Here is a 57671-nt window from a genome sequence, read left to right as displayed (position 1 = left end):
CGGTATTGATCGACGTCGGCGTACTGATGGCCCACCCGCTTGTGAAGTCGCAAATTCGTCAGCAAAATATGCATGTCGTTCCGGTCGGCATAATGATTGATGCCGTCGATGATCTCAGGGACGTTAAATACGGTCACGTCCTCCGCGATGACGCCGATCGTGTTGGTGCGGCTGCTCTTCAAGCTTTTGGCGATATCGTTTGGCGTGTAATTGAGCTCCTCGATCACCTTCAGCACGCGTTCGCGCGTCCGAGGCTTAACGTTCCTGGTGCCGTTCAGCACGTAAGACACGGTCGCCGTGGACACGTTGGCCCTCTCCGCGATATCCTTGATGCCAACCTTCCCCATATCCACACATCCTAATATAAACGTTTAGATTTTAACTAGGTTATATCATAGAACGAAGCGGAAATGCAAGTCATATCGGGCATGGGAGCGAATAACAGACCTGCCAACCATTTGGCCGATTGACGTTTAACCCCCGCTTGCGACTCCTCCAATGAACAATAGGCTTTATCTGTCCTTGACCCATACCGCCATTTCGCCGCCTTCTCGGTTAGCCCAAGCGAAGTAAGGGATAAAGGTCGCCGTTGTTTGTGTTTCCTGCCACGCACCTTTCTTCATGTCGCGATACAATTCGTCCTCGTCCCACTCGCTTGCGGAGATCCGCAGCGCGCCGGCTTTGATGACAGGCAGTCCTCCTAGTAGCCCGGGCTCGGAGCTGACGCTAAATTCGCTGCTGGCGGGCAGCACGATTTCGTGCAGATTCGCTCCATTATCGACTTCCTCCAGACAATAGATGAACGGCCCTCTCTGGATCGCCACTTTCGAAGCCGTATGCCGGATGGACGGATGGCCCTTCATTCGGCGAACCGGCATACGGAACGCGATATCGACGATGTCGCCGGATTGCCAAGCGGTGGTAATCCGGACGTATCCGTCCTGGACGATGCGCTCATGCTCCGCAAGCGGCACGCCGTTAACGCTAATGAGAGCGCCGTCGCTCCACTCCGGAATGCGAAGCGCCAGCGTGAACACGGCGGGGCTCCCCATTGAAACGCCGATTTGCACTTTCCCTTCCTCGACGTATCGCGAATCCATCTTCAGACCGACGTGATCGCCATCCAGCTGGATGTCCGTCTCACCACCGATGTAGAGATGTGTGTAGATGGTTCTTTCGTCGACGCCGTAGATGTATTGGCCAAGCGAAGCCAGCAGCCTGGCAAGGTTAGGCGGGCAGCAGGCGCAGCCGAACCAGCCCTGGCGATGCGGCTTGACATGATCGTAGATATGGTTTTTGCCGCATACATGCGGATAGACTTCCAGCGGATTGACGTAAAAAAATTGTTTGCCGTCCTTGGAAATACCGCTGACGACCGTGTTGTAGAGCGCTTTCTCCAGCACATCCGCGTATTTGCCGTTCGGCTCGATTTGGAGCATCCGGTGAGCAAAAAAGATCAGGCCGATGGAAGCGCAAGTTTCCGCGTAAGCCGTATCGTTCGGCAAGTCGTAGTCGGCCGTGAAGGATTCGCCTTCCGCCATCGAGCCGATTCCGCCGGTAATATACATTCGTTTGGAAACGATGTTGTCCCATAACGTCCGGCAAGCTTCGAGCAAGCGCTCGTCGCCGCTTTCCGCCGCGAGATCCGCCATCGCCGTCAGCATGTAGACAAGCCGCACGGCATGGCCTTCTGCCGTATCCTGCTCTCTGATCGGTTTGTGAGCCTGACTATAAGAGAGGTCGCCTACGATATCGAGGTGCGGGTAATGCACGTCCTTGCCGCGCGCTTCGAATTCCTGCGCGTAGAAGTGAGGCTCCGTGCCTCGCTGGTTCAAGAAATATTCGCTCTGCTTCAAGTACTTCTCGTTGCCCGTCGCACGGTAGAGCTTGATTAACGCCAGCTCGATTTCCTGATGTCCGTCGTAACCCGAAATTTGGCCAAGTTCGTTGCCGAAGACAGTGCAAATATAATCCGCGAATTTACATACGACGTCCAATATTTTGCGTTTGCCGGTCGCCTCGTAATAAGCTACGGCGGCTTCGATCATATGACCGGCGCAATATAATTCATGGCATTCAGCCAGATTGCTCCATCGTTTGCCCGGTTCCTTAAGCGTGAAATACGTGTTCAAATATCCGTCTGGATGCTGAGCCCTGGCGATTACGTCGATCATCTCGTCCGCGGTTCTCTCCAGCTCGGGATCGGGTTCCGTTTGCAGCAGATAACCTACGGCTTCCAGCCACTTGGCCACGTCGCTATCCTGAAACACCATGCCGCCGTATTCGCCTTGCGCGTCTCCCGCGGCAATCTTGAAGTTGCTGACGGCGTAGCTGCGCTCCGCGCCGGGTACGCGGTCGTTCAGCGCCTCCCATTGGTACGGGACGACGACATCCCTTACCAGATCGATGTAACCGGACCAGAATGAATCCCTGATGCGCGCTTTGTTCAGCGGCACTATGCGGGAATTTATTTTTTTGGTATGCATGTATGATCTCTCCTGACTCTATCCCGAAGTAGTTATCCTTTTACACCGCCGACGGTAAGACCTTCGATAAAGAAACGTTGAAACGCGAGAAACAAAATAAGGATGGGCAAAATGCTAAGCACGGCGCCGGGCAGCAAAACCTCATAATTGTTGCCCACCGGCGACAGCAGCGCGGAGAGGCCGATCGGCAGCGTAAAGTTTTCGGTCGATCGCAGCGCGATAACCGGCCACAGGAAGTTGTTCCAGCTGAACAAGGCTTGCAGAATCGTCATCGCGCCGAATGCCGGCAGCATCACCGGCACCATGATCCGGAGGAAGATGCCCATCTCCGTGCACCCGTCCATTCTTCCCGCGTCCATGAAGTCTTTGGGAATGCCGAGCGCGAACTGGCGGAAGAAGAAAATTGGCAGCGGCGCCACGACGAACGGCAGAATAACGCCCCACACGGTGTTAATAATCATCAAATCGATCGAAAGCTTGTAAAGCGGCAAAATAATGATTTCGACGGGGATCATCATGACGGCGAGCACCAGCACGAAGATGAAATTGCGCCCCTTGAACCGATACATGGCCAGGCCGTATCCGACCATCGATGACAGGAACAAACAGATGATCGTGAATAAGCAAGTAATGATCAAGCTGTTCTTGTACCACGAAAAATAATGTTTGGAGCCGCCTTCCCCTGAAAAAATCGCTTTGTAATTGTCGAGGGTCATAACGCCGAAATCCAGCCGCACGTTCAGTCCGTATCGAAATAACTCTGAGGCCGGCTTGATAGAGGCCAGGGACAGAGCGTAGAGCGGGAACAGCGACAGCAGCGCGAGCAAGACGAACAGAAGGAGCAAGCCTACGGACGCCGGGTTCCATCTCGGTTTGTCGGCCATCTTAATCCTCCTTCCCGAACATGCCCGTCATTCGGAGCTGCAGCATGCTGACGCCTAATGTAATGACCAGCAGCACCAATCCGATCGTGGAGCCGAAGCCGAGGTCGAAGTACTGGAAGCCTTGCTGATAAATATAGCCGACCATCGTAAGCCCGATATCCTGCGGCGATCCTCTGCTGCCCCATAACATGTAGCTTTCGGTAAACATCGCGAAGCCGCCGTAGATGGAAATCGTCAGCACATAGATGGTAATGGGTTTCAGAAGCGGCAGCGTAATTCGGAAAAATTTGCCCAGCACGCCCGCGCCGTCTATATCCGCGGACTCGTAGAGCTCTTTCGGAATATTCTGCAGCGCCGACAGAAAATACAGGATATTGATGCCGACCCAGCGCCAGGTCGCCAGCACGACTAACGCGAACATGCTGAGCGAGGAGTGGAGCAGCCACTTCTGCGGGTCGATGCCAAACCATCCGATGAAGGCGTTCATGATCGCCCCATCCAGCTCGCTGAAGATCAATCTGAATACGATGGCTGCTACCGCAATCGACGTGAGCGCGGGAAGGAACAAGGCGGAACGGAACAAGTTCCGGGCTCTCATCAGCTTCGCGTTCAGGAATACGGCGAGCACCAGCGGCAGCGGGATCAAGACGAGGAGCGTCCAGAACGTGTACCGGAAGCTATTGTACAGCGCCTTGTAAAAGCTTTCGTTGTCCAGCCGTTTGTAGTTGTCCAAGCCGACGAACGTGACGTTGTCCGGAAGCACCGACTGGAAGCTCATGATGACCGCTTGGACGAGCGGGTACGAGAAGAAGAGAAGAAACGACAGGATGAACGGCGCCACGAACAAATAGGGCGCTAACGATTGCGAATTCATTCGGCTTGCGGTTTTGGGGTGTCGAGGCATGTTACCCTCCCTCGTAAGTGTACTGCGGGACAAGCCCCGGCATTGCCGCGAAACCCAGCGTTCGCGGCAGTGCCGGCTTGTCGGTCATGCGCCTTCGGTTACTCTTTGCGCAGCTTCTCCGCAACTTCTTTGATGACCTTCTCCGGCTCTTCTCCGGACTGGAATATTTGCGGAACGATCTCATTGCGTACGGCATCGAACACTTGCGGCGAGATTTCGCGAATGTTGACGGGATAAATTTCGTCCTTGACTTCAATCAGCGTGTTGAAAATATCGGCGCCGAAGTACTCCGTAAATTTATTCGGCTCGCTCATCGCGGGATCGGTCCATACCTCCGTACGGATAGGATCCATGCCGAGCTGCTTCCATACTTGAATGTTGCCTTCCTTGGACAGCTTGGCGAACGCAAGGAACTTCTTGGCGAGATCGAGATGTTTCGTCTGATTCGTGATGGTCAATCCCGTGCCGCCCATGCCCGCCGAACGATTGCCTCCCTCGTCCCATGCCGGCATCGGCTTGATGACCATCTTGCCTTTCAGGTCGGGCATCTCGTCCGTGAAGCGGTTCATGAACCAGAACGGCATGAATACGGATGCCGCTTCGCCGGCGTTCATGTACGCTTTGTATTCCGGCGTATCGTGGCCGACGCCCGGCGCAATCGCCGCGATCCCGTCGTTCACGAGCTTCTGGAAGTATTGCATTGCCCTAATGTTGCGCGGGTCGTCGACGGTCACTTCGCCGTTCACGCCGACTTGGTCGGATTCCAGCTGGTTGATGGCCGGCCACCAGCTCCAGTTGCCATTGCCCTCAAACGTGATGAACGGCTTTCCCGTCTTCTCGACGACGGTCTTGCCGTATTTCTCCACGTCCGACCAAAGCTTGATGTCGTCCGGGTTAACGCCGGCCTGATCCATCAATTCTTTGTTGTAGTACATGACCGTTGCGCCGACGTGCATATCGACCCCGTAGTAGATGCCGTCCTTGCTGTAGATGTCGACGCGGGATTTGACGATGTTCGGAATTTCCGGTTCCACGATGTCGTTCAGCGATTCCAGCTGGACGGAGTCGCCTTTCATGAAATTCGGGAACTTGCTTTGTTCGATATCCGCGAGATCGGGCGCCCCTTCCTTCGACTGCAGCGCGATTAGCAGACGCGTATGCATGTCGTCGTACGGAATGTTCTCCGTCGACAGCTCGATCGGACTGTCCGGATTCGCTTTGTTCCACTCGTCAGCCATAAACGAATAGAAGTCGGCGTGCTGCTGGACGAACGTCCACAACGTCAGCTTGACTGGATCGGCCGCCGGCTTGTCGTCAGGCTTTTGCGTCTCCGCAGTCGTCCCGGAGCTTGCCGTCGGACTTGGCTCGTTGCCGCCCCCGCCGCCCGAGCTGCACGCCGCCGTTACCATGGATAGTACAAGGATCAATGAAAGCCATAACGTGTTTCTTTTGCGCATGTCGTCATCCCCCATGACCGTTTTATATGCTAGATCCGCTATCGGATTATAGCCAAGCCCAGAAAATTAAACGTTTAGATTTTGTGGCGTCACTTCACATCACCGAACTTTTTATTAAAGCGCATACATTTGCAAGCCGAACATCGAAGTTGTTCGCTGATCTTTTATTGCTGCGGCTCTTTCTTAACCGCCAGGGACGTCTGAACAAGCAGGTCCATCTCCCTTTGCCATGCTTCCAATGGGGATTTGTCGTAAACTGATTTTTACGTTTTCTAAACGTTTAAATTTTTTATCTGATTCTTTTATAGCATACACAAACCCATCAATGCAAGCGCTTTTTTTACCACATCAGAAATGATAAGTTTCCGCGTCCAGGATATCCGAACGCAAGAAAGCCGTCCTTCTCCGCGCGGGATCAAAGGACGGCCTTAGCCTTTCGTTCGTACGCACATCACATCGGGCAGTCGGGCTTCTACCAGAACAATTCGCCGTGCTCCAGCAGCCGAGAGATGCCTTCTGCGAAAAAGTAGTCGCCGTAGATAAGCGGCACGTCAATGTTTCGGCCTTCAGGGAAGTGGCTGGTGCCGTGCAAGATCAGCCCTTCTTCGTCATCGCGATCCCATGCTCCGTAGTTTGTGTACAGCGAATACAGCATCGCCTCTCCCTCCTTGCGATACAGCTCGGACTCCGTCTCGCCTACCAGCTCCGAGAGGAGCAGCAGGCCGCAGGCGGCGCAGGCGCCCGCCGACGAGTCGCGGTGCTTCGGCACCTCCGGCGGCAGGCGGAAGTCCCAATGCGGCACGCGGTCCTCGGGCAGGTTCGCGAGGAAAAAATGCGCGACCTTCTTCGCGGCATCGAGATAACGGATTTCGCCGGTATGCTTATAGCTTAACGCCATGCCGTAAATCGCCCAGGCAGTCCCTCTCGACCATGCGGAATCGGGGGCGTAGCCTTGTCCGCCGTTCACGCCGAGCTTCTCCCCGCTCGCGGAGTCGAAGATGACGATATGGTTGACGGAACCATCGTCACGGATGAAATGGCTAAGCACCGTATCCGCATGCTCCATCGCCAAATGGTTGTAGCGCGGATCGCCTGATGTTGCGCTGGCCCAATATAGAAGCGCCAAATTCATGGCGCAGTCGATGATCGCCCATCCCGAATTATCTTCTCCAGCTCGCCAAGGGTTCCACGCGCGTATATACTTGCCTTTCACGTTGAACCGTCCGCTGAGCAGGTTTGCCGCCAGCAAAGCCCGTCTTCTGGATTCATCTTCGCCGAGCAGCTTATAGCGGGCAACGCTGGTCAACTGCCACATGAAACCGAGATCATGGTCGAGCCGGTCGAAGCCTGCGATGACCGCGTCCAGCTGCTTCTCGCAGCTTTCCGCGTACGCTTTTAACCGCTCGTCCTTCGTATCCCGATAGACCAGCCACAGCAGCCCCGGCCAGAAGCCAGCCGTCCACCAATGCGCCGGCTCCAGCACGTATTCGCCGTTCACGCTGGCGTGCGGGAATCCGTCCCCGATCCGTTCGCTCGTGCGTTTCACCTTCCGTACAATCTTCTCCCACGCTTCATGCTCCCAGCCTGCCGGTTGCTTCGTTTTTTCCATTCGTGTCACCTCGATCGGATTGTATGAGTTGCACCACTATCGCTAATATAGTCAGTGTAGCCTCGCGCTCCTCCGGGCGGATAACATTTTTTTGACCTTTGCTAACATTATTTTTACTTTCGCATACTGGGCTATTCGCTGCTAATCACTGCTATTCGCCTTGGTAATGCAAGCCATGAAGGATAAAGTCGGTCAAATCTTGCGTCATCGTTTCCAAGTCAGGTTTCCCTTCTTCCAACATAACGGACCAATACTCCTGATCGCGATGGAAAAGAAGCGTGCCGACGACCGACATAAACGCGGTATCAAGCGACCCGAACCGGAAGATGCCTTGTTCGCGGCCATCGCTCATCCACTTGCGCAGCTGCTTCCACATCGGCATGACATGTTCCCTGATCTTCTGGATGCGCGGCGTATTCATGATGATCTCTTGCTGGATTATGCTAATCAGTTGCGGATCCGATTGCCGGTACGCGGTTACTTCCCGTATAATCAGCTTCACGCCGATCAGCGGATCCATGTCCGGATCGATCGACCTTACTTCGTTGTTCGGGAAATACGATTCGAACAACGCGCCGAATAAATTTTCCTTGCCGCCGAAGTGGTAGGAGACAAGCGCGACATTGGCTCCCGCTTCCTCGCATATTTGGCGAATGGACGTCCCCTCGTAGCCATGCTGCGCGAACAGCTTCTTGGACGCCCCGAGAATTCGCATTTTGATATCTGTTTCGCCCTCTGCCGCCATGTCCCTAGCCAGCTCCTTAATAATTGGTTTATTTCTGATTCTGGCTCGCGATCGAAACCTGCGGCTGACGAATCGCTTTCGTCTTCAACAGCACGGCCGCCGCGCTAACCACGATCGCGATCGCGCCGATCGAGAGCAATGCCGTTACGTCTCCGCCGACCCCTGGACCGCCGAACAAAATATTCATGTTCCCATCTACCGCGTACGTTGCGGGCAGCAGCTTGCTCAGACCCGTGTAGAAGTCCGATAGCAGCTCGCGCGGCACCATCGCGCCAGAGGATACAAGCTGAACCGATAATAACATAATATTGAAAAGCATGCCCGCCATGCCGAACAAATATAGGAACATCTGCGAGACGAACATAAACGTTAACAGGAACAAGAATTGGAAGCCCCATAGTTGCAGGAAACCTTGCTCGATCTGTCCGCCAAGCGCGGCTAGCAATGAAGCTCCTACCAAGGATACCGCCGCCGCGGAGACGATGTTAATCAAGCTTCTCGCGCCGAACCTGCCCCAGCGGCTCGTCGCTGCGCCGATTGCCATGGACGATTGCTCGATGTTCATCCCCATGATCATCGCGCCTACGTACGAAGCCAGCACCATCATCATCGGCACCATCTGGTTATTCATGCCTTGCACGGCGTTCACCGATTGGATATCCGAAACGACCCGCTCCGATAAGCCGCTTGAAGCCGCGGCCGCTTGCTCTCCCGGAAGCTTCAGGCCGACCAGCGTCTGCTGGATGCCCATCGCGACGGCTTGTTTGTTCACCTCGGCTGTAATCGTCTCCGCCGCGCCGCTCATCATGCTCTTGATCAATGCCGGATTCGACTCGTTGATCAAATAGCCGATTTTCGCCTGCGCTTCCGGCGTTGCCGCCTGCTGAGCGAATTCGGCTGGAATATGAACGACCATCTGCAGCTCGCGATCGTCAAGCTGCCTCTTCGCCTCTTCCAGTGAGCTTGGTTGTACGATCTCGAATGGCAGCTTCTCCGCCAGATTCGCCGAGATTGTTGCTCCCATCCCCGTTGCATCCTCGTTCACGACCGCGATTCTCAATTGGTCGACGCGGTCCGTTACGCCTTCGTATCCCGTCATCCAGATGACGGAGAAAATAATTTGGAACATAAATGCCGTAATAATGCCAACCCAAGTCGTTGGTCTCTTCATAAACGCCTTCAGTGCCGTATTCATCTCTCATCCACTCCATTCTCTATTTAAACAATCGTTTAAAACAACTGTTTAAATTATGCCCCGATTGTTTCGGTTTGTCAACAAAAAAAAACCTGGCGCAAAAAGCGTCAGGCCTAGCATGTTACCCGAGTTGACGACTAACCCGCCGCCGTCTCTTCTTCTTCCCACTTCGCGTCCGCATCCTGCTGCTTCCGGAATACGAGGCCCGATAAAAATACGCTGAACTCGTATAGCAAGACGAGAGGGATAATGACAAGCACGTCCGAAATAAAATCCGGCGGCGTAATCGTGATTCCTATGACCGCCATGATGAAGTAAGCAAGCCGTCGCATCTTGCGCAACCGCTTCGGATTTACGAGCCGAATCGCCGTCAGGAACATAATGACGAGCGGCAGCTCGAACAGCAGCGAAATCGGAATCAAGATGCTGAACATAAACGTAAAGTATTGGATGATCCCATACGTCTCTTCCAAATTCAAATGCTCCGACACTGTACGCGTGAAGTTGAACGCTAGCGGAAACACTACAAAATACGAAAACGCGAGGCCCGCCAAAAACATGATGAGCGCGAACGGCACGTAGATGAGCGTAGAGCGCTGTTCGATCGGCCTCAGCGCGGGTTTGACGAATGCCCATAGCTGGTACGCGGTGAAAGGCAGCGTAATGACGAGCGCAATGACGAGCGCGATCTTCATGTACATGCCAATGCCGTCCCATAACGAGAACGTATGCAGCGTCATCGTATTGGCCGGCTCCAAACTCATCAAATAATTGTAGAGCGGCTCGGCCGCCGTTATGCCTAACACAAGTCCGAGCGTTAATACGATTAAAATATAAATAAGGCGTTTCCGAAGCTCGCCCAGATGCTCTAGCAGCGGCATCAGCCCTTCTTCACGAAGCAAGCCTTTGCCGCCTTGTTCCATTTCCTTACCGCCGGCTTCCATCGCTGTATCCTACTCCCCTTTCGTCGCCTTCGCGCGAACAAGAAAAAAGCGGGCCCGATTATTCCGGAAGCCGCTTGTTTGTTTTCTCGATATCGGTTGCCGCGCTTACTTCGATTCTGCTTCTGTCTTTGTCCTTCGCGTCGTCGTGGTCCATAATCTCGCGCGCTCCCGATTTGAATTCGCGAAGCGTCTTGCCGAATGCCCGGCCCAGCTCGGGGAGCTTGTTCGGTCCAAACAGCAGCAATGCGATAAGTACCAGCAAAATAATGCCTGTCGCTCCAATTCCGCTCATTATCCAACCTCCTTGTTCTCCATGGGAATGTGTGTAGCTTTCCGTTCCGATCCTTCGTTCCCGCGGCCTCGGACATGGTCGCTCTCAGCGACCGAGCAATCCGCCGTATCCGAGCTCGATTATATCTTCTCTCTTAATGGTATCTCCCGCCAGAATACGCGGCAGCAGTACGTCAAAGGAGGTATAGGGGTCATGCATCACGCAGCCTGGAAGACCCAGAATCGGTATTCCGTTTATGTAGCCCATGAGCAGCATGGATCCCGGAAGCATCGGCGTCCCGTAGCTTACGATATCCGCTCCGGCAGCTCTTATGGCACCCGGCGTCCGATCATCCGGATCAACGGACATGCCGCCTGTCACGAGTATCATATCATACCCTTGGCTGAGCATAAAGTGTATTTCATTGACAATAAATTGTCGATTATCCGGGGCAAAACGTTGCTCCGCAACCTCCGAACCAAGCGCGTTCAGCTTCGCCGCGACGGCAGGGCCGAATTTGTCTACGATGCGGCCTTGGTAGACTTCGCTTCCCGTCGTGAGCAATCCCGCCTTCAGCTTGCGGAAGGGCCGTACGCTAAGCGGTGCCGCACCGCCGTGCCGAAGCCTGTATTGCCGCGCGAGCCGTTCGACCTCCGCAACTTTGTCCTTCGGTACGACGAGCGGGATGGCTCTAGTCGCGGCAATAGGACTGCCCGCCTGCACGACGGCATGCTGCTTGACCGTGGCAAGCGCAATCTCGCCCAGCATGTTGACGGCATCCACGATCTCCTTATCGATCTGAGCGAGTCCGAGAATGGGAGACTTCAAACTCACCTTGCCCTCATGCGGTTCCGTAAGGTTCAGCCCGTCGTCGGCAAGGGCGCGGGCCATCGTGTTCGCCGCATCGTCCTCATGCAGCTCGCCTTCGCCGAGCTCGAGAATATAGATATGCTCCTTGCCGATATCGAGCAAGCTCGGGATGTCGGCTTCGGCAATGAGATGCCCTTTTTTGAACAGGCGTCCCTTGAATTGCCCGGGAATAATCTGCGTCAAGTCGTGTGCAAGCCTGAGTCCGACCGCATCGTGCACGGACACTTCCTTCAGCACCGTCGAGCCGTGGCGAATGACTTCCGGCTCCAGACCGTCTTCGTACCGTTCCGTCATCCGTTGTGCTCTCCTAGCTGGCCCGAAAGGATGCCCAGCGCATGTGGCAGCTGATCCATGATCGCCATCAGGCTTTCATGAACGCCTTTGGGACTTCCGGGAAGGTTCACGATAAGCGAGCTTCCGCGAATGCCGCATACGCCGCGCGACAACATCGCTCTTCTCGTCTTCTGTAGCGCGCCGATCCGCATCGCTTCCGCGAGGCCTGGCACTTCCCGGTCAATCACCTTAAGCGTCGCTTCCGGCGTAATGTCGCGCGGGGCGAGCCCCGTTCCCCCGGTCGTCAGTACGAGATCGGCTTGAAAATACTCCGTCATTTCGATTAATGCGGCCATAATCTCGTCCTGCTCGTCCGGTACGATCCGATAATCGACGATGACGCCTCCGAGCTCCTCTTCCACCAATTCGCGAATGACTTGCGCGCTCGTGTCCTCTCTCTCACCGCGCGAGCCTTTGTCGCTAGCCGTTAATAACGCAACCTTCCACTGCATATCCCATTCCTCCCATCCCGAATGTCTCGCGCCCCAGCCTACTCTTCGGCTCTTGTATAGTCGCCGCTTTTGCCGCCTGTTTTCACCATGAGCTGCGTAGGCCCGATGACCATATCCTTCTGCAGCGCCTTGCACATGTCGTATACGGTAAGCGCGGCAGCGGATACCGCGGTCAGCGCCTCCATCTCCACGCCCGTCTTGCCCGTGGTCTTCACTGTTGCTTCTATGTATAGCTCGTCCGTTCCATTGTCGGCGAACACGATATTAATGCCTGTCAGCGGCAGCGGATGGCACATCGGAATCCAGTCCGACGTTTTCTTCGCGGCCATGATACCGGCGACCTGCGCGACTGCGAGAACATCGCCTTTGCCGATTCGGCCCGCTTTGATCTGCTCCAAGGTCGCAGGCAGCATCCGCACGTCGGTCCGCGCCGTCGCCGTGCGGGTCGTGACATCCTTCTCCGAGATGTCTACCATTCGCGCCCTGCCTTGTTCGTTGAAATGGGTAAGCTCCATCCTAGCGACTCTCCCTTCATGAATATGATGTCGTTCCACTCCAATAGATCGTCTGCTCCGTGACGACGCCGTCGAGACGAAGATCATGGCTTTCGCCCGGCACATGGTCCTGAAGCTGCGCTTCGAACGAAACGCCGAGCCAAATCGTTTCCTTCCCGCTCTCCCGGGCCAATATCGACATGCGCTCCGAGAACAGGTCGTAATAACCGCCTCCGTAGCCCAACCTGCCACCGACTTTATCGAAAGCAAGACCCGGCACCATGACGATATCCGGTACGCTGTCGGAAGGAAGCTGCTCCGCCAGCGCCGGATCCGGCTCCATGATGCCATAGGCGCCTGGCCTAAGCTGCTCGAAGCTCTTCAGCTCATGCAGCGTCATCCCTCTGTCCGCGAACGTGCAGCGCGGCACGATGACCCGAACGTCCTTCCGCCAGCACCATTCGATCAATTCGCTGAGGTCAAGCTCGCTGCGAAACGAAACATAGGCCATGATCGTTCGCGCGGAAGTCCGTTCGGCCAAGGTCGCCGCATGGCGACAGACTTCGCGGGACCATTGCTTGCGTTTCGATGCGTCGAGCGCATTCCGTGCCGCCGCATAAACGGATCGTAGCTCCCCCTTGTCCCGCTCTGCGTATCGCGAATCCATCGTTCAATCCTCTTTCCCGTCCAATGACTGAACTAACCTTACCTTGTAGTGTACCATTGTTATACAACTTTCGCCAATGGAAGCGGCACTTTGTGGTAAACTAGAAATTGATGCACGCAGCGATCCGCTGCGACTATTGGAGTGGAGGGTCAGAAATGCTTTTGCAAGTGTCTAATATATCCAAACATTACGGAGTCACCGCCGTATTATCCAATATTTCCATGCAGGTGCAGGAACGCGACCGGATCGGCCTCGTAGGCGTAAACGGCGCGGGCAAATCCACCTTGCTCAAAATCATAGCCGGCGAAATGTCCGCGGACGCCGGAGACATTCATAAAGCCAAAGAAACGAAGCTGGGGTATCTCGCTCAGAACAGCGGCTTACAATCGGATCGTTCGATCATCGAGGAGATGCGGGCCGTCTTCGCCCATTTGATCGAGGCCGAGGAGGAGCTTCGCCAGCTTGAACAACGAATCGCCGATCCGAGGCTTCATGACGACCAGAAACGATATGAGGAGACGCTTGAGCGTTATTCCCGGCAATCCGATTGGTTCCGGGAGCAAGGCGGCTTCGAAATCAATACGCGCATCAACAGCGTACTTCATGGCATGGGCTTCGGCCACTTCGACCTGGAGACGGTCATCTCGACCTTGAGCGGCGGGCAGAAAACGCGCCTCGCTTTGGCCCGCATTCTGCTGCAAGCGCCTGACCTGCTTATGCTCGACGAGCCGACCAACTACTTGGACATCGAGACGTTAACTTGGCTGGAATCGTACCTGCGCGGTTACGCGGGCGCGATCGTCGTCGTATCCCATGACCGGTACTTCCTGGATGCGCTCGCGAATACGATCGTCGAGATCGAGCGGCATGTCGCAACCCGCTATACGGGCAACTACTCGCGATATCTGGAGCTCAAAGCCGCCGAATACGAAACGGACTTAAAACATTACGAGAAGCAGCAGCACGAAATCGAAAAGATGGAGCAGTTCATTCAGCGCAACATCGTCCGCGCTTCGACGACCAAACGCGCGCAAAGCCGCCGCAAGGCGCTCGATAAGATGGAACGGCTCGACAAGCCGCTCGGGGATTTGAAGAAAGCCCACTTTACGTTCGAGATCGAACGGATGTCGGGGAAAGACGTGCTGAATGTGGACAATCTGTCGATCACGTTCACCGGCAAACCTAGCCCTTTATTCCGCAACATCAGCTTTGGGCTGACGCGCGGCGAGACGGTAGCGCTCATCGGACCGAACGGGATCGGGAAGTCGACGCTGCTGAAGGCGCTCATGGGACAGCTTGAACCCGCAACCGGCACCATACAATTCGGCACGCATGTCAAAATTGGGTACTACGATCAAGAGCATACACGATTGAACGGGCAAAACACGGTGCTCGAAGAAGTTTGGAGCGAATACGCCCATATGGAGGAAGCCAGAATACGAACGGTGCTCGGCAACTTCCTGTTCAGCGGCGAAGACGTGCTGAAGCGGATTTCTTCCCTGAGCGGCGGCGAGAAGGCGAGAGTATCCTTAGCGAAGCTGATGCTGGCGCAAGCCAATCTCCTGATTCTCGACGAACCGACGAACCATTTGGACTTGTTCAGCAAAGAAGTGCTTGAAGCAGCGCTGATGGATTACGAAGGGACGTTATTGTTTATCTCCCACGACCGTTATTTCTTGAACAAAATGGCGGAGCGAATCGTCGAGCTTCAGCCTGACGGCATCCGACATTTCCTAGGAAATTATGACGACATGCTGGAGAAGAAACGCGAATTCGAAGAAGCGAAGCAAGAGTCGCTCGCGCTGCAAGCAGCGACGCAACGCAAATCCAGTGCGACATCGGAAGCCCCTGTAGCAAGCTTCTACGAAGCCGAGAAACAAGCCAAACGCGAGGAGCGCAGCAAACAACGTAAGCTGGAGCAGCTGGAAGCCCAGATTGCCGAGCTGGAGGGTCAAATCGCCGAACTCGAGGAGCAATTGACCGATCCTACCATCTTTAACGACTACGTTCGAATTCAAGATATCCAGTCCAACATCGATGAACGAAAACAAACCTTATCCGAAGCCTATGAGCAATGGGAGCAGCTAATGTAGCCGCAAGTACACGGGGCTGCCGTTCCGATGATGATCCATCAACGGAACGGCAGCCCTGTTTCTCTAATTCCTTTTTCCGCTAGAGGACGGCGTTATCTATTAGTACATTTCCATGCTGATTAATCCTAGCCGCTTCGCTTCCCGTATTGCCTCGGAACGCGATCTGACGTTCAGCTTCTCGAAAATTCGCGTTAGTTGATATTCCACGTTGCGCTGGCTAACATGCAGGTTGGCTGCCAGTTCCTTGTTGCTGACGCCCGCGGCCACCTCGGACAGAATCGCCATTTCTTTCTCGTTGATCGACACGTCCTCAATAGATAACTCCGATCGGGAGACGGTCACCTCGTTCCGGCGAAGCTGCTTGAGCAGCATGATCGGAATAACCGCTTCTCCGCGCATCGCGCAACGAATGGAATGATGGAGCTGATCGCGAGATGCGGTTTTCGATATAAATCCCGACACGCCGGATTCGACAAGCAGATTGAAGTGTGACCCGATTTCGTAGCCGGAGTAAATAATGATTTTGCGTTCCGGGTCGAGCTGGAGCAGTCTCTTCGTTAATTCGAGACCGCTGATGCCCGGCATATTCAGATCGCACAGGATCAAATCGAATGGCTCCGCGCCCATCTGCACCTTGTTCAGCGCCTCAAGCGCCGAGTGGGCAACGGTCACTTTCATCTCGCTGTCCTGCTCGATCATCGTTTTGGTTCCTTCGCCGACCGACGGATGATCGTCAACTAATAAGATATGAATCACCCGTTACCCCCCTTTCGGTTCTTCCGCCGCTCATCATGATCGGCATAAGAATCGTGACCTCGAGGCCCTTGCCGCGTTCCGAATAGAACGAAATTTCGCCCTCCAGACTCGCTACGCGTTCCTTAATGCCCGACAATCCCATATGCTCGAACGATTCGACCATGTTGTTCACGTCCATGCCGATGCCGTCGTCCTGATAGCGGAAGTAAAGCATGCCTTTGCGCAGCTCGAGCTCCAGCGTTACGCCCTTGGCTCCCGCGTGTTTGTCCGCGTTACGCAGCAGTTCCTGCACGATTCGGTAGATGGCCGTAATTTGTTCTTCATTCAACGGATCCTTAATCGGCTTCGACCGGAATTTCACCTCGAAGTTCACGCGCATCTGTGTATGTTCGATAATCGATTCCACCGCTTCGACGACGCCCATTTCCTTCAAGAGAGGCGGCCGTAGTTCATTGCAGGTTTCCCTGATTTGGTGAATGACGTCGAGCAGTCCTTCCTTGATATCCTCCAGCTCGCTTCCGAGCTTGTCCGAAATGGGATGATCCATGATGACGCTCTCCAGCTTGCGATACCAGAGAAGCTGGTCTTGCAGCGCCGAATCGTGGAGATCCGCCGCAAGCTTCCGCCGCTCGTTTTCCGACAGGAGGAACAACATCCTAAGCACCCATGGCGACGTCGTTTGTTCCTTGCGCACCTCGGATTCCAAATCTTCGATCAATCCTTCGATTAAATACAAGTTCTCGAATACGATGCTTGAATAGTTCGCCATCGTTTTCAGCCACCGGATTTCGTCGGAGTTAAAACGCGTATGGTTCGTTTTCTGCCCGATCCACAGCACATGATACCGCGAACGTTGTTTGCCGATGACGAGTCCCAAGCCGAACGGAAGGTCGATGAGATCCCCGAGCTTAAACGTGTTGACGATGCCGAGCAGGAAATCCGCCGTGACCCTCTCTTCATGCTGGTCGCTCATCGGGAACACCGCCTGCTCCGCTTGATCCACGATGAGGAAGGTGATTCGGCCAACGGGCAGCAGATCGTTGATTTCGCTCTTCAGCACGGATTCCAGATCCGCTTGTTTCATGACCCGGGCTACGTTGCGCGAGAAACGATCCAAGCTGTCCTGATAGCTGTACATCGCCTTGAACAAGCGCGGCCGGAAGCGCTGGTCGATCTGCTCCTTGGCGTACAAAAATAACGTCATGCCTACGTATATGACCGCGAACGATCCGATGAATTCGGACCATATCCCGCCGTCGCGATCCTGCTTCGCCAGCGTGACCGCCCCGGCCAACAACAATGAGGGGATCAGCGACAGGGCCGTATAATATTTGAAGCGCGTCAATATAAAATCAATGTCGAACAGTTGATTGGAAGTCGACAGGTAGAAATAGACGACCGGCAAAATAAACAGGAACAAAGCCGTGAACGCCGGAGGGAGCACCTGATCGTTCCCGAACAGCTGCGGCAGCAAATTCAATGTCGCGAATGGCGTGAACGCCACGAGATGGGAGGTCAACGTGATCGTAAAGAGCGAATGCAACTTGGTGAACCTATGCTTCGTAAACTTTAGGACCAGCTTAAACGCGCAGACCAAATTGCCTATTAAGACGATCGCGCTGTAGGCGAATCTGATATAGACGAACGTTTCGCTACTGAACAAATCCGTCCAAATATAGATTAGGCTGCTCGCGCTAACGACGCCTACGATCCCGAATAGCACGCCAAGCGTGCGTTTGCTGATGAAGCTGGCGTCGAATCTCTTGAGATAAATATTCATGAAGCTCATATACAATAATGAAATGGTAGGCAAAACAACATAGATGATGGACAATCCCACCGGATCCCTCAGAATGGACGCCGCCGAGCTGTAGTAGCTGATTCCTATGGACGTGAAGAACAGGATCAGCATAATCGCAGCGGGATCGTTCTTGCGTTTTACGTAGAGAAACGCGGAGAACGCGGAAAAGACAAACAACGAAATCCCCGGAACGTATAGCTGCAGAAGCAATTCAATCGCCGTATGTTCGCCGGACCAAGCTTTGGCGAACGTAATCAGCTCCGTGGATCCGCCCCGCCTCATGACGAGAATATCATCCGCTTCTTCTATCGAGTCGTATTTCGAAAGGTTGGGAAATTGTCCGGCGGGCTTGCCGTTAATCTCGACGATCTGGTCTCCGACCTGCAAGCCTTTCATCTTGGCCTGACCCGCGGGAGCCGTGGAAACGACAAAAAAACCGGCATTATTCTGGGGGACGACGTAAGCCCCGATCGAAGGAACGCGAATAATGACGGCGGTCAAGTATACGATTAGCGATGCGAAAAGGCATAGGAAGAGGAATGCCGTCAGCCGTTTAATAGGAGTGGATTTCATGCAGGCCTCTTCCTTTCGATCCGTTCATGCGTTTAATCTAGTTCCAGCCGTATCCGTAATAGCTGGTTTGGCTGTCCTTTTCTTTCAATTCGCCAAGCAGAGCTCTCTGTTCCTCCATCGAAACGCCTGCCAATTGAACTTGTCCACCCATAACCATCTTCATGTTCTCCGCGCTGCTTGCCAATTGACGAATCATTTCTTTCAACATCCCGAACTCCTCCGCTTCTCCTATTAATAAAGTCGAAATATAGTACATTTATACTATATCAAACATCGAATAGTAGGCAAACGCAAAATTGATTGGTATTTACCGAAGCAGCTCTTGCGTGGTTGCGTCCCTTTCCCGCTCCCGATCGGACGGAGATTCTCCGTTTAACATTCGCAAAAGCAGGTCCTTCCAGCTTTCTTCGACTGGCATGGCGGCCAGCAGATCGAGAAATCGATTGTAGTGCATACGGCCCATGACCGTTCCGTATAACAGCGCGCCCGTGCGTTCCAGCGCTTCGCGGAACAACGCCTGCCTCTCCCGAACGTCTTCCATTCCTAAACGGCCTTCGTAAAAATCGACGATCCAGGCATCCGATTCCGCCGCGCCTTCCAACAAATAGAGAAGGGCCAAACTCGGTTTTCGCTGCAAGAAATCGCTTTTGTCATCCCAGCGAACCAAATCCCGGATATCGTTCTTCATCTGGGAGGCGAGCCCGAGCGCTTCGGCGTAAGCCGCCACGTCTTCCCTCCACTCGCGGCCGGCGGCCATGACCCCCGCGTTGCAAGCCAAAACAAATAACGAAGCGGATTTCCGGCTAACCATCTCCAAGTAGGCAGCCTCGTCCTTCGCTTCGCCAGCGATATCCATCATTTGGCCATCGGCCGACATCAGAAGCTGGTTGTTCATCATGGTGGCCAACTCGCCTCTCTGCCTCATATCCGTCACGCATTCCAGCAGCGCTTGCTGCGCAAGCGTCAGCAACGAAGTCGCGGCATGCAGCGCCTCGGGCAGGGGGACGTTCATCCAAGGTTTGGACGGCGCATCCTGGTCTTCCAGATCATCCAGGATATCGGATGCCAAAATAATCAGTTCCATGCCGGCAGCAGCTTGATAAGGATGGCCCGAATCCCCGCCGCACATGTGAAAATGGACAAACGTGAGCGCCCCGAAGATCATTCGCTCGCCAAGCTTGTCCTCCACGAAACGAAGCGCAAGGCCGCACAGCCGGTTCGATTGAAACCGGTGACGCACCAGCGCTTTCATCTCTTCCGCTATTCGTTCGTTCAGGTTGTCCCAGTCCTGCATATTCGCCGCGCCCATATGTATTCCCCCGATGTTGAAGACAGTGCCATCACTAGTATACTACGATTGCGTCAATGTGGCATCCGCCTTCTTCTTGTTATCAGTTCCCCCCTCGCTTCTTCGTGATAAGAGAAGTGCGATCATCTCCATCCTCATCTCCACCAGACTCTTGCGCTCGCTGGACGGATCTTGTACGCGCTTGCCTTGATCAATCGGTTTAAACTTCAACGCCCCCCCTGCTGCCAACCGCGTACTCCATGTACACGGCCTCCATCGTAAGCCCGCCGTGCGGAAGCTCATCGATCAGCGTCATTGGACTGTTGCATACGACAAGATTGCCATCCTTCATCACGCCAACCCGGTCGCAGCAATATTGGATTTCCGTCATATCATGCGAAATGATGACGATCGTCTTGCCCTGCAGCCGAAGCGCGGCAAGGATCGACCAATATTCCCGCTTCGCCTGGCTGTCCAGCCCTGTCGTCGGTTCATCCAGATAGACGATGGCCGGATCGTTGATAACCGCGATGGCTAACGTTGTTCGCTGTCTTAAGCCGCCCGATAGATGCTTGACGATCTTATCGGCATACGTCGTAAGGCCGAACTGCTTCAGGATAACGTCGATGTCGACCTTCCTCTTGTAAAAGCCCTGGAACATCTCCAATGCTTCACGGACCGTCATCTTGTCCACCAATGTAGTCGTTTGCATAAAAAAGTTGACATGCTCCTTCAGCTTCTCGGCCTCAGACAGCATATCGAAGCCAAGTACGTTAACGGAACCTCCGTCCGGCATCCGCTGCCCCGAAAGGAGCTCAAGCAATGTCGTCTTGCCCGATCCGCTTTTTCCAATAATTCCGAACAACTCGCCTTGCCCCACCTGAAAGGATACTTGCTTAATCGCATGATTAGCGCCGAAGTACTTGCTGACTTGATTCACCTGGATTACGGCTCCCTTATCCATTCGGGTTACCTCCGCATATATGACGTTAATGCTAAGATAGCGCATTGGACGGGTCATTTCACCGAAAAAATGATTAGTATTTAACGCAAATCGGATTGCGCCCGGACGTTATCCGCCATCGTCATGAACTTACTCACAGTTTTATCCACAACCGTGAATAAATTGTTAGTTAATTCTGTCGACATTTTTCGCGCAGTCCTCCGCAATTCCTAGGGGTTTAGGGATTAATACCCGATGAAAGCTCGGATCCTGTCCGCACTATCCACGTTATGCACATTATCCACAGATCAATTGTGAAAAAGATATCCCCGTTTGCCCCACAACGCAGAGAGGGCGCAAACCCAAGGTTTACGCCCTCTTTACATGTTTATCCACATTATTGTGCGTGGATGTGGATAAAATTGTTCACATCGCGTTCTTTTTACTCAAAATGAAGAATCGATATGCGTCTAGTTTGCCGTTTGCTGTCGTTGGTCCGGCTTCCGAACGGCATTCGCGCTCATCAATGCTTGATTGCATGCAGAAACGTATGCTTGCGCCGCCGCCAGAATGATATCCTTGTGAACAGAGCTGCCCCGGAACCTTTCTCCGTTATAAACTACGCTGACCGCCGCTTCGCCGAAAGCGTCTTCCCCGGTCGATAAGGAATGCAGCTCCAAATCTTCGAATTCGGCCGCCGCCGGAATCGCTTGCTGGATCGCCAAGATAACCGCCTCCAAGGGACCGGCGCCCATGGCCATATAACTTTTCTCCGAACCTTGCCCGTTCTCGCGCACGGTTACCGTTGCCGTTCTTGCCCGCTGCATTCCCGCATGCACCAGCAGATCGACCAGGACGTAAGGATCCGGCTGCGTCTTCGTCATATCTCCCGCGATGCGGATCAGCTCGTTGTCGGTGACGATCTTCTGTCCGTCCGCTACCTCTTTGAATCGCGTATAGATGGCCTTGAACTGCTCATCGTTAGGCTCGATTCCGAAATCCGAGAGACGGTGTTTGATCGCGTGGCTGCCCGAATGTTTGCCGAGCACGATCATGCTCCGGGAGATGCCCATCGCCTCGGGGTCCATGATCTCGTAGGTGTTCCGATTTTTGAGCAATCCATCTTGGTGGATGCCCGACTCGTGCTGAAACGCGTTCCGGCCGACGATCGGCTTGTTGTACGCGATCGGGAAGTTCATCGTCCGGCTGACGATCCGCGAAGTTTCATAAATTTCGCCGATCCGGATATTCGTCTCCGCCTTCAGGTGATCGCGGCGTGTCTCGATGGCCATAACCAGCTCCTCCAGCGAGCAATTGCCGGCTCTCTCGCCGATGCCGTTCACCGTCACCTCGATCTGAGTCGCGCCGCCTTGGATCGCGGCAAGGCTGTTCGCAACCGCCATGCCCAGGTCGTTATGGCAATGCGCGCTGTACCGCACCGATTCGCCGCCTCTTGCTTCCTTGCGCACAGCTCTGAACAATTCGATCATCTCGTCCGGCATCGCGTAACCAAGCGTATCCGGCAGATTGATGATCGTAGCCCCTTCCTCGATCACCGCTTCGACCAGCTGTATGACGAAGTCGCGTCCCGATCTCGTCGAATCCATCGCGGAAAACTCGATTTCGTCGACGAACTGCTTGCCGTAAGCAACCATGTCGCGGGCGATGCGGATCACTTCTTCGCGCGACTTGCGCAGTTGGTGGCTCAGATGAATATCCGACGAGGATATGAAGAGATGCAGCCTGCGGCGGGCCGCGTCTGCCGTCGCCCGCACCGCCGCGTCGATATCTCCTTTGACCGCCCTGGCGAAGCCGGCGATCTCCACTTGCTGCAGCTCGCGGGAAATTTGCTGCACGGCAGCGAATTCGCCCGCGCTGGACACCGCGAAGCCGGGTTCGATCACGTCGATGCCAAGCTTGGCAAGCTGGCGCGCGATGATGATTTTTCGCTCAGGCGCGATCGAAGCGCCCGGCGATTGTTCGCCGTCTCTCAAAGTCGTATCGAAAATTTGAATTTTTTTATTGTTTTCCATTTTAGGTTCCTCCTAAGTATCGTCGTTTGGGATTCTTCCGCTTGCATCATCACCGAAAAGCAACAAAAAAAGCTTGCCGTCTCTGATTAAGAGACGACAAGCTTACGCTTATGCCGTGGTACCACTCCAATTGGCCGCAGCCGAATGAATTCGGCGCATGCCCGCTTAAGGCCCGTTGACGGAGGCTAAACCGTAACGCAGTACTTCCGAGCGATTTGAGCGGCCTGATGCTAGTAATGACCGTCGACTTTAGCCAGCCGGCCTGCCTGCCCTCTATATCGTTCCATGTTCCCGCGTTCCGCTCACAGGCGAGATTCGATCAACGGCTTCGACTGCGTCGCACCTTCCCGCAGCTCTCTTGGTCGCGTCATGAAACCTTCTCATGGCGTTTGTTTGCCAGCCTTTGCTCTACTTGCTCCTGTTCCCAGCGTTTGTGACTATGCGATTATGTTCCTCTTCAAACCAATTCAACCAAGGTGAAACGGCTAGCGCAGTCCCTTGGCGGCGCAGCGCGTTTCATTCCGAGAAATAGAAGCTCAGTATAGAGAAAACTTATACTTTCTTATATTTCATGATGTAACGGCCGTCGCCGTCCATCGGAGGCAAGAGCCGCCGTTTCGCGGTGAATTCCAAGTACGGACAAGGTGTCAAACTTATCCGATCTCGGAATAATAAAAAGCCTGTCGCCTCTATGCAAGAGACGACAGGCTATAATGACCCGCGCGGTACCACCCTTGTTGACACCCTACGCCGATACGAACGACGGAATGCCCACCTTAATCATAATTGCAGCTCCGGATGCTGCGATTATGTACCCCGTTACGGAGGTCAGCCGTAGCCAAGTAATCTGTCCGGCCCAAATCGTATCGACTCGTCGTTCGCCGTGACAAACTTCCAAGGCTCCGCTCCCAGGCGAGCTTCAAGCGATCCTTCGGCTGCGTTGCACCTGCCCGCAGCTCTCTGAGCACTCAAGCTTATTACGTCTTGAGGCGACCCGGAGTCCCTTTACTGTTCCTGTTCATTGCGTTTGCGATTATGCGGTTTGAAGTATTGGTGCTTATTATAAGCGATCCGAAATTATCTGTCAATTCATTGTTTGGGGAATTGTTCCAAAGGCTCGTCCACCGACCATTCCTCCAGCGACAAGCCGGGATCGGCTTTCAGCTCCAGGTCGGAATAACACTCCCGCTTTAGCTTCAAATGCGCGGCAGCTCCGATCATGGCGGCATTGTCCGTGCAGAGCTTGCCCGGCGGGATGAGAAGCGGCAGTGCTTCTTCCTCGCAGCGAGCCTCGAGCGCCGCGCGCAAGCCGCTGTTCGCCGCTACGCCGCCGCATAACAGAAGCTGCTTGACGCCATGCGCCTTGGCGGCGCGCAGCGACTTCGTCACGAGCACGTCGATGACCGATTCCTGGAATCCGCGCGCGAGCGCCGCTTCGTCCAGCTCCAATCCTTTCATGCGGGTCTGGTTAATAACGGCCAGTACGGCCGACTTCAGCCCGCTGAAGCTGAAGTCGTAGCTGTCCGCTTCCAGCCATGCGCGGGGCAGAACGGTCGCCGTCGCTGCCTCGGCCGCCAGTCGGTCGATATGCGGGCCGCCCGGGTAAGGCAGCTTGAGCGCCCGGGCCACCTTGTCGTACGCTTCGCCTACCGCGTCGTCCCTCGTTCTGCCGATGACGCGGAAGCTGCCTTCTCGCTCCAGCAGAACGAGCTCGGTATGCCCGCCGGACACGACGAGCGCCAAGCACGGGTATTCGAGATCGTGGACAAGCTCGTTCGCATAGATATGGCCGGCGATATGATGCGTGCCGATGAGCGGGACGTCCAGCGCCAACGACAGGCTCTTCGCCGCTACGATGCCGACCAGCAATGCGCCGACCAAGCCCGGTCCTTGCGTCACCGCGATCGCGGACATGTCCTTTAGCTCGTACCCGGAATCCCGTACCGCCTGTTCCATGATCAGCGTAATTGTCTCGACGTGTTTGCGCGAAGCGATCTCCGGCACGACGCCGCCGAACCGTTCGTGAACGTCAATCTGGCTGCTGACCACGTTGGACAATATTTGTTTGCCGCCCTTGACGACCGCAACGGAAGTCTCGTCACAGCTTGTTTCCACTGCGAGAATCAACGATTCTCCAAATCCGCTTGATGTGCTCAGGTTCGTTCCCCTCCCGTTCTAAGCCGATCGGCATCCAGCTCCGCCCACATAATAAGCGCATCTTCGTCATTATCCGAGTAATAACGCGGCCGTACCCCGGATGGCTGGAAGCCGTGCTTTCGGTAGAGCCGCTGGGCATGTTCGTTGGAGACGCGCACCTCCAAGGTCATGCGCGCCGCGCCGTAGAACACCGCGGTCCGCTGAAGCTGTCCCAGCAGCCTATTCCCAAGGCCGATCCCTCTTACATCGGACCGTATGGCGATGTTCGTCACATGCGCTTCGTCCATAATTATCCACATGCCGCCGTAACCGATCAGCTCGCCGCCGTATTCCATGACGACGTATCTGGCAAACATGTTGTTCTTCAACTCGTTCACGAAAGCTTCTTCCGTCCACGGGCTGCTGAAAGCTTCCTGCTCGATGGCCAGAATCGCGGGGATGTCAGACTCGGCCATCGCCCGGTACGCCAGCATATCTTTGTTCACGGCCATCCTTATGTCTCACCTGCCTGCTTCGCCTTCAGCTTTACTTCCGCCTCCGTCAATTGCGTGTAGTTCGGGATGAACGTATGGACGTCATCCGATTCGCCTGCAGAGAGCCGCTTCAGGCCGAGCTCCGCGAGGAACCTGCCCTCCATGACGTATGGCATGAGACGGACATCCGCGCCAAGCGACCCTCCGAGAGCAGCCAGCCGCTCGGCGGATTGCTCATGCAAAGACAAGTCGCCGACTAGCCAGATGACGGGCGCCGCTCCGCCGAGACGTCCGGCTTCCGCCCCGATCCGCTCCGCGATGGATTCCACCCATTGATCCATTAAGCGCACGCCGTCTTCCGCGAACCGAGTCCAGTCCTCCAACGCCGCGCCATCGGCACGGCAAACGAAACCCGCGCTATACACCTGCCCGCGGCGCGCGTCCATGATCGGTAGCACCCAATGCTCCCGTTCCCGTCCCCATTCCTGTCTTGCAAAAGCTTCTTCTCCGGCCATTAGCACCCGTTCGGCGCCTCGATGCCAAGCTCCGAAGCCGATCGCCTCCAAGCTGGAGACGCCGACGAGCGGCTTGCGCCAGCACCAAGCGAGCGTCTTCGCGGCCGTAACGGCAATCCGCATGCCCGTGTACGATCCGGGTCCGTTCCCGACGATGATGGCGGCAAGCTCATCCGGAGCGACGCCCGCTTCCGACATCATTGCCTTCACATGCGAGATGACGTGTACGGAATGGTTCCGCTCCGCAAGCGATTGAACCTCGCTTAATGTCACTCCGCCGCGCAGGACGGCGGCTGCCATCGCCGCAGTCGACGTATCCAGAGCGATTACCGGGCCGCTCTCCCCCCATGTTGCCGTGTTCATTCCTAGACGCCCCTATCTGAATCCATTCTCTATCCATGCCGCGTACGGCTCCCCCGAGCCGCTCAGCCGGAATCGCCTTGCTTCTCCGCCAAGATGCTCGATAAATACGGCAAGATGCTTGGGCGGCAGCAACTCTTCGATTAAGCTGGCCCATTCCACGATCGTTACGCCGGAGCCGTAGAAATATTCGTCCAGCCCGAGCTCGTCGGCTTCTTCCATCGACAACCGGTATACATCCATATGATAAAAGGGCAGCGCTTCCCCTTCGTATTCCTTGATAATCGTGAAGGTCGGACTGTTTACGACGCCACGCACGCCGATCGCCGCGGCGAATGCTTGGGAGAAGGCCGTTTTGCCCGCGCCAAGATCGCCATCCAGCGCGATAACCGTGCCCGGTCCCGCCAAGCCCGCCAGCCTGTCCGCGAGCGCCTCCGTATCCTTCAAGCTGCTTGCAACCCATTCGGCTTTCACTTTGCTAGGTTCCATTCCATCCACCCGTTCATTCACCAAAATGATTATATCCCCGCTTCGCGATGCTTGTCCTATTCTCTCCCGCTCCGGAATTCCACTCTCGCGCGAGCTCGACGCCAGGCGGTCCTTCCTCCGTCTCGCCGATAACGAAAAACGGCAGTCCCTCCTCGCGGAACGCTTGCCTCGCAGCTTCCGCCTTCCCGGCGTCGATCGTTCCGAGCAGGACGTAATCCTCGCCCCCGTAGAGCATCCACTCCAGCGGATCGATGCCGGCGTCGCGGGCATAATCGCTCATGCTCCCGCTCTTCGGCAGCAGCCGCTCGCGAAGCACGAGCCGGAGCCTCGACGCTTCCGCGAGCTCCCATGCTTCGCTGGCAAGGCCGTCGCTCACGTCGTTGAGACTGCTGCAGCCGCCCGTTAGCAGCAGCCTGCCTGCCTGCACGGAAGGTGCGGGGCGGCGATGCGCCGCGACCAGCGCCTCGCGATAACGGCGCTCCGCCTCGTGCGCCGCCTTCCCGCCAGCCTCGGCCAGCAGCAGGTGCAGCCCGGCCGCCGACAGCCCGACGGCGCCGGTCAAGAACACGGCTTCCCCGGGCTTCGCGCCGGATCGCCGCAGCTCGCGTCCCGCTTCGACGGTTCCCGTCAGCGTGACGGACACGACAAGGCGCTCCGGCGACGACGTCGTATCGCCGCCGATTACTGCAACCCCGTAGCGCTCGGCGCACTCGTACAGCCCGTCGTAGATCCTTCGCATCCGCTCCGGTCCGTACGACTTCGGCACGCTGACCGAGACGAGCGCATGCAACGGCACGCCGCCCATCGCGGCGATATCGCTGATGTTGGCGGCGAGAGCCTTATAGCCGACATCTTCGTCCCTCATCGTCGCATCGCTGAAGTGGACGGTCTCCACCATCGTGTCGACCGCCAGCAGCAGACGCTTGCCGCCGTCGATCCCGTCGAGCGCGGCCGCAAGATCGACGGCGGCCGCGTCGTCGCCTATGCCAAGCGCGACGCCTCGTTGCCGCTGCCAATCCGCCGATTGCCGGTGCGATGTCCAATGCGATATGCTTGCGAATTCATCCAAAGCGGAAATCTCCTTCTACACCTATATCTCCCCATTTTACCCTAAACATCGCTAGATTCAAAGTTAACCGAAGCAAAAACAAACCTTCTCCGACTCCCGCAATGCCGGAAGAAGAGGAAGGTTTGATTGGATGGCGCCGCGAGGCGCAATGAGGATTAAAGCTCTTTGACGATCGTCAGATGGAGCTGATCCTTTAACTCGATCTCGTAGGGCGACTTTGGCGGCTCTCCGTCAGCCTCTTTAATGACGCGCACCCTTGGTCGATGAACCGCAAGCTGGCTGTTATGGGTAACGACGACGACCTGACCCGTATTAAGCTGCAGCGTCGTGGCTACCGGATATACGGAGATATGGCTGCAGAACAGCTTGATGAGATCCAGGTCAAAGAACGTGCCGCCCGAGGCGAACAGAAACTCTATCGCTTCGCTCGTCGTGTAGCGTTTGCGATGCGGACGTGGAGATACCAAAGCATCGTAAGTGTCCGCCAAGCCGACGATCTGGGCGTACATATGAATTTCGTCCTTCTTCAAGCCGCGCGGATAACCGGAGCCGTTGAACCGTTCATGATGCTGCAGGGCGCAATGCGCGGAGACGATAGAGATGTCATGATATTTCCTCAGGATGTCGAAACCAAGCTTCGGATGCGTATGCATCAACTCTTGTTCTTCCTTCGTGTAACGCCCGGATTTGTTCAGCAGCTCGTTAGGCAGTTTGGTCATTCCGATGTCGAACAGCAAAGCGCCGATTCCGAGTTCCTCCAGCTGGATCCGGTTAAAGCCCTTGGCGATGCCCATGATGCCGGACAACACCGCTACGTTGAATGAATGCTGAAACAAATAGGCGTCCATGGAGTGGATATTCGTCAAATTCACTAGCAGGTTCGGCCGCGTAGCCAAATCCTGCATGATGCTGCCGAAGATCGCGCGGAAATTCCGCCCCATGTCGGGTGCGATCGTCCTGCCCTTCGTCACGCCTTCGTCCTTGAAGGAATGCATCGTCTTGTAAATCATATTGACGGCTTGCTTTCGCGTCTCGTCCCGAATCGTGTCTTCCGGTTCGATATCGAGGGACATACCGTCTTCAATATAAAGAAAATCGATTCCGAGATTGCGCAACCGGTCGATGTACCGTTCGTTCAATTCAACGCCGGCTCCGAGCAGAACGTTGCCGTTTTCCTGGAAGATGGCTCTTGCCACCCGGTCGCCGGGCTTAGCCAAAGCTAGCTGCACTTTTCTCATTTGTTACTTCCCGCCTTCAATCGAACATCGCTATACCGTAGTCGGATATTCCTATATTAGCAGACAAAAATGTATCTGACTATGTAAGCCGTTTCCGCCGCCGCCAAGGACATGCAGAGACGTCTGAAAAAATTCTGAACAAGCAAAAGTGAAAAAAAAGGACGGAGCAGGCTTTCCCTGCTACATCCTTGGGCCGCACCGCGGCACCTTGCTCACCTACGCAAGCTTGCTCTTCACGATCCGGTTGCGCCCGTTGTACTTGGCTTCGTAAAGCGCGGCATCGGCTTGAGCCATCAACTCGCGCAAGTACGACTTGGGATCGTTCAGATTCGAAATATCGAAACGGTCGATCGATATGACCCCCATGCTGATCGTGACGGAGATTGTCCCCTCTCCCACGCCGGACGGCACTTTATTCTGTTCGACGGTCATCTTCACCTGCTCGGCGATCAGCTCCGCCTGCTCCTTGTTAGTGTGGGGCAGATAGACAGTAAACTCTTCCCCGCCGAACCTGGAGAGCACATCCGTTAATCGCAAGACGCTCCGAACGGCATCCACCGTACTGCAAAGCACTTCATCGCCGGTTAGATGGCCGAACCGGTCGTTAATGGTCTTAAAATGGTCGAGATCGAAAATAAACAACGAAAACGGGATGCCGTAGCGGATGTTCGCAACGATCTCGGCTTCCAATTGCTGAAGCAGGTACCTGCGGTTATAACAGCCCGTCAGCCCATCGGTAATGGCCATATGCTCCAGCTTCTTGTTCGCTTGGTAGAGCTCGTCCTGCATGAGCAGCAGCTCGCTGTTGCGTTGCTGCAGCAGCTCGTTCTGCGTATTCGTCTCCTCTACAAGCATCCGAAGCTCCGTCACGTCCTGGAACGTCAACACGCGGCCGATGATTCGTTTCTTCCCGTCGAGGATGGGAGCCGACTGCACGACCGCATGGCGGATAGGATTAATCTCCATGTTCAGCTCGACTTCCAGCCGCTCCATCGGGCGGGATCGCTGGGCTTCGAATAACGCGAGCAATTGCTTGGCCGTGTCGTCCTTGAATTGTGCCGCCAGGGCGGCAGGCTGGAAGAAATCGCCGATCCGGAGACGCAGGATTGGCTTCATCACTTTGTTCACTTCAAGAATAATATCGTTTTCGTCCATCACGAGAATACCCGTGGACATCGTATTCACGACGTCCCGCTGAACGATCTGGATGATGTCGAACACCCGGTTGCGGCTGATCGCGTTCACGATATACGTTGCCGTCGAGGCAAGCCCGACCGAGATAAGCGGTATGTACCTCGCGAAATGCGCGATGAAATAAATATTGACGAACAAATCCGCGAAGGCAAAAAACGCAAGCATGAATAACCCGATCAGAGCCGTGCGGACCATCTTCCGCTGACGCGCGGATTCATCCTTTCTTCTCATCTTGTAGATCAGGATAACGAGCGACACGGACAGATAAAGAAGCAGCTGTCCGATCATGATCCAAAACAAAGGGCCATGCTGCAGCTGCTTGAGCGGCTCCAGCTTGTCGTTAATGGTCAAGAACATGCCGTTCGGATTCCAGCATACGACCGTGACGGAAATAAGGGCCGGTATCGACAGGACGAATAACCTGCTCTTCCGGATGACGTAGGACTGGCCCGTCAAAAATAGAATGAACACGAACCAGCCGATGCCGAGCAACGATAGTCCTAGATAAGATGCAGATAGGTAAAGGAGCCTATAGGAGGTCTCGGATGTCGTCTGCGATGCGAACTGGAATAGCGGCCACATAATAAATACGACGTGAAGCAGGAGATAGATGCGGTGCAGAACCGTGACAGTGCTTGAAGAAAACACGTAGAGGAACAGAACTGCAAGCATTAGAAACATGCTAAAATCGAGCCAGATCATCCAATCCAATAAGGTTCACCCATCCGTTTGGTAGCCATCTATTTCCATTGTAGCAAATGTTATTCCTATCGACAATTGCCTATTTCATAGAATAGAAGCTATTCTCGCTCAGTCGCCGGCCAGGCATTCGGAATCATTCGCTCGAGCGCCGGAGAGAGGCTAAGGAAGGACTTGAATGCCTCGTACTGCTCCCATTTGCGCTGGGATAGTTCCTTCTTCCCTGAGGCTACAGCTCTAATGAGCAGGTTCTTTGGCGTGTGCTCGGGATCCACGAATTCGAGCATCTGCACCTTGTATCCGAGCACTTCCAGCAGCTGCCCCCTGACCGCGTCCGTGGCCAAAGCAGCGAACCGTTCTTTGAGCAGGCCTTGAGACAAAATAGGAGCAAGCACCTCGTTGTCGACTTGCTTGAACAGCTCGTGCTGGCAGCAAGGAACCGACATAATGACGGAGGCTCCCCAGCCAACGGCCTTGGCAAGCGCCGCGTCGGTCGCCGTGTCGCAAGCATGAAGCGTCACGACCATATCCGCCGATGCGACACCCTCGTATTCCGCGATATCGCCGACAAGGAACTGCAGGCGATCGTACCCCAGCTTCGCGGCCAGCTCGGAGCAGAAAGCGATGACATCCGCCTTCAGATCGAGACCGATGACGGATATCGGGCGGTCAAGCTCTACCGCCAGCAGATGGTACAACGCGAAGGTCAGGTAGGACTTGCCGCAGCCGAAATCGACGATGCGGATTTCTCTGCCCGACGGTAGATCGTCCAGCACGTCGGACACCATTTCCAAGAACCGATTGATCTGGCGGAATTTGTCCTGCTTTTTCGCGTGGACTCGGCCTTCCGGGGTCATGATGCCCAGTTCTACCAGGAACGGCACCGGCGTGCCTTCTTCGAGAACGCGCCGCTTCTGGCGGTTATGCTGCAAGACGGCCGTGCCGTTCTTCGTTGATGGCGGCAGCTTGCGGATCGCGGCTTTCCCCTTCTTGCTGAATAACAGCTGGACATCGGAATCAGGCGTTTTCACCAGCGCCTGGCGATATTCGCCTGCCAAGAGAGCAATCAGCTCTTCCGCCGCTTCTTGCTCCTTCACGTTCCTATGGAGCGCCTTGTTCGCGTAATGCGATTCGAATTGATAATAAATCCCGTCCTTCATCTGAATCGGACGGATGACCGTCTTCGGTGCGGTATCCCCGTCCTTTCGCCTAGGCTGGCTGAGGGTGGCGTGAAGCATCTGCTTGCTTCCGACCCATGCCCTAATCTCTCGCTGCCACTCTTCTAGTTGCGTCATTTACCCCGTTCACTCCTCGCATTTCTCTACGGACAGCCCCGCTAAACCTTGCAAGATCTCTTCCCTCGGCAGCCCGCCTGCCTCAAGCTCCACATCCTCCAGCTTCAGCAGCCGTTCGTAGATTTCGGCCGCTTCGCCGGCCGGCATCGCCATATCCTCGATCAATTCGTACATAACATCCTCCACGCCGGCATACCTGCCTTCGGCTTCATGCCAGGCCATTAACAGCCTCTTGACGGGAACCGGCAGCTCGTAAGGACGGAGCGTATCCAGCAAATCGCGAATCTCGCCCTCCGGCTCTACGAGCGTCGGCTCCGCTCCGAGAATGGAAAGCCGAAGGAACAACTTAAGCGACTTCACGTAGCCGGCAAAGCTCTCCGCTTCCCTTCCGAGTTCGGCATTAAGAAGCCCTTCCTGCTTCAGCAATAACGCGATCGCTTGCAGTTGGTCCGTGTCCGGGTGACCGTTCGTGGACATAACCTTCATCAGATCGTCGTCCGAGAGCGACCGGATCAGCTTGCTGCTAAGCCGGAACTGCTTGTCCAACAGCTCGTCGATGACGAGCAAAGCCTCTTCCTGCTTCCGCTCCCGCCTCAGATTCATAATCTGCCCGATCGCTTCGGTCATCTGCGCGATCATGCGCATGAAATAATCCCGTTGAAACAAACGAATTCCTCCCCGGACAACCTCTTCCTGTGCCATTCCCGGCTATCCCACGAAAGCTAGCCTATTCCGTTTACTCCCTGCCGTTCACGATTCCCGCAAAACCGATTATCGCGGCGACCAACTCGTCCGGGCACTCCATCATGCTCATGTGCCCGGCTTGCTCCAGCAACACAGTCGTCGTCCGGCTACCCGCCGCAGCGAACGCGCTAGCCGGCGGTATGACGCCGTCCTTCGCGCCCGCAACGATCAGGACGGGCAGAACCGCGTCGCGTATCACTCCGCTGCGATCCGGCCGCTCCTTCATTCCCCTTGCCGTTGCCGCGGCACCGTGCTGCGAGGTTGCTCGACCGATCTCCTTGCCCCGCGCAACCTTGGCTTCGAGCTCTCCGATCCGGTCAGCGGCGAACAGCTTCGGAATCAGCCCTTCGACGAACGCGTCAACGCCTTCCTGCTCGATGGCGCGAACGGCTTTGTCCCGATTCGCCTTAGCGGCGTCGCTATCCGGCAGCGGCGTAGAATGGATCAGGCCTAACGCGGCGAGCCTGCTGCCGTACCGTTCGGCATAGGCGAGCGTAATATATCCGCCAAGCGAATGGCCAAGCATGACGGCCTTATCGATGCCAAGCCGGCTCAGCAGCTCTTCGACATCTCCGGCGAAAGCTTCCATGGCATAGATCTCGTCCGCCGGAGCGGCGCTTAGGCCGTGCCCTCGCGCATCCGGAGCGATGACTCTCGCGACTCGCGAGAGCTCCCCGGCGACTTGCTCCCAGTAAGAGGAGCTGCCGCAATAGCCGTGCAGAAGCACCAGCGCGGGCGCCTCCCCGTTCGTTTCCTTCGAATCGTAATAGGCAAGCTCAAGGCCGCTTGCAAGCGTTACGGAGCCGTTAGCGATAGAGATCGCTTGCGCGTCAATGCCAGGTCTTCCATTCATGCCGAATCCCTCCTGAATTGTGCTTGGAATTAATGAATCATTTCTTATGGATATACCACGCATCGTCGATCGCTGAAACAATCTGCTTCGCCATGTTCATCACAAGGTGCAGCGAAGTCGTCTGCAGCATCGCATATGCCTTGGGCCCCTGCCTGTTGACGACGCCCGCGATGCCGTAGTCCCCGACAGGAGGAAGCCGGCGTCCCGTTGCCGCGCCGGGTTTAAGCGGGCCGCGGCTCAGCACGTAACCTCCAACCGATTGCGGCTTGCCGAGGCAAGCATCGATCGCGATCACGGTTGCGGCTTCGTCCTTGCGAAGCCGCAATGCCGCCGCGGCCGCCGCCTCGACTTTATGGGCGTCGCACGGCTCCGCAAGCGTGCCGATGACGCCGGGCCAGCCATGCTCCTCCAGCATCGTGCCGACAAGCGGACCGAAGGCATCTCCGGTCGAACAATCGGTGCCCACGCATAGGAACAAGATGCGCTTGCGGTCGGGCTGCACCCGCGCGATTTCCCCCAGGAACGAGGCAAGCCGCTCACCCGTTGCCTCCATGGGCTCCGTAACCGTCGCCATCTTCATCCTCCTCCCGTCCCTCCCCGCCAAATAGTTACAATCTATCGATTGGCTGTTTTGCATCAGCCTCATATGCGCATGTTCCGCTCCGTTCATTGTATCGAAATTCGGATTGCTCTTCAATTTGTGGTGCGGAGGATGCGCATCATGGTACAATGACGAGATCAATCGCAATCGTGAGGGAGGGAAATTCGTGTCCGATCTTCAATTACCTACGCAAGAGAATGTCGAATACATGATCGAAACGATCAAGACGAAGCTGAGAATGGCTTCCGGCGCCGCCATGCAGGCATCCAACTTCAGCATCGAACGATACGAAGACATCAAGGATCTGTACGATCACGTCGCGAGCAAAGACAAATTCAGCATCAGCGAAGTCGAAGCTCTTGTCTCCGAGCTGGGCAAGCTCCGCAAATAATCGTCGATTATTTTCAATCCAACGTTGTAATCGTGACACAAATATTTCAATTGAATTCCATAACAAACCATTATTTAGCACAATCCGACAAAATGACAAGAACCGGAATCAACATGATTCCGGTTCTTGCCGTCAGGCCGGCGATCGCTCTCGCGACGGCGCTTTACCTGTTATTCTTCGGTTTCTTCTTCCGCCGCTTCGGATTCTACCGCTCCGATGGACAGCTTGATCGCGATATTCTTCCGTTCGCCCTTCAGGAAGTGGGCAAGACGTTCCAGCTTGTCCGCCAGCTCGGCACCGCTAAGCGTCGTGTTGAGATGATAATCGAAGCTGTCTGCCGGCAGCTTCGCCGCCGATTGCGTTCTCCAGCCAAGCTCGTCCGCCTGGTTCGGCCTGTGCAGCAGCTGCTCCTGCGCCGGATAAAACTTGTCGGACTTGTTCACGACCCGCTCATAGATCCGCAGCTTCTTCAACAGCATGTAATATTGAGCGGAATGCTTGAAGTTCCAAGCTTCCCGGATATCCTTAAGCGTATAATCCATCTTCCAGCGCTTCAGTTTCTCAACTTGTTCGTCCGTCGTCAGTTCCAGGAATTCCTCTAGGGGCATCATTTTCTCAGGCATGTTGAACCTCCAATATCGATCTGAATGCGTAAATAAATATTATTCAATTAAAAATATTTATTATATAAAAAATACCATAATTTCACCCTAAGCACAACAAAAAAACCTTCCCTCGAATGTTACAGATCCATTCGACCGAGGAAAGGTTATTTCGAATTAGGTTTGAAGCGGCGAAAACCCGATTGCGTATGTTACACCGGCTTCAGCTCTGCGGCCGCGAGGAATGTCCGGAAGGCAGCGGCACCCTGCTCGTTCCGCTTGAACACGCCGGCATCCAGCAGCACGTCCAGGAACTTGTCGCCCGTCTCCGAACGTACGGCGGCCCCTGCTTCCTCCTTCGACAGCGAGGTACCGTACTTCCGTTCGAGCATCTCCGCCCAATCGGCATGATGCGCCAGCTTATGGCCTTCCGCGCGCAGTTCTGCCGCGGACGCGGCAGCTTCCGGCGTCAACAGCTCGGCGATTTGCTCCAGTTCTTCCTTGAGCCGGCCGGGAAGGACCGCTAGACCCATGACTTCGATCAAGCCGATATTTTCTTTTTTGATATGATGAAGATGGCTATGCGGATGGAAGATCCCGCCGGGATGCTCCTCGCTCGTACGGTTGTTGCGCAGCACGAGATCCAGCTCATAGTCGCCGCTATCCTTCAGACGGGCAATCGGCGTAATCGTATTATGCCGAATACGTTCGCCGCCTTCGAGCTCCGAATACGCGAGCACGTCTGCGGACGGATCGCTATACGCTTTCCACCTGTCCAGAATGCGGCAGCCTGCCGCATGTACCGCTGCCTTGGACGATCCGCGCAGCCGGAGCACCGACATCGGCCACTGAACGATGCCGTACGTCACGGCCGAGCCGAGTTCGTCCGCGAAGCTTGCCTCGATCGGCGCGCTCTCCATCGGGAAGACGTGGCGTCCCGCCTGGAAGTGGTCGTGGCTCAAGATCGAACCTCCTACGATCGGAAGATCCGCGTTGGAGCCGATGAAATAATGCGGGAACTGCTCCACGAAGTCCAGCAGCCTGGCGAATGAGGCATGCGTCACGGCCATCGGCTCATGCGCGCCTTTAAACACGATGCTATGTTCGTTGTAATATACATATGGCGAATATTGGAAAAACCAAGGCTCATCTTGCAGCGTCATCGGCAGAATCCGCAAATTTTGCCTAGCCGGGTGATCTGCCCGTCCCGCATATCCGACGTTCTCGGCGCACAGCAGGCACTTCGGATAATGGGCTTGCGGCAGCGTCTTCAGCAAGGCGATTTCCTTCGGATCCTTCTCCGGCTTCGACAAGTTGATCGTCATCTCCAAGCCGCCGTACGGGGTCGGATGCTGCCAGTATTGATTCTTCCGAATACGGTCCATCCGGATGTAATTGCTGTCGATATTCAGCGCGTAGAAGGCATCCGTCGCCGCGGCGATGCCCTCGTCCCGGGCTTTGCCGCGGAAAGCGGCCGTCGTCTCTGACGGTCTCGGCATCAGCAGGCCCATGATGCGGGCATCGAGCAGGTCCCGCTGCGTGACCGTATTGTCAGGGATCAACCCGATTGCGAAGCCGTAATCGAGCAGCGGCTCAAGCAGCTCCACAGCGCTATCGGCAGGCTCAGCACTGCCGGCCGCAGCGTCTGTCGGCTCCGTTAACCGGAACAGATCGAGCAATGCGTTGCGCGCGTACGCGACATCCTCCCCTTGGACCATTCCTTTCCGCAGTGCGAACGCCAGCAGCTCCTCGATCAGGACCAGCGCCTCTTCCTTGCCGGGCGAGGCTTCATTTTGCAACGTCATACGGTACAGCTCCTCTCGCTCCTCCGGCGTTATGCGGCCGGGTCTATTCTCTGTCGTAGCCGTTCGGATTCGCCTGATGCCAGCTCCAGGCGCTTCCGATAATGTTCTCGAGGTTGCTTCTGCTCGGATTCCAGCCAAGCTCGCTGCGGGCGCGCTCCGAGGAAGCGACCAGCACGGCGGGGTCTCCCGCCCGGCGAGGCTCGATGATGGCGCGGATATCTCTGCCTGTCACTTCACGCGCGATCTCGATTACTTGCTTCACCGAGAAGCCTTGGCCGTTACCCAGGTTATAGACGGCGCTGTCCGCTCCGCCGCGAAGGCGGTCCACCGCCAGCAAGTGAGCGTCGGCCAGATCGCTGACATGGATATAATCGCGCACGCACGTGCCGTCTTCTGTCGCGTAGTCGTCGCCGAATACGGAAATATGCGGGCGTTTGCCGAGCGCGGCTTCCAGCACGATAGGTACCAGGTGCGTTTCAGGGCGGTGATCTTCTCCGATCAGCCCGCTGTCATGGGCGCCGGCGGCGTTGAAGTAGCGCAGCGAAATATATTTGATGCCGTGGGCGATGTCGAACCACTTCATCATTTTCTCCATTGCGAGCTTGGTCTCGCCGTAAGCGTTCGTCGGAAGCGTCCGGTCGTATTCGTCGATCGGCACATTCTCCGGCTCGCCGTAAGTCGCGGCCGTCGACGAGAAGACGATGCGCCCCACGCCGTATTCATTCATTTTCTCCAGCAGGCACAACGTTCCGTATACGTTATTGTGATAATATTTGCCCGGCTGCTTCATGCTTTCGCCGACAAGGGAATTCGCCGCGAAATGAATGACTGCGTCGATTTCGTTCTCCTTGAACACCGTATCCAGGAAATCGGCGTCCCTCAAATCCCCAACGTACAGCTTGCCGCCCAGCAGCGCCTCCTTGTGTCCTTGCTGCAAGTTGTCCACGACCACGATGTCTTCTCCGCGTTCCTTGAGCGCGGCTACGGCGTGAGAGCCGATATAGCCCGCTCCTCCGGTTACCAATACTGCCATGTTCGTATCCCCTCTCCCTGATATAGGATTGTTCAAAAAGTCCGCTTCCCATTACGAAGTATACCTAGTAGCTTACTCGGCATCGAATATTGAATTCAGCCGAACCTTCCGTTGCTCACGTAGCTCTGCTACGCTCCGCTACTCAGTTTCTAGCTTCATTCAATTTTCTCGGTACTGAAAACCGAACTTTTTGAACTCCATTGTATTATGATTGTTCAAAAAGTCCGCTTCCCATTACGAAGTATAACCGATCTATTGCAAACGCTCGACCCCGTTGCCGATGCTGCACACGTAGAAATCGGCCGTCAATCCTGTCGCTTCCGTATACTTGCGTCCGACTTCCGCTTGGAAGGCCTCGACGCTGTCCTCGTGCACGAGGGAAACCGTGCAGCCGCCGAAGCCCGCGCCGGTCATCCGCGAACCGAGCACGCCCTTCACGCCGCGCGCGGCGTCTACCATCGCGTCAAGCTCGTCGCCCGTTACCTCGTACAGATCGCGAAGCGAATCGTGTGATTCGTTCATCAACTGCCCGAATGCCGCCAAATCGTCCTTCTTCAAAGCTTCGATCGATTGCAGAACGCGGTTGATTTCTTCGACGACATGCTGCGCGCGATTCCGTACGATGTCGTCCTTGATGAGATGCTTGGTAGCGTTGAACTGCTCCAGGCTGAGCTGACCGAGCAGCTCCAGCTGCGGATGGGCTTCGCGCAGATCGCGAACCGCTTCCTCGCACTGGGCGCGGCGTTCGTTGTATTTGGAATCGACCAATCCTCTACGCTTGTTCGTATTGCCGATGATCAGCTTATAGCTGCCGGATTGGAACGGCACGAGATCGTATTCGAGCGTGTCGCACATGAGCAGGATCGCATGGTCCTTCTTGCCATTCGCCACCGCGAACTGGTCCATGATGCCGCACTTCACGCCGTTGAATTCGTTCTCCGATTTCTGCGACAGCAGCGCGATCTTCACCGTATCCGTCGGCAAATTCTCCATCGAAAGCAGCGCGTAAGCCGTGACGACCTCGATCGATGCGGACGAGGATAGTCCGGCTCCGTTCGGGATTTCGCCGTGATAGAGCAGATCGTACCCGCTGCCGAACGAGACGCCTTGCTGAAGCAGTTCGTTTACGATGCCTTTCGGGTAATTCATCCAATCGTCGGCTTCGTCGTACGTTACGCCTTCGACCGAGAACGTCTTGGACGATGGGAAGTTCGTGGTGGCAAGCCCTAGGCCTTTGTCTTCGCGCTTGCGGATGAGGAGCGTCGTGCCGAACGTCAGCGCCGCCGGGAATACGTAGCCGCCGTTGTAGTCCGTATGCTCGCCGATCAGATTAACGCGTCCTGGCGCATGGAATATCGCGATGCCTTCCGCGCTTCCGCCGTATTGTTCTATGAAGGTGTCTGTCAAAGCTGCGAGATTAGCCATGTGTGATCACGATCCTTTTGGATTAGAATAAGTTCCTTATCTGACATCAGTATAGTGGATCGGGGCTCAAAACGAAATGGCGCAAAGTGCTAATTATATGGAATTATGTGACTTTATCTATGCTGGATGGACATGCTATGATGAAACGAAAAGACCGTATACACTGTTCCAAACATGACCTAAGAAGCAGGTGTAAAGAACATGCCGCAAGAAACGTATACCGTTGCCTCCAACCCTAGTCCGGTTACCGCTTCAGGCGGGGAAGCCCCGCTCGTTCACGTCCTGTTCTCCGGGGAAAGCCAAACGAAGCCGGGGCACCGGCTCGGTCCCAAAGTCTACGACTTTTACCTGATGCACCTCGTGCTTTCGGGCAGAGGAACATTTATGCTGAACGGATCGAAACATGAGCTAGGCGCCGGCGACACGTTTCTCATTCAGCCCGAGGAGCTCGTCAGCTATGAATCCGACCCGGACGATCCGTGGCGATACCGATGGATCGCGTTCGCCGGCGGCATGGCCGCTGAGCTCGTCTCCGCCGCAGGGTTTCAGCCGGGCTCACCTATCGCTAATTTGCCGGACCGCCGCAGGGCAGCCGTCCTATACAATAACATCTATCGGACATTCCGGAACGCCGGCGCCTCGGCGTCGCTTCAGTCGGCCGGCTGGCTGCAGCTGCTCATGGCGCTTTACCGGGATCATCGGGCGGATAATGCCGAGGATTCGGGAATTCGCCGGCAGGAGAACGAGGATATCCATAGGCAGGTCATTCATTATTTGTCGACGCAATACTCGCATCCGGTGTCGATCGAGCAAATGTCGGAGGCTTTAGGCTACAATCGCGCTTACTTGTCCCGGACATTCAAGCAGCGGGCCGGCATGTCGCCCGTCTCGTTCCTGCTGAAGCTGAGGCTGGACAAGGCGAAGCTCATGCTTCGGGAACGGCCCGAGCTTACGGTCGAGCAAATTTCCGCCTCCGTCGGATTGCAGGACGCGCTTTACTTCTCCAAGCAATTCCGGAAGCAATTCGGCCAATCGCCGACGTCGTACCGCAAAGAGATGTTTGGCGGAGATCACTGACGCACGCATGATGCGCCGCGTTTTCGGAAGGGGCTCTCGTGGGTATACTACCGGAGGAGGTGTTCTCATCCATGAGCGAATTACATATCGGCCGAATGTACTGGCCGACCACAGTCGCCGATGTCCGGAGGTACGCGCCGCTGAGCGGAAATGTCAAAGCCGATGTCGCGATCGTCGGCGGCGGCATGTCGGGCGTGACCTGCGCTCACGAGCTCTCGAGAGCGGGAATGGATGTCGTATTGGCCGAGCGTGGAGAGATTGCGGGCGAGAGCACGACCGCAAGCACGGGACTTCTGCAGTTCTGCAACGATATCATGTTGACCGACCTGTCCAATCAGATCGGCAAGCATCCGGCGCGAATGTTTTATAAGGCTTGCAGGGACGCAATGGAGCAGCTTGCCGCTATCGCGGATTCTTTGCCTTACGAGATTGGCTTCAAGCGGAGAAGCAGCTTGTATTACGCCTCTTCGGAGCAGGACCTCCCCAAGCTGAAGGAAGAATTCGATGCATTGTCCGCATGCGGGCTGGACGTTGCCTACTGGACGGGGGACGACGTTGCGAAGCAGTTCCCCTTCCGCAAGCCGGGCGCCATCCTCACGGGAGGGGATGCGGAGGTGAATCCTTTCCGATTCGTCCATGCGATTGCGGAGAGCGCCTTCGAACAGGGGCTTCGGATCTATGAGGGAACCGATATTACGTCCCGCGAAACGCTCCAAGGCGGCAGCCACCGGCTGCATGCCTCGAGCGGGCATCACATCGATGCCGAGCATGTCGTCTACGCCGTCGGCTACGAACCGGAATCGCTCCGCGGCCGCTTAATCAAGCCGAGCTTCGGACGTACTTTCGTCATCGTGACGGACAAGCAGCGGGATCTAAGCCGATGGCATGACCGCTGCCTGCTGTGGGAGACGGCAAGGCCTTATCTCTACCTCCGAACGACAGATGACGGACGGATCATCGCCGGCGGACTGGACGAAGCGGTTCGGGAGCCGCTTCTTGGCGGACAATCTCGGCAATCTCATAACGAGAAGCTGCTTTCGCGAGTACAAGCGTTGTTTCCCGATCTTCCGCTTACCGCAGACTTTGCGTGGAACGCAACGTTCGGCGAATCGCAAGACAATCTGCCGTTCATCGGCGAAGACCCCGACTGGCCGAACGTCTACTACAGCTTAGGTTATGGAGGGAACGGGACGGTATACAGCATGCTGGCCGCTACGCTCATAGGTCAGTTGATCGATGGTACGGCGGATCGGAATCCGATCAAGGATATCGTCAGCTTGTCCCGGGCGACGTTGAAGGAGCGATAATCTTGAAGGCCGGTTTGGTTAGCTTCCATGGCGGCTATCCAACCGGCCTTATTTTCGGCTCGACGTCAGTATGGATTAGGAGCCGTTCGCGATACGCGATGCGCCGCAGCTGCGGAACACCGCCTCGGCCACGCCGAGCGTGGACAAATCCGGTCCGCCGTCCTTGTCGAGAAGAGACTTGCTCTCCGTCGTCTCAACGATCAAGGCATACGCCCCGCGCTCCACTTCCTGACAGCAAAGCTCCGCTTCCTTGTTGTCGAGTCCCAAGGAACGGAAAGCCCGCTCGTGCTCGTTCCCAATGAAAGCGTAGGAAACCGCGAACGGGAACCCGACGCCCGAAGTCGTTCCCCCTCCGAATCCGGTAAACCCATAGGCTGTTGCGACCGGCGCTTCGCCAATGCCGGACGAGTAGGCCGTGCCGAACGTGCCGGTATGCGTCCGCGCGTCGTACCGCGTCTCTTCCAAATCCCTCATCTCGTCCGCGTGCACATCCGTCTCCGCCTCGATTCGCCTGGAATGCTCGCTGTCCTTGGCCAGTATCATCATCTCTCCCGGCTTGAACCCCGAGTTTTCCAATTGCGTAATGGCGTCGATCACTTGCTGCTGCGATTCGAAAATTCCTATTTTCCTTGCCATGCCAATCCCTCCGTTTTCCTTAGTCTTCAGTTTCTCATAAGCATGGTATGCCCCAATGCCGCTTGCCTCAATCGTGGCCGGCGCGCGCATGCCGACTCCGTATAGGCCGGCAGCAGAGTCCGCCTCTTATCTCCAGTTGTCTAGCAGGCTTGTTCGGGTTATGATGAAAGGTAGCAATTGGATGTAAGGTGATTATTAGGGGGAGAGGAAACGATGATTCGTCATATGCTTCGTTATCCCGCCGGCTGGGAGTGGCATGTGCTGCAGCAAGCTGGCGTGACCGAGCAGCCGCAGAAGTCGCTACCGAGCAGAAAGAATGCCGGACAAGCCCCTCGGACGGTACCGGAGCATCAACCACGCAGAAGCTCCTCAATTCCGGAATCGCCGGCTTCGGCGCCGGAACAAAGGATCGCCGAGCTAAAGGAACAATTCCCCGAATGCGGGCTGTGGATCGACGAGTGCGCGAGCAGGCGGACCAATCATATCAGCGTCGACCATTCCGCCGGAGTCGGTCCCATTTTGTGCGGCACCTTAATGATCCAGATAACAGAAGATCCGTCGGACATAGAGCCATTCCATTTCTGGTTATCCAGGCACAGACTCGTAACGATGCATGGCGATATAAGGCTGCCGCTCAGACTGCAAACCGGCTCCCATACCATCAAATACGACGAATGCAAGCTAGCTCCCGAGGCATTCTTCATTATGATCAGCGTCATCCTGGAAACGTTCCATAGCGGCCTCGACGGCTTCGAAAGCAGGCTTGGGGAATTGGAGCGCACGATGCGCCACCGTAACCGCACGGGCTTGCTCGACGTTATTTTCGACCGGAGATACGACCTCCTTCACTGGAGCCATCTGTTCATCCCGATCAGGGAGGTGCATGGCGCTTCCAAAGAGGCATTCATGGAAGAGCTGGGGGATACGGATGCCTTCAAACGGATCACGCATAAGCTGGAACGCATCGAAACGCTGCTGAAGCATTACGCGCTCGAGATCGATACGCTGATCTCGATGGACGACGCCATCTCCAGCTTCCGGGGCAACGACATTATGAAGACGCTCACGATCTTTACGGTGCTGTTCCTGCCGGCAACGGTCATTGGAGGATTATGGGGCATGAACTTCGACTGGCTGCCTTGGCGCAGGCAACCCTGGGGTTACGGGGCGATGTTGGTCGGAATCTCTGTTATTACGATTGGCATTTACTTATGGTTATGGCGGAAGGGCTGGACCGGAGATTTGCTGGTCAAGAAACGCGACAAACTTCTGCTGCTGGAAAACGAAGCGGATCAGAGCCGAAGCCGCTCCGCGCGGCATGGGGGCAAACGCAAGAAGCCGGACACGGAATCCCGTGCCGGCGCCATGAACGTCACTAGCTTCGACCGTACGAACGAAAATGATCGATCCCGGAGAAATCGAACGTAACGCTATGTTTCCGCGTACGTCGATCGCTCCGGGATTGTTTATTTGGTCGAAGCTTATTTATTTATTAGAGCTCGATTGTAACCGGCAGGCCAGTCCTTGCGGATACATTGGCCGCCATCGTGACCCGATGGGTCATCCAGGCATCCTCGTAGTCGGAGCGGATCCGGGACGTATCGCCCGTTCTAACGGCGTGCAGGAACGCGTCGTTTTCGGCATCGTACGGATTGGTCTTGTTTTTGTATTCCGTCGTCCGTCCCGTCTCCTTGTCGATCAATCCCCCGCTGCTCAGCTCCATGACGCCCGAGCTCGTGTACAGATGCAAGCCGCTGTGGCTGCCCGCCGGAATGGAGCATGTGTTGCTGATCGTTGCGATCGCCCCCGACGCCAGTTTAAGCGTCACGCTGCCGACATCCGGCACGGTCACGCCCTCAGTCGAGCCGGATACAATTCGATCCCCGTATGCCGCGTACACTTCCTTCACTTCGCCTGCCGTATAGCGGAGCAGATCGACGATATGCGTCGTCTGTTCGACGAACTGGCCGCCCGATTCTTGCATGGAGCGCCACCAATAAACGCCCGGCATATCTCCCATCCAATATCCGAGCGCCATGCCGAGCGTCCGATCCCGAAGCAGCTCCTTGGCCCGTTCGGTTCCGTCCATGTAGCGGAAGTGATAACCGACGGACGTAATCAGCGATTTGTCCCGAATCCCGCGCAGCAGCGCGGCCGGAAGCTCCTCGTCGATGCCGATCGGCTTCTCCACCAGAAACGGGATGTCCCGTTCGATCAAAGCGCTTTCAATTTCTCCATGCGCAAACGGCGGCACGCATATGTACACGGCATCGAGCTTGCGTGAATCAAGCATGTCATGGATCGATGCGAAACCTCTTGCATCCTTATGCTGCCTTGCCGCGGCTTCCGCTTTCTCCTGCGTCGTTGCCGTGAACGCCGCGACGTTAACGTCCTCGAGCTTCGCGAGCTTCTCCGCGTGCATTCTGCCGAACCATCCGGTTCCGATCATTCCAATCTGCAATGTCATCCGAGCTTCTCTCCTTCTCCCAGGACAAGTGTAAAAAGAAATACGCCTCGCGCGTGTGACCATTATAAGCGAGACCAAGCTTACTCGTCCAATTGTCTTTTCCGCTGGTACCTATCCGCGAGCGCCTACATACAATGATGCATGAGAGCCGCGCGGGCAGCGGCGCCGCGGGGGGATGACCGATGAACGCAGGAAACAATCCGTACGGAAAAAATCAAAAACCGGATCTGGAAGCCGCCTTGTTCCTGGCCGGCGTATGCGGGCAGACCTATGTCCAATACAATAACAAGGAAGACGGTTTATTCCTTGTTCCGCGTACATACGCATTAACGGGCGAAATCACGGCGAGCGCCTACGACAGCCGTCCCGAGCGGTTCGGCTTCGTCATCCAATCGGAGCAATGCGCCGTCATGGCATTCCGCGGCACAGGCTCCGCGGTGGATTGGGTATCCGACTTCATTGCCCAGCAAACGTTATACCGCCCTGTCCGCAATGCCGGCCAGACGCACAAAGGATTCACGGATATCTATATGTCTGCGCGCGATAACATCTTCGCCTTGTTAGGCCGGCTGCCGGCCGAACTTCCGCTGTTTATTACAGGCCACAGCTTGGGAGGCTCCCTCGCCACTTTGGCCGCCCTCGACATTGCCCGCAACACGCCGTTCAGCTCGCCGATCGTCTATACGTACGGCGCTCCGCGCGTCGGCGATCCGAAGTTTGTCCAAACGTACAATTATTGCGTTCCGACGCATTGGCGATTCCAAAACGAGCACGATATCGTGCCTCATTTGCCGCCGCTCGTCTACCAATCTCCGCGGACGAAACAGACCTATTTCTACCTGCATGTCAAAGGAGAAGTTCCACGTTCGTTCCGAATGGGCTCCGTCTCCGCCAATCATATTCTAGACAGCTACTTCGCGGATCTAGCGAAAGAACAACCTTTGGTTGCCGCATCAATGTGCGCCGAACCTCCGGGCTGGTGCCCCGAAGCGGAGGCGTGAGCCAAGGCCGCTCGCAGCCCCCGCCGAAGCGCGGCCGTCGGCTCGAATTCCGGCGGCGCAGCCAGGAAAACAGCTTGAAAACAAAAAAACAGCCGTCCCTTAGGCCGGCAGCACGTATAGGATGATGGCAAAAAAATGGACGATGGAACCGCCCAGCACGAACATATGCCATACCGCGTGGTGATACGGGAAACTCCGCCACACATAGAACACCGTTCCCACTGTATACAGCAGACCTCCGGTGATCAGCAGCTGCAGGCCTCCCGGTGCCAGATGCGTCACAAGCGGCTTCCAGGCGAAGACGATAATCCAGCCCATGGCGATGTACAGAATCGTGGACGTGAACAAAAACCTGGATGCGAAAAACGCTTTGAACATGGCGCCGACGACAGCCACGCCCCATACAATGCCGAACAAAGCCCATCCTAACGCGCCTTGTACGATGTGGAACAAAATCGGCGTATACGTGCCGGCTATGAATACATAAATAAAGGAATGGTCAAGCGATTCGAATACTTTCTTCGCTTTACCCTGCGGGAAGCTGTGGACAAGCGTGGATGCCAGATAGAGCAGCAGCATCGCAGAGCCATAGATCGTAAAGCTGACGACATGGGTCGCCGTTCCTTTCAAGGAAGCGAATACGATGAGCAGCACCAGGGCCGCTATGCTGAGCAAAGCGCCGATGCCGTGCGTAACGGCGTTGGCAATCTCTTCGCCCTTCGAGAACGTGTGGGTATTGGCCATAACGGAATCAACTCCTGAAGGCGGATATTTTGTCGCTGCCTTCAGTCTAATGGATTAGAGCCAGCCTTTCAACCAAGCGCCTACGCGAGAGATCGTCTTGTCGAGGTTGCAGATGGATTCGGTGTCCACGAATGGTTCCGTATGGCGAAAATAATCAGCATGGCCCCCGATGACCGGAATGCCTTCCACGTATCCTGGGGCGTACTTGTAATGGCTCCACCGCGGAACCGAATTGCCCTTCCGAATCCAACCGCCCCAAGTTCCGATCCGGGTAATCGGATCGTTCTGCTTCCCGAGGCTGTCGACGGAATGGAAATAGCTCACTTTAGCTTGAAGACGAGGATGAATCGGCGTACGGGGCGATCCTACTTGAACGACCCGGAAGTCCCGGATGAGCCCATTCTCCTCGAGCAGCTTGGCTGCCTGGTAAGCAGCCGCACCGCCTCCGCTGTGTCCGATGAGCAGGAAACGGCCGCTTTCGTCTTTGACCGAATCCTTAAGCTGCTCCCAAACCTTGCGGCCGCCGATGCGTCCCGCTTTCATGCGATTCGACAGGTCGGATCTGACTTCCAACACCTGCCTGACCAAGTTTCTGCTGGCATCCCCATACGGGAAGAGAACTTGAATGACAGGATCGATGCCTTCCGATTTCAATTGCGCTTCGAGTTTTTCCTTGCATGCGTTGAAAGCGCAGGTTGTTGTTTTTACGCCGGCCAGCAAATAGACGTTTAGCAAAGATGAGCCCGCCGCCATATCCGAATCCCTCCATGAACAAGATGATGGTCTAACCTCATTATGCGGGGACTCGCCTTATTTCATTCCTCAATCCAGATGTCAGTATCGTCCACTACTGCCTGATATCCGAGCGCCCGAATGGTCTCGAGAACAGCGATGGCTCGAAGCTTCCTCATGACCTGCGCGCCATGCGGATTCGTGTATCCGGCCTTAATCGAACGTTTGACGAGCCGCGCCGTGACCGTGGTTGAATCTTCCCCGATCCTGCGCTCCGCCGACACGATCTCCGAACCGTTCGCATCCTTCGATATCCGGGTAAGCTTGATGCCCAAATAATCGGTGAAGAAGGATTCATCCGCGTATAACACGCCTTTCGATTCGAACAGCTTTCCTCTGAACGTATACGACTCCCGATGCGATTCCCCATGTTGATTGTTACCCTTAACGCCCGCCGCCGACGCGATATGCCCCGCAAAATAGTTCGAGGCCGTTGCCTCCCCGTAAGCGTCCAGCAGCGCTTGCTCTCCCGTAATCGAATAATCGTTCACCCTTCGGGAAGGGTTGAAGGCGGAAATGTTGTTCACATCAAAATAATAAACCGCTTTTACTCTTGGATAGCGGTCTTCCAATGCGCCGTACAGCCGCCTTATCTTTTGGGCCGCGAATCCGATATCCCGCTTGCCGTCCGTCGTCGTATAATGGCTCGCGCCGAACTCGGAGACGGCGATCAGTTTCGTACGGCTGAAACGGTCGTACACCGCGTTCAGCAGATCCAGCGGATCTTCACGGTCCGCAGGGTAACTACGGTCCCCGTTATGGTAACGGACGCTATAGATGTTAACGCCGACCCAATCAACAAGCTCGTCACCCGGATAATAATCCGCCATCGGCTTCTCCGGCATCGCGAGCACGGACCATAACATCGCCGTGTTCGGGGACACTTCTTCAAAAACATCGTGGACGAGACGCCATTTTTCCTTGTAGAGCTCCGGATTGCCGCTATAGGAAGTCCACGTCCCGTTCATCTCCGAGGCGAATCGCAGCAGAATCGGTACATCTGCGTCATGCGCTTGCGCTGCGAACTCGCGCAAGTAGGCATCGTCCCGAACTTCATCCAAGCCGTTGTTCGGCTCCCACGCGATATGCGGGAACGCCCCGGCCGCCGCGACGTCGCGCACCCACTTCACGGGGAAAGGTTGTCCGTAGCCCACGTATTTGAAGAAGGACGCATGATCCCTGCCAGTCAATTGGTTAAAGCGCTCCATGCTTTGGCCGATCGAATCGTCTTGGAGCACGTACGCTCCCAAGTAGGCTCCGGTTTCGGGTTCTAGCTTGGCCCGCTTCACACCGGTAGTTTCCCGCGGGGAATAATGAATGGTCCAATCCCGATCGTGGCTTGCCGCCAAGCTTGCTTGCGAAGAGGATGAGGCTAATGCGCTTTCATATTTGCAGACAAGAATAGACGGCGCAATGACGATCACAGCGCTGAACAGAAGCAGTCCGAATCTCCCTGCCTTCAAGAGACAACATCCTCCCTATGGTATATCGTATTCGCGCCCGCGCCGTATTGTGACTGGACACCGGCCTATTTTCAACAGCATTCGCCAATGATTTCCGAATTATTCCTTTCAGAAGGGTCCGCGGACACAAGGTGAAACGGCTGTCGTCATCCTTTGGCGGCGAAGCGCGTTTCATTCCGAGAAATATAAGCACAGTATAGAGAAAACTTATACTTCCTTATATTTCGAAAAAAAGAACGCCCCCGGCTTCATGCCGGATGGCGTTCCCGTCGGTTACACACCCATTTTCTTGCGTTGGTTGTTAACCTTCTTCGTATTTTGGCTTCTGAGCTCCTGAGTTCCGGTCGAGAAGTTCTTCTGGCCCGGCAGACCCGATTGTCCCTGTTTCTTCTGAGCCAGCAGTTGCTTCGCGCGCTCCGCTTGGGACAGCTTCTTCGGCTGCTCTACGGCTTCGTTCTGTTCATTCGCAGACATAGGTTCACCTCGCTTTTATGCTCCGCATCTTCTTATTCTACTACACTTATAAAGCGCTTGAAAGTGCCTTTGCTTAGCTTAGCTCCGTCTACGACGCGGAAATCGGACGATACGAGCTGGTTGACTATGTTTTCTGTCGTTACGACGACTGCTCTGTCCGCCATACGCCTAAGCGATCGCAACATTGCCAGCTGCTCTTCTGACGGCAGGACCGAACAGAGATTGTACGGCATGTCGAGGATCGCCGCGTCATATCGTTGCGGCGCTTGCAGTTGCAGCATGTCGCCTTTCGTAACGGCTTGGCCGGAATAACCGAAATGCGCCAAGTTCGCTCTGGCGCCTCGTACCGCGAGCGGATTGATCTCGAAGCCTTCCGTGTCGATGCCCATCGACAACGCTTCGATCAGCACCGTTCCCATGCCGCAGCAGGGATCGACCAAGCGGACGCCGCGCGTTTCGGAACCTGCGGCGATATTCACCAGTGCCCGCGCCGCTCGGGTCGGGAGCGCCGTGGAGTAATTTTGCGGCTTGGCCTGGTGGCTTAGCCACGTAGCGTCGTTATCCTCGCAAGGCCCGAACAGCCACTCGCCCTTGAATCTGGCCAATCCGAACCGTCGCTGCGGGCTTCGCATATCCGCCGTGCCCGTCAGATTCGCGCCGACCCGTCTCTCCAGTTCGCGCTTCTCCTTATAGGTATGGCGCTCGTCGCCGTCCGTAAAATACACCTTAAACGTCTGCCCGGACAAATCGTAGCCGTCCAGCTCCTCGATCAATCCTTCCAGCGTCTCGGACCTGAATGCCGCGTCCAGCCTGCGCTTCAGGAACGGGCTTCGGCTAACGCCGACGGCCGGCGTTCCCGGATCCGCAACGAAGGCTGCGATTCCTGCCTCCGTCCGCTTGCGGAATAACGTGCGCAGCTCGAGCCCGCATAGCTCGGCTTCATCCTCGTGGCAGGCATAGGTGTACAGCCGGGTCAGTATTTTTTTATCCTTTGCATGGACCATGTGCGTTTCCTCTTGCTCCGTCATCTGTCGTCTGTCGTCAATCGTTCCTGAGATTCTGATAACCGGCGGCTGCGTTGTCCGCGGCATCCTGCGGTTCCGCCTGCGTCTTCCTTGCGCTCGAGCTCCCGAACGCCGCTTCGAACGGTTCGGCAGCTTCTGTCATCTCGACTACTTTCTTCTCCAACGATTTCACCGTGCGCTGCAGCTTGAATATTCGCAGCATGCCGAACAAGCCTACGGTTAACCCACCGAGCAGCGTAGAGACCAGAATGACCAGAATGAGCGGAGTCGCCGTCTTCGCGAACAGGAAATTCACTTCGACCTGTTCCACGTTAATGACGGCAAATATAGCAATAACGAGCGCGAAGACGAACGCCGAGATTAACATGCCTTGACCTTTCATGAGACATCCCCCTTATGACCAATGACTTTTTGAACAACCTCTTATAGCCATGATTTACCTTAGAGTCTCATAATTGGGCCAATTAGTCTAGTTCCTTCACGGATCAAAAGCCCCGCTCGTACGGAGTCGGCACGGCGGACTTGTAATTGCCGCCGCTTGCCGCGATGGCATGCAGCGCCCAATACGGATCGCGAAGCAGTCCGCGGGCGACGGCGATCAGATCCGCTTTGCCGCTTGCGAGCGCTTCTGCCGCGACTTGCGGATCGTCGAGCATGCCGACCGCGATGACCGGCACGCCAAGCGCTTCCTTTACCGCCTGAGCCGCATGTAACTGGAAGCCCGGCGCGACCTTCGGACGGCGCTCCGGACTTGGATGGCCTTCTCCGCCTGTGGAGATGTGGAGCAAATCGACGCCCGCTTCCAAGTATGCGCGGCACAACTCGATGCCATAATCGATTTCGTATCCGCCTTCCGCGTATTCCAGCGCCGAGATGCGGAACAATAACGGCATTCCTTCCGGCATCCGCTTCTTCACTTCCGCGATGACCTCGCGGCCGAATAAAGTCAGATCCTTGCCGTATTCATCGTCGCGCGTGTTGCTGCGCGGCGAATGGAATTGATGAAGGAGATAACCGTGCGCGCCATGCAGCTCGATCGTGTCGAAGCCCGCTTCGACCGCCCTGCGCGCCGCTTCTCCGAATTTGATCACCATGGCTTTCGTTTCTTCGGTTGTCAGCGCCCTGGGCGTCTTCGATTGACTGTCGAACGGAATCGCGGAAGGCGCCACTGGCGACGGATCATCCGTTGCCTTGCGGCCCGCATGCGCGATCTGAATGCCGATCTTCGCGCCGTTCGCATGAGCCGCGTCGACGATTTGCTTGAATGCGGGAATCTGGTCATCGGACCATAAGCCGAGGCAGCGGTCCGTAATGCGTCCGGCCGGCTCGACGTTCGTCATCTCCATGATAATTAGCCCGACGCCGCCTACCGCGCGCGAGACGTAATGCACGTAATGCCAATCCGTCGGCGTGCCGTCCTTGCCGTGAACCGAATATTGGCACATCGGCGCCATCACGGTGCGGTTGCGAAGCTCCAAGTTTTTGATATTGAAGGACGAGTCCAAACTTGCTCTCTGCATTTTCTTTCCCTCCTAAGTCTCTATGTAGCTTAAACCAGCCTATCGTTAGCATAACACAACCTCGCTTACAAAAAGAAAGAGATCTCATCCAATGAGATCTCTTCTAGGCCGTTTGGAACGTACTTGCCGCGGCTATGCTGTTCTGGCATCCGACGTAGCCGTGCAGATGGCCGTGATACACTAATTCGAGCGCCGGCGTATGCTGCAGGTCGCCGGGCGTAACAAGCAATGGCGATTTGTCGACCAGGTTCATGCCGCTTCGCTGGAACATCGTTGCCACGAACTGCGAGCAGAAGTACGAATATTTGCGTTCCCATTCGATATTGAAGACTACGCCGAGCATGCCCACGAGATTATATTTGTACAAGTCTTGATTCTGTTCGAAGTGCTGGACTTGATTCCTAAGATTCGTATAAACCGAAGCGCTGACCGTACAGCGATATACAGCGCACATCGCGTCCAGGAAAAAATCATCCCGCACGTCTTCCCTCACGAACCCGCCGAAAAACGGATTGTTCGGATTCTTCCTTCCGAAGCTGTACACCTCGTTTAGATCATGGTCGAATGCGATGGACGCGTGGTTAAGCGGATCCTTCGTAAACGTTCGTATAATTCTCGTCAAGACCGTTCCGGTGTCCGTCAGAAGCACGTAAATCTCTTTGTCTCTATTCATTCTTATGACCTCCACATTAAAGAACTATCATCTGGTATTAACTTTAATGCAGGAGAAGGTTCGAATGAACCTTCTGAGGTAATAGACGCTCCCCCGACTTAGGTCTAGTTTCGAAAGATTCTTTCTTAATCACATCCATTTTACTGGATTTTTTACATTTACTCAACAGATACTTGCGTAAGAAAACAGGTAAAATTCCTTCAGCATCTTCCAATTTCTGCAGGCGGTCTAATAAGTCTCGTGATATAGTTATATAGAACCAGATCGAGATTTCGAATTAGTCCGAACGGAGGATGTCGGCAGATGGAGTGGTACGATCGATATAAACCTCAATTAACCCGAGTTTACGGCAATGCTATGGAAGCTATTGCAAGTTTCCCTCCCCCATTGAACGAGACGGGACTCACGTACGCGGCCAAATTCGACCCCGTCGACAAGGATGGCGGCAAGGATTATATCTGCACGCTTCTGCCGTTTTGGATGCAGGATTCGGCCTCGTTATCGGACGAGCAGTGCGGACAACTAGCGCTTGCCAATGTATATGGCATGCTCTACTTTTTTATTCAAGACGATGTGATGGACAGCAATGTTGCAGGAGGCGATTGGAAGATTCAGCTCGCTCTCGGCAACATGCTCCAGCTAGAGATGTTCCGCATTTTCCGTGGACTGTTCCCGTCCGACAGCCCGTTCTGGCGCTATTACGATGGTTACGCCAGAATATGGGCGGACAGCGTCGTGAACGAAGGGCGAGGGAACTACTTCCTGACGAATCCGCTGCTTACAGCCGGCAAGGCCGGACCCGTGAAGATCAGCGTCGTCGGGGCGTTGCTGCTGCATGATTCCCAAGGCGAATTGGGGAAAACGCTTAAAGTAAGTGAATCGACCCTGGCAGAGCGGATCGCAGCCACCGAAGAAGCCGTCGATATCACGCTCATGACGCTTCAGATGCTAGACGACTGGGCCGATTGGGAGGAAGATCTCGCGGACGGTAGCTATAACGGCTTGCTGGCGATGATCGCAGCTGGTATAGATAGCGCCGTTGTTAGCGATTCCACAGCAAGAGACTTCCAACCAGGCTACAATTCTACCGCATTGTCGAAGGAGCGAATCGAAGCGGCCATATACGTACGCGGCTGCATGAAGCCCTACGCCGAAATCGCTGTGCGATATCATGGGCAGCTCCTGGCGAATCCTTTCGCGCCGCCCGATCTGGTTGCATTCAACCTTTACATGCTGGAGAGCCTGCATCGGATCGCAGACCAGCTCGAAGAGCGAAAGCGCAAGCTGCTGGGCGGGGGGATTAATTTGTTGTTTGCTGGCCTTCAACAAGCCCATTAAAGTTAAACTATTGACCCATTCCATATGGACTATGAATATGTAGAATATAGTAAAATAGATGTAGATTTTGTCGAAAAATTCTGATAGACTATTTGTGGAAATCATATACATATCTGAGAGGGTGATTGTTTTGTCAAGCACACAAGATTTGAAAGACCAAATCATCGAAAAAGCATGGACAGATGCGGAGTTCAAAAAACAATTGCTAGCAGATCCAAAATCGGCAATCAGAGACGCATTCGGCGTCGATATCCCTGATGATATCTCGATCGAAGTGCTTGAGGATACGGATAGCAAATATCATTTGGTTCTGCCGCAGAATCCGGCTGATGCGCCGGTTAATGAGGTAGGAGCTCCTAGATGGACTTAATAAAAAAGCCGATGAACCTATTCATCGGCTTTTTTATTATATTTGAAAAGTAATATCTACTTGAGTGCCCACACCTCGCTTACTGTTGAACTTTATTTTTCCTTTCATTGCCTCGATTATTCGGTATGTGACCATCAACCCTAAACCTGTCCCTTTTGATTTTTTGGAGTAATAAGGCTCGCCTAATCTTTTAAGATCAACTTCTTCCATTCCCTCTCCATTGTCTTTTATATTAATAACGATTAATTGATGCTCCGAGTCAAAGTAGCCGGTAATATCTATTCTTCCATTATCTACAAAAGCTTCAATGCTGTTTTTAATAATATTAATAAGAGCTTGTTTAAACTTAGACGAATTCCCTTGGACTACCAGACCATCTTCAACGTTTACATTAATAATCCCGCCTTGCATGGTTGCTAATGGAGCTAGAATCGCTTCTATTTGTTGCATCTCTTCGGCTATATTAAGATGCAACACTTCTCCTAAATCAGGCTTAGCAAACGTCAAAAAATCTGTAATTATTTCAGAAGCTCGATCAAGTTCATCTATTGCCAGGGTTATATAATTCTTATCTTTCTCTAATTCGGCTTTTTTGGTCAATAATTGAAGGAACCCCCTTGTAACTTGTAGAGGATTTCTTACTTCGTGCGCGATAGAAGCTGCTAAATGACTAATCATTTCAATTTTCTCGGATCGCTGTAATTCATTGTTAAATATCTCTATTTGTTTCGAATACTGTACAGCCTGCTCATAGTTTTTTACTATCCTGCGGGCCAATATGATGATTAATGAAGCTAAAAAGAATAATATACTTAGCTTCCAATAAAACATTTTATGCATCCCATTACTTATGAAATACCAAGCCATTTCAGCTAAGCCCACACCTGCAAATATACTGAAACCAGAGACTAAAATTATGGCTTCTCTATTGCCTCTCCGACAATAAGTCACCAATGTCCCTATTAACAATAGATTTCCCACTAAAATAGAGAACCCAAAACCGTAAGTCCCAAAAGTAGAATAAAATTCAGTGACTCCTTTAAAGAAAAATGAAGTAATAAATAAAAGGATACAAATAAACGAGAAATATATTTGCACTCTTTTGAACTTGCGAATCAACCCATATGGACCTGCTCCAAATATTTTATCGAAAAACGTAAAAATGGAAGGTATCAGTAACGCTGATGCAATATCAAAACAATAATATAAAAATGCCCCTTGCTCAAAAAACAGCTTGTCTAAGAATGTCGAGTAACTTAGGATCATTACACCTATTGATAGCATAACGATAGACAATGAATTCCATCCAGGAAGAAACGATTTATGTAAGAAAACAAAGCTAATCATCATTAATATTGAAATAAAGATCAATGATGCTCCTAAAATAACATCGACTAGGTCGCTTATGAAATACTGTTTTTGTACCGAGCTAAACTCATCAATTACTATTTCATGGTGTTGCCCCAGTTTTTCGGCATTTTTCTCTAATTTAATTATGACAAAATCATTTGATTCATTCATAGATAAGGGTACGACTAGCTCATTAAAATCAAATGAATAATTTCTCTTTTGCTCTAGAACAATGCGTGAATCGATATATATTATTATGTTTTTTGCAAACAGTTCTTTCAAATACATCGCCGGCCGCATCTGAGTCAATTCTGGCAGACGGAACTTGATCCAAGCCGAGCTGACGCCTTCGGGCACGTTCGGATACTCCCCGCCCGCTTGAACGGCGAACCAGCCCGCGTCATCCGGAAGCGCGTTCACATCGTAGATTGTAAGCGGCTTGTCCGGCTGCTCCCATAACATCTGCCACTTCGTGATAGTGCTTGCGTTCCCTTTGTTCTCGTTAACCGCAGCCTGAACGGACGACGGCCCAAAAGTAAGCGTCGCCACGAATGCGGCCATTGCTACGATAATCCATAAGTATCTCTTTATCTCCGCCATAACCAACACCTCGAACCGCTTGAATTCATCCAGACGCCTATTTTTCGACAACGTTCGGCAAATTTTACCTATTTCTATTTTCCGCTAAGTTCCAAACAATTACAACTACCAATCGCAAACTATTTTATTAAAATTTAAGCGAAATTTGTCGTTTTTGTCGTCGAAGCTTCGTCTTTGCATGACGGCTTCCCATCACGTATGATGAGGTCATCAAGGACAAAGGTATGATCAGCTATTGGGGGCATTCGGATGAAAAAAATCGTTGTGGCCGGGGCGGTCATCGTAAATAAAAACAAAGAGGTATTATGCGCTCTCCGGTCGGCGGACATGTCGATGCCCGGGTTATGGGAGTTTCCAGGCGGAAAGCTGGAACAAGGAGAGACGGCGGAGGTTTGCCTCGTTCGCGAAATCCAAGAAGAGCTCGGCTGCGTCATTGCCGTTGGCCGGCTTGTAGCGGATATCGTGCACGACTATCCGGCCGTACAAGTCAGGCTGATTACGCATATGGCGATCGTCACGTCGGGCGTACCCTCGCCTCGCGAACACGAGAAGCTGGTTTGGCTGCCGGCGCATCATTTAAACAGCCTGGATTGGTCGCCCGCCGACTTGCCTACCGTGGACAGACTCATTCGGGATTTTGACGACTTAGCTGCTAATCTTTCGGCGCTGGGTAAAGCTCGCAACTAAACGACTCCCATTCGGAAGCAACCCCGCGAACAAAGCAAAGATACAGAGTGCAATGCCCAATTAAACCGAAGAATAATCAACGAACGAACAACAGAGTAAAAGCGTGGCAGCGTGCTTACTAAATGATTCGAGCGCTAACGGATCAGGAAGACCTTATTCCGCCGAAAATCGACCCGTTTCAATTGTAACGGATCGAGATGACCTTATTCTCTCCATATTCGCCTTCAAACCCGGAAATGGACGCGAATAGCGTCCTCTAGATCCGTTAGAATACAAATGGGCCGCTTTTCATCAAGATAAGGTCTTCCTGATCCGTTAGGAGCTTAGCAAGGATCGTCGGGTCCGTTAGCTTAGCGAGGGTCGTCGATAAAGTAACGTTGTCTGCGAATAAGGCCAGTCGTAAAAA

Annotated in this window: 56 protein-coding genes (1 of these 56 cut by a window edge); 9 read left to right on the top strand and 47 right to left on the bottom strand. The window is 54.7% G+C overall.

Annotated features, from left to right (window positions below; genetic code table 11):
- From RB620_RS11770 to RB620_RS11705, 14 genes are all read right to left on the bottom strand, one after another.
- On the bottom strand, positions 1-347 hold the 5' end (the start) of the coding sequence (locus RB620_RS11770) for a LacI family DNA-binding transcriptional regulator (RefSeq protein ID WP_308094517.1). It extends 706 nt beyond the left edge of the window; only the first 347 of its 1053 coding nucleotides appear in the window; the start codon lies at positions 345-347; its stop codon lies off the left edge, out of view.
- A gap of 165 nt (positions 348-512) precedes the next feature.
- Positions 513-2486: a glycoside hydrolase family 127 protein gene (locus RB620_RS11765; RefSeq protein ID WP_308094516.1), complete on the bottom strand. Its 1974-nt coding sequence runs from the start codon at positions 2484-2486 to the stop codon at positions 513-515.
- Positions 2487-2518: 32 nt separating this feature from the next.
- A complete protein-coding gene (locus RB620_RS11760) occupies positions 2519-3370 on the bottom strand; it encodes a carbohydrate ABC transporter permease (RefSeq protein ID WP_308094515.1) in 852 nt (283 codons plus the stop codon).
- A gap of 1 nt (position 3371) precedes the next feature.
- A complete protein-coding gene (locus tag RB620_RS11755) occupies positions 3372-4274 on the bottom strand; it encodes a carbohydrate ABC transporter permease (RefSeq protein ID WP_308094514.1) in 903 nt (300 codons plus the stop codon).
- Positions 4275-4372: 98 nt separating this feature from the next.
- The gene (locus RB620_RS11750; protein WP_308094513.1) at positions 4373-5731 is read right to left on the bottom strand and encodes an ABC transporter substrate-binding protein; all 1359 of its coding nucleotides are present in this window, start codon (positions 5729-5731) and stop codon (positions 4373-4375) included.
- A 472-nt stretch (positions 5732-6203) separates the two neighbouring features.
- Positions 6204-7340 (bottom strand): glycoside hydrolase family 88 protein, encoded by a 1137-nt coding sequence (locus tag RB620_RS11745; protein ID WP_308094512.1) that lies wholly within the window; start codon positions 7338-7340, stop codon positions 6204-6206.
- Positions 7341-7491: 151 nt separating this feature from the next.
- Entirely contained in the window at positions 7492-8085 is a 594-nt protein-coding gene (locus tag RB620_RS11740; RefSeq protein ID WP_308094510.1) for a TetR family transcriptional regulator, read from the bottom strand.
- Positions 8086-8113: 28 nt separating this feature from the next.
- Positions 8114-9280 (bottom strand): YhgE/Pip domain-containing protein, encoded by a 1167-nt coding sequence (locus RB620_RS11735; RefSeq protein ID WP_308094508.1) that lies wholly within the window; start codon positions 9278-9280, stop codon positions 8114-8116.
- Between the two features lie 137 nt (positions 9281-9417).
- The gene (tatC, locus tag RB620_RS11730; RefSeq protein ID WP_308094507.1) at positions 9418-10224 is read right to left on the bottom strand and encodes a twin-arginine translocase subunit TatC; all 807 of its coding nucleotides are present in this window, start codon (positions 10222-10224) and stop codon (positions 9418-9420) included.
- A 58-nt stretch (positions 10225-10282) separates the two neighbouring features.
- On the bottom strand, positions 10283-10516 hold the full coding sequence (gene tatA / locus RB620_RS11725) for a twin-arginine translocase TatA/TatE family subunit (protein WP_308094506.1): 234 nt from the start codon (positions 10514-10516) through the stop codon (positions 10283-10285).
- An 84-nt stretch (positions 10517-10600) separates the two neighbouring features.
- Complete coding sequence (locus tag RB620_RS11720; RefSeq protein WP_308094505.1) at positions 10601-11659, bottom strand: molybdopterin-binding protein; 1059 nt, start codon at positions 11657-11659, stop codon at positions 10601-10603.
- Positions 11656-12150 (bottom strand): MogA/MoaB family molybdenum cofactor biosynthesis protein, encoded by a 495-nt coding sequence (locus RB620_RS11715; protein ID WP_308094504.1) that lies wholly within the window; start codon positions 12148-12150, stop codon positions 11656-11658. Before RB620_RS11715 ends, RB620_RS11720 begins: the two co-directional genes overlap by 4 nt.
- A 38-nt stretch (positions 12151-12188) precedes the next feature.
- Positions 12189-12665 (bottom strand): cyclic pyranopterin monophosphate synthase MoaC, encoded by a 477-nt coding sequence (gene moaC / locus RB620_RS11710; RefSeq protein WP_308094503.1) that lies wholly within the window; start codon positions 12663-12665, stop codon positions 12189-12191.
- Between the two features lie 16 nt (positions 12666-12681).
- Positions 12682-13311 carry a 5-formyltetrahydrofolate cyclo-ligase gene (locus tag RB620_RS11705; RefSeq protein WP_308094502.1) on the bottom strand — a complete coding sequence of 210 codons (630 nt, stop codon included), beginning with the start codon at positions 13309-13311 and terminating at the stop codon, positions 12682-12684.
- Positions 13312-13466: 155 nt separating this feature from the next.
- Here RB620_RS11705 and RB620_RS11700 point away from each other — a divergent pair, with 155 nt between their 5' ends.
- A complete protein-coding gene (locus tag RB620_RS11700) occupies positions 13467-15404 on the top strand; it encodes an ABC-F family ATP-binding cassette domain-containing protein (RefSeq protein ID WP_308094501.1) in 1938 nt (645 codons plus the stop codon).
- 99 nt (positions 15405-15503) lie between these two features.
- Here the strand turns inward: RB620_RS11700 and RB620_RS11695 are convergent, their stop codons facing one another.
- The 18 genes from RB620_RS11695 to yyaC all read right to left on the bottom strand — a co-directional run bounded on the left by RB620_RS11695 (position 15504) and on the right by yyaC (position 34458).
- A complete protein-coding gene (locus tag RB620_RS11695; protein WP_308094499.1) occupies positions 15504-16160 on the bottom strand; it encodes a response regulator transcription factor in 657 nt (218 codons plus the stop codon).
- Positions 16138-18534 carry an ATP-binding protein gene (locus tag RB620_RS11690; protein WP_308094497.1) on the bottom strand — a complete coding sequence of 799 codons (2397 nt, stop codon included), beginning with the start codon at positions 18532-18534 and terminating at the stop codon, positions 16138-16140. The genes RB620_RS11695 and RB620_RS11690 overlap by 23 nt, the downstream gene beginning before the upstream one ends.
- Before the next feature lie 37 nt (positions 18535-18571).
- Complete coding sequence (gene comX, locus RB620_RS11685) at positions 18572-18742, bottom strand: competence pheromone ComX (protein ID WP_308094495.1); 171 nt, start codon at positions 18740-18742, stop codon at positions 18572-18574.
- Between the two features lie 99 nt (positions 18743-18841).
- On the bottom strand, positions 18842-19843 hold the full coding sequence (locus tag RB620_RS11680) for a polyprenyl synthetase family protein (protein WP_308094493.1): 1002 nt from the start codon (positions 19841-19843) through the stop codon (positions 18842-18844).
- 42 nt (positions 19844-19885) lie between these two features.
- Positions 19886-20053: a hypothetical protein gene (locus RB620_RS11675; protein WP_308094492.1), complete on the bottom strand. Its 168-nt coding sequence runs from the start codon at positions 20051-20053 to the stop codon at positions 19886-19888.
- A complete protein-coding gene (locus tag RB620_RS11670) occupies positions 20043-20786 on the bottom strand; it encodes an ABC transporter ATP-binding protein (protein WP_308094490.1) in 744 nt (247 codons plus the stop codon). Before RB620_RS11670 ends, RB620_RS11675 begins: the two co-directional genes overlap by 11 nt.
- Positions 20787-21235: 449 nt before the next feature.
- Positions 21236-22798 carry a 2-isopropylmalate synthase gene (locus RB620_RS11665; RefSeq protein WP_308094488.1) on the bottom strand — a complete coding sequence of 521 codons (1563 nt, stop codon included), beginning with the start codon at positions 22796-22798 and terminating at the stop codon, positions 21236-21238.
- Positions 22799-23887: 1089 nt separating this feature from the next.
- Positions 23888-24925: a tRNA (adenosine(37)-N6)-threonylcarbamoyltransferase complex transferase subunit TsaD gene (gene tsaD, locus RB620_RS11660; protein WP_308094486.1), complete on the bottom strand. Its 1038-nt coding sequence runs from the start codon at positions 24923-24925 to the stop codon at positions 23888-23890.
- A gap of 26 nt (positions 24926-24951) precedes the next feature.
- Complete coding sequence (gene rimI / locus RB620_RS11655) at positions 24952-25446, bottom strand: ribosomal protein S18-alanine N-acetyltransferase (protein ID WP_308094485.1); 495 nt, start codon at positions 25444-25446, stop codon at positions 24952-24954.
- A gap of 2 nt (positions 25447-25448) precedes the next feature.
- Entirely contained in the window at positions 25449-26306 is an 858-nt protein-coding gene (gene tsaB, locus RB620_RS11650; protein WP_308094483.1) for a tRNA (adenosine(37)-N6)-threonylcarbamoyltransferase complex dimerization subunit type 1 TsaB, read from the bottom strand.
- Between the two features lie 12 nt (positions 26307-26318).
- Complete coding sequence (gene tsaE, locus RB620_RS11645) at positions 26319-26792, bottom strand: tRNA (adenosine(37)-N6)-threonylcarbamoyltransferase complex ATPase subunit type 1 TsaE (RefSeq protein ID WP_308094481.1); 474 nt, start codon at positions 26790-26792, stop codon at positions 26319-26321.
- 13 nt (positions 26793-26805) lie between these two features.
- A complete protein-coding gene (thiL, locus tag RB620_RS11640) occupies positions 26806-27861 on the bottom strand; it encodes a thiamine-phosphate kinase (RefSeq protein WP_308094480.1) in 1056 nt (351 codons plus the stop codon).
- A gap of 155 nt (positions 27862-28016) precedes the next feature.
- Positions 28017-29099: an HD-GYP domain-containing protein gene (locus tag RB620_RS11635; protein ID WP_308094478.1), complete on the bottom strand. Its 1083-nt coding sequence runs from the start codon at positions 29097-29099 to the stop codon at positions 28017-28019.
- 216 nt (positions 29100-29315) lie between these two features.
- Complete coding sequence (locus RB620_RS11630) at positions 29316-30995, bottom strand: histidine kinase N-terminal 7TM domain-containing diguanylate cyclase (protein WP_308094521.1); 1680 nt, start codon at positions 30993-30995, stop codon at positions 29316-29318.
- 98 nt (positions 30996-31093) lie between these two features.
- A complete protein-coding gene (locus RB620_RS11625) occupies positions 31094-32287 on the bottom strand; it encodes a class I SAM-dependent methyltransferase (RefSeq protein WP_308094477.1) in 1194 nt (397 codons plus the stop codon).
- A gap of 9 nt (positions 32288-32296) precedes the next feature.
- On the bottom strand, positions 32297-32953 hold the full coding sequence (locus RB620_RS11620; RefSeq protein ID WP_308094475.1) for a DUF6483 family protein: 657 nt from the start codon (positions 32951-32953) through the stop codon (positions 32297-32299).
- A gap of 70 nt (positions 32954-33023) precedes the next feature.
- Positions 33024-33884 (bottom strand): alpha/beta fold hydrolase, encoded by an 861-nt coding sequence (locus RB620_RS11615; RefSeq protein ID WP_308094474.1) that lies wholly within the window; start codon positions 33882-33884, stop codon positions 33024-33026.
- 37 nt (positions 33885-33921) lie between these two features.
- The gene (gene yyaC, locus RB620_RS11610) at positions 33922-34458 is read right to left on the bottom strand and encodes a spore protease YyaC (protein ID WP_308094472.1); all 537 of its coding nucleotides are present in this window, start codon (positions 34456-34458) and stop codon (positions 33922-33924) included.
- Positions 34459-34651: 193 nt separating this feature from the next.
- On the opposite strand from yyaC, the gene RB620_RS11605 reads away from it, so the two are divergent.
- Positions 34652-34876, top strand: a complete 225-nt coding sequence (locus RB620_RS11605; RefSeq protein ID WP_308094470.1) for a DUF1128 domain-containing protein — start codon at positions 34652-34654, stop codon at positions 34874-34876.
- A gap of 170 nt (positions 34877-35046) precedes the next feature.
- Here the strand turns inward: RB620_RS11605 and RB620_RS11600 are convergent, their stop codons facing one another.
- The 4 genes from RB620_RS11600 to RB620_RS11585 form a co-directional block, all read right to left on the bottom strand.
- Positions 35047-35499, bottom strand: coding sequence for a hypothetical protein (locus RB620_RS11600; RefSeq protein WP_308094468.1), 453 nt, complete (start codon positions 35497-35499; stop codon positions 35047-35049).
- A gap of 191 nt (positions 35500-35690) precedes the next feature.
- On the bottom strand, positions 35691-37283 hold the full coding sequence (locus tag RB620_RS11595) for a UDP-glucose--hexose-1-phosphate uridylyltransferase (RefSeq protein WP_308094467.1): 1593 nt from the start codon (positions 37281-37283) through the stop codon (positions 35691-35693).
- Positions 37284-37326: 43 nt separating this feature from the next.
- Entirely contained in the window at positions 37327-38316 is a 990-nt protein-coding gene (galE, locus tag RB620_RS11590; protein WP_308094465.1) for a UDP-glucose 4-epimerase GalE, read from the bottom strand.
- Between the two features lie 252 nt (positions 38317-38568).
- Positions 38569-39741 carry a galactokinase gene (locus RB620_RS11585; RefSeq protein WP_308094463.1) on the bottom strand — a complete coding sequence of 391 codons (1173 nt, stop codon included), beginning with the start codon at positions 39739-39741 and terminating at the stop codon, positions 38569-38571.
- Positions 39742-39942: 201 nt separating this feature from the next.
- Between RB620_RS11585 and RB620_RS11580 the strand changes: the two genes are divergently transcribed.
- Both RB620_RS11580 and RB620_RS11575 read left to right on the top strand, forming a co-directional pair.
- Positions 39943-40818, top strand: a complete 876-nt coding sequence (locus RB620_RS11580; RefSeq protein ID WP_308094461.1) for an AraC family ligand binding domain-containing protein — start codon at positions 39943-39945, stop codon at positions 40816-40818.
- 71 nt (positions 40819-40889) lie between these two features.
- A complete protein-coding gene (locus RB620_RS11575) occupies positions 40890-42125 on the top strand; it encodes an NAD(P)/FAD-dependent oxidoreductase (protein WP_308094459.1) in 1236 nt (411 codons plus the stop codon).
- A 75-nt stretch (positions 42126-42200) separates the two neighbouring features.
- Here RB620_RS11575 and RB620_RS11570 read toward each other — a convergent pair whose 3' ends face one another.
- Entirely contained in the window at positions 42201-42761 is a 561-nt protein-coding gene (locus RB620_RS11570; RefSeq protein WP_308094458.1) for a general stress protein, read from the bottom strand.
- 213 nt (positions 42762-42974) lie between these two features.
- Between RB620_RS11570 and RB620_RS11565 the strand changes: the two genes are divergently transcribed.
- Entirely contained in the window at positions 42975-44189 is a 1215-nt protein-coding gene (locus RB620_RS11565) for a magnesium transporter CorA family protein (protein ID WP_308094456.1), read from the top strand.
- 64 nt (positions 44190-44253) lie between these two features.
- On the opposite strand, the gene RB620_RS11560 is transcribed toward RB620_RS11565, so the two are convergent.
- Positions 44254-45228, bottom strand: coding sequence for a Gfo/Idh/MocA family protein (locus tag RB620_RS11560; RefSeq protein ID WP_308094454.1), 975 nt, complete (start codon positions 45226-45228; stop codon positions 44254-44256).
- A 182-nt stretch (positions 45229-45410) separates the two neighbouring features.
- On the opposite strand from RB620_RS11560, the gene RB620_RS11555 reads away from it, so the two are divergent.
- Positions 45411-46229, top strand: a complete 819-nt coding sequence (locus tag RB620_RS11555; protein ID WP_308094453.1) for a lipase family protein — start codon at positions 45411-45413, stop codon at positions 46227-46229.
- A 99-nt stretch (positions 46230-46328) separates the two neighbouring features.
- Here the strand turns inward: RB620_RS11555 and trhA are convergent, their stop codons facing one another.
- From trhA to RB620_RS11515, 8 genes are all read right to left on the bottom strand, one after another.
- Positions 46329-46973, bottom strand: a complete 645-nt coding sequence (gene trhA / locus RB620_RS11550) for a PAQR family membrane homeostasis protein TrhA (RefSeq protein ID WP_308094451.1) — start codon at positions 46971-46973, stop codon at positions 46329-46331.
- Between the two features lie 54 nt (positions 46974-47027).
- Positions 47028-47726 carry a lipase family protein gene (locus tag RB620_RS11545; RefSeq protein WP_308094449.1) on the bottom strand — a complete coding sequence of 233 codons (699 nt, stop codon included), beginning with the start codon at positions 47724-47726 and terminating at the stop codon, positions 47028-47030.
- A gap of 62 nt (positions 47727-47788) precedes the next feature.
- Positions 47789-49228: a glycoside hydrolase family 26 protein gene (locus tag RB620_RS11540; protein ID WP_308094448.1), complete on the bottom strand. Its 1440-nt coding sequence runs from the start codon at positions 49226-49228 to the stop codon at positions 47789-47791.
- A 273-nt stretch (positions 49229-49501) separates the two neighbouring features.
- Positions 49502-49702, bottom strand: a complete 201-nt coding sequence (locus RB620_RS11535; RefSeq protein WP_308094446.1) for a hypothetical protein — start codon at positions 49700-49702, stop codon at positions 49502-49504.
- A 32-nt stretch (positions 49703-49734) separates the two neighbouring features.
- The gene (locus tag RB620_RS11530; protein WP_308094443.1) at positions 49735-50793 is read right to left on the bottom strand and encodes a TRM11 family SAM-dependent methyltransferase; all 1059 of its coding nucleotides are present in this window, start codon (positions 50791-50793) and stop codon (positions 49735-49737) included.
- A complete protein-coding gene (locus RB620_RS11525) occupies positions 50744-51109 on the bottom strand; it encodes a LapA family protein (RefSeq protein ID WP_308094442.1) in 366 nt (121 codons plus the stop codon). Before RB620_RS11525 ends, RB620_RS11530 begins: the two co-directional genes overlap by 50 nt.
- A gap of 103 nt (positions 51110-51212) precedes the next feature.
- A complete protein-coding gene (locus RB620_RS11520) occupies positions 51213-52247 on the bottom strand; it encodes an NADH:flavin oxidoreductase/NADH oxidase (protein WP_308094440.1) in 1035 nt (344 codons plus the stop codon).
- A 103-nt stretch (positions 52248-52350) separates the two neighbouring features.
- On the bottom strand, positions 52351-52920 hold the full coding sequence (locus RB620_RS11515; RefSeq protein ID WP_308094439.1) for a hypothetical protein: 570 nt from the start codon (positions 52918-52920) through the stop codon (positions 52351-52353).
- A 303-nt stretch (positions 52921-53223) separates the two neighbouring features.
- Here RB620_RS11515 and RB620_RS11510 point away from each other — a divergent pair, with 303 nt between their 5' ends.
- Complete coding sequence (locus tag RB620_RS11510; RefSeq protein WP_308094437.1) at positions 53224-54258, top strand: hypothetical protein; 1035 nt, start codon at positions 53224-53226, stop codon at positions 54256-54258.
- 130 nt (positions 54259-54388) lie between these two features.
- Positions 54389-54628, top strand: a complete 240-nt coding sequence (locus tag RB620_RS11505) for an NHLP leader peptide family RiPP precursor (protein WP_308094435.1) — start codon at positions 54389-54391, stop codon at positions 54626-54628.
- A gap of 36 nt (positions 54629-54664) precedes the next feature.
- Here the strand turns inward: RB620_RS11505 and RB620_RS11500 are convergent, their stop codons facing one another.
- The gene (locus tag RB620_RS11500) at positions 54665-56578 is read right to left on the bottom strand and encodes an ATP-binding protein (protein WP_308094433.1); all 1914 of its coding nucleotides are present in this window, start codon (positions 56576-56578) and stop codon (positions 54665-54667) included.
- Positions 56579-56827: 249 nt separating this feature from the next.
- On the opposite strand from RB620_RS11500, the gene mutT reads away from it, so the two are divergent.
- Positions 56828-57265 (top strand): 8-oxo-dGTP diphosphatase MutT, encoded by a 438-nt coding sequence (gene mutT / locus RB620_RS11495; protein WP_308094430.1) that lies wholly within the window; start codon positions 56828-56830, stop codon positions 57263-57265.
- The last annotated feature ends 406 nt before the right edge of the window (positions 57266-57671 follow it).

The sequence above is a fragment of the Paenibacillus sp. LHD-117 genome, from assembly GCF_030929555.1.
GTDB lineage: Bacteria > Bacillota > Bacilli > Paenibacillales > Paenibacillaceae > Pristimantibacillus.
This window is presented reverse-complemented; position numbering and strand designations above follow the sequence as displayed.

What these genes read in the sequence shown, in the direction of transcription:
- RB620_RS11765 (WP_308094516.1), bottom strand. Translation starts at nt 2,486, where the DNA reads ATGCATACCAAAAAAATAAATTCCCGCATAGTGCCGCTGAACAAAGCG.
- RB620_RS11760 (WP_308094515.1), bottom strand. Translation starts at nt 3,370, where the DNA reads ATGGCCGACAAACCGAGATGGAACCCGGCGTCCGTAGGCTTGCTCCTT.
- RB620_RS11755 (WP_308094514.1), bottom strand. Translation starts at nt 4,274, where the DNA reads ATGCCTCGACACCCCAAAACCGCAAGCCGAATGAATTCGCAATCGTTA.
- RB620_RS11750 (WP_308094513.1), bottom strand. Translation starts at nt 5,731, where the DNA reads ATGCGCAAAAGAAACACGTTATGGCTTTCATTGATCCTTGTACTATCC.
- RB620_RS11745 (WP_308094512.1), bottom strand. Translation starts at nt 7,340, where the DNA reads ATGGAAAAAACGAAGCAACCGGCAGGCTGGGAGCATGAAGCGTGGGAG.
- RB620_RS11740 (WP_308094510.1), bottom strand. Translation starts at nt 8,085, where the DNA reads ATGGCGGCAGAGGGCGAAACAGATATCAAAATGCGAATTCTCGGGGCG.
- RB620_RS11735 (WP_308094508.1), bottom strand. Translation starts at nt 9,280, where the DNA reads ATGAATACGGCACTGAAGGCGTTTATGAAGAGACCAACGACTTGGGTT.
- tatC (WP_308094507.1), bottom strand. Translation starts at nt 10,224, where the DNA reads ATGGAAGCCGGCGGTAAGGAAATGGAACAAGGCGGCAAAGGCTTGCTT.
- tatA (WP_308094506.1), bottom strand. Translation starts at nt 10,516, where the DNA reads ATGAGCGGAATTGGAGCGACAGGCATTATTTTGCTGGTACTTATCGCA.
- RB620_RS11720 (WP_308094505.1), bottom strand. Translation starts at nt 11,659, where the DNA reads ATGACGGAACGGTACGAAGACGGTCTGGAGCCGGAAGTCATTCGCCAC.
- RB620_RS11715 (WP_308094504.1), bottom strand. Translation starts at nt 12,150, where the DNA reads ATGCAGTGGAAGGTTGCGTTATTAACGGCTAGCGACAAAGGCTCGCGC.
- moaC (WP_308094503.1), bottom strand. Translation starts at nt 12,665, where the DNA reads ATGGAGCTTACCCATTTCAACGAACAAGGCAGGGCGCGAATGGTAGAC.
- RB620_RS11705 (WP_308094502.1), bottom strand. Translation starts at nt 13,311, where the DNA reads ATGGATTCGCGATACGCAGAGCGGGACAAGGGGGAGCTACGATCCGTT.
- RB620_RS11700 (WP_308094501.1), top strand. Translation starts at nt 13,467, where the DNA reads ATGCTTTTGCAAGTGTCTAATATATCCAAACATTACGGAGTCACCGCC.
- RB620_RS11690 (WP_308094497.1), bottom strand. Translation starts at nt 18,534, where the DNA reads ATGAAATCCACTCCTATTAAACGGCTGACGGCATTCCTCTTCCTATGC.
- comX (WP_308094495.1), bottom strand. Translation starts at nt 18,742, where the DNA reads ATGTTGAAAGAAATGATTCGTCAATTGGCAAGCAGCGCGGAGAACATG.
- RB620_RS11680 (WP_308094493.1), bottom strand. Translation starts at nt 19,843, where the DNA reads ATGGGCGCGGCGAATATGCAGGACTGGGACAACCTGAACGAACGAATA.
- RB620_RS11670 (WP_308094490.1), bottom strand. Translation starts at nt 20,786, where the DNA reads ATGGATAAGGGAGCCGTAATCCAGGTGAATCAAGTCAGCAAGTACTTC.
- RB620_RS11665 (WP_308094488.1), bottom strand. Translation starts at nt 22,798, where the DNA reads ATGGAAAACAATAAAAAAATTCAAATTTTCGATACGACTTTGAGAGAC.
- rimI (WP_308094485.1), bottom strand. Translation starts at nt 25,446, where the DNA reads ATGGCCGTGAACAAAGATATGCTGGCGTACCGGGCGATGGCCGAGTCT.
- tsaB (WP_308094483.1), bottom strand. Translation starts at nt 26,306, where the DNA reads ATGAACACGGCAACATGGGGGGAGAGCGGCCCGGTAATCGCTCTGGAT.
- tsaE (WP_308094481.1), bottom strand. Translation starts at nt 26,792, where the DNA reads ATGGAACCTAGCAAAGTGAAAGCCGAATGGGTTGCAAGCAGCTTGAAG.
- RB620_RS11635 (WP_308094478.1), bottom strand. Translation starts at nt 29,099, where the DNA reads ATGAGAAAAGTGCAGCTAGCTTTGGCTAAGCCCGGCGACCGGGTGGCA.
- RB620_RS11630 (WP_308094521.1), bottom strand. Translation starts at nt 30,995, where the DNA reads ATGATCTGGCTCGATTTTAGCATGTTTCTAATGCTTGCAGTTCTGTTC.
- RB620_RS11625 (WP_308094477.1), bottom strand. Translation starts at nt 32,287, where the DNA reads ATGACGCAACTAGAAGAGTGGCAGCGAGAGATTAGGGCATGGGTCGGA.
- RB620_RS11615 (WP_308094474.1), bottom strand. Translation starts at nt 33,884, where the DNA reads ATGAATGGAAGACCTGGCATTGACGCGCAAGCGATCTCTATCGCTAAC.
- yyaC (WP_308094472.1), bottom strand. Translation starts at nt 34,458, where the DNA reads ATGGCGACGGTTACGGAGCCCATGGAGGCAACGGGTGAGCGGCTTGCC.
- RB620_RS11600 (WP_308094468.1), bottom strand. Translation starts at nt 35,499, where the DNA reads ATGCCTGAGAAAATGATGCCCCTAGAGGAATTCCTGGAACTGACGACG.
- RB620_RS11595 (WP_308094467.1), bottom strand. Translation starts at nt 37,283, where the DNA reads ATGACGTTGCAAAATGAAGCCTCGCCCGGCAAGGAAGAGGCGCTGGTC.
- galE (WP_308094465.1), bottom strand. Translation starts at nt 38,316, where the DNA reads ATGGCAGTATTGGTAACCGGAGGAGCGGGCTATATCGGCTCTCACGCC.
- RB620_RS11585 (WP_308094463.1), bottom strand. Translation starts at nt 39,741, where the DNA reads ATGGCTAATCTCGCAGCTTTGACAGACACCTTCATAGAACAATACGGC.
- RB620_RS11580 (WP_308094461.1), top strand. Translation starts at nt 39,943, where the DNA reads ATGCCGCAAGAAACGTATACCGTTGCCTCCAACCCTAGTCCGGTTACC.
- RB620_RS11575 (WP_308094459.1), top strand. Translation starts at nt 40,890, where the DNA reads ATGAGCGAATTACATATCGGCCGAATGTACTGGCCGACCACAGTCGCC.
- RB620_RS11570 (WP_308094458.1), bottom strand. Translation starts at nt 42,761, where the DNA reads ATGGCAAGGAAAATAGGAATTTTCGAATCGCAGCAGCAAGTGATCGAC.
- RB620_RS11565 (WP_308094456.1), top strand. Translation starts at nt 42,975, where the DNA reads ATGATTCGTCATATGCTTCGTTATCCCGCCGGCTGGGAGTGGCATGTG.
- RB620_RS11560 (WP_308094454.1), bottom strand. Translation starts at nt 45,228, where the DNA reads ATGACATTGCAGATTGGAATGATCGGAACCGGATGGTTCGGCAGAATG.
- RB620_RS11555 (WP_308094453.1), top strand. Translation starts at nt 45,411, where the DNA reads ATGAACGCAGGAAACAATCCGTACGGAAAAAATCAAAAACCGGATCTG.
- trhA (WP_308094451.1), bottom strand. Translation starts at nt 46,973, where the DNA reads ATGGCCAATACCCACACGTTCTCGAAGGGCGAAGAGATTGCCAACGCC.
- RB620_RS11545 (WP_308094449.1), bottom strand. Translation starts at nt 47,726, where the DNA reads ATGGCGGCGGGCTCATCTTTGCTAAACGTCTATTTGCTGGCCGGCGTA.
- RB620_RS11535 (WP_308094446.1), bottom strand. Translation starts at nt 49,702, where the DNA reads ATGTCTGCGAATGAACAGAACGAAGCCGTAGAGCAGCCGAAGAAGCTG.
- RB620_RS11530 (WP_308094443.1), bottom strand. Translation starts at nt 50,793, where the DNA reads ATGCCGCGGACAACGCAGCCGCCGGTTATCAGAATCTCAGGAACGATT.
- RB620_RS11525 (WP_308094442.1), bottom strand. Translation starts at nt 51,109, where the DNA reads ATGAAAGGTCAAGGCATGTTAATCTCGGCGTTCGTCTTCGCGCTCGTT.
- RB620_RS11520 (WP_308094440.1), bottom strand. Translation starts at nt 52,247, where the DNA reads ATGCAGAGAGCAAGTTTGGACTCGTCCTTCAATATCAAAAACTTGGAG.
- RB620_RS11515 (WP_308094439.1), bottom strand. Translation starts at nt 52,920, where the DNA reads ATGAATAGAGACAAAGAGATTTACGTGCTTCTGACGGACACCGGAACG.
- RB620_RS11510 (WP_308094437.1), top strand. Translation starts at nt 53,224, where the DNA reads ATGGAGTGGTACGATCGATATAAACCTCAATTAACCCGAGTTTACGGC.
- RB620_RS11500 (WP_308094433.1), bottom strand. Translation starts at nt 56,578, where the DNA reads ATGGCGGAGATAAAGAGATACTTATGGATTATCGTAGCAATGGCCGCA.
- mutT (WP_308094430.1), top strand. Translation starts at nt 56,828, where the DNA reads ATGAAAAAAATCGTTGTGGCCGGGGCGGTCATCGTAAATAAAAACAAA.